This window comes from Pseudomonas sp. FSL R10-2964 (assembly GCF_009600035.1).
GTDB lineage: Bacteria > Pseudomonadota > Gammaproteobacteria > Pseudomonadales > Pseudomonadaceae > Aquipseudomonas > Aquipseudomonas bubulae.
The window spans coordinates 54,470-110,400 of sequence record NZ_WIWH01000015.1; the positions used below are offsets into that span (position 1 = coordinate 54,470).

Annotated in this window: 56 protein-coding genes and 2 pseudogenes (2 of these 58 running past the window's edge); 32 read left to right on the forward strand and 26 right to left on the reverse strand. The window is 60.9% G+C overall.

Annotated features, from left to right (window positions below; genetic code table 11):
* The 4 genes from GHN92_RS10510 to GHN92_RS10525 all read right to left on the reverse strand — a co-directional run.
* Positions 1-303 carry the 5' end (the start) of an acetaldehyde dehydrogenase (acetylating) gene (locus GHN92_RS10510; protein ID WP_095000067.1) on the reverse strand. It extends 627 nt beyond the left edge of the window, so the window shows 303 of its 930 coding nt (coding positions 1-303); its start codon is at positions 301-303; the stop codon falls past the left edge of the window.
* A gap of 21 nt (positions 304-324) precedes the next feature.
* A complete protein-coding gene (locus GHN92_RS10515; RefSeq protein WP_095000068.1) occupies positions 325-1,116 on the reverse strand; it encodes a fumarylacetoacetate hydrolase family protein in 792 nt (263 codons plus the stop codon).
* Positions 1,117-1,218: 102 nt separating this feature from the next.
* Positions 1,219-1,992, reverse strand: a complete 774-nt coding sequence (locus GHN92_RS10520) for a glucose 1-dehydrogenase (protein WP_095000069.1) — start codon at positions 1,990-1,992, stop codon at positions 1,219-1,221.
* Positions 1,993-2,021: 29 nt separating this feature from the next.
* Positions 2,022-3,002: a flavin reductase family protein gene (locus GHN92_RS10525; protein ID WP_095000070.1), complete on the reverse strand. Its 981-nt coding sequence runs from the start codon at positions 3,000-3,002 to the stop codon at positions 2,022-2,024.
* 173 nt (positions 3,003-3,175) lie between these two features.
* Here GHN92_RS10525 and GHN92_RS10530 point away from each other — a divergent pair, with 173 nt between their 5' ends.
* The 10 genes from GHN92_RS10530 (at position 3,176) to GHN92_RS10575 (ending at position 17,153) form a co-directional block, all read left to right on the forward strand.
* Positions 3,176-4,612: a coniferyl aldehyde dehydrogenase gene (locus tag GHN92_RS10530; protein WP_095024612.1), complete on the forward strand. Its 1,437-nt coding sequence runs from the start codon at positions 3,176-3,178 to the stop codon at positions 4,610-4,612.
* A 92-nt stretch (positions 4,613-4,704) separates the two neighbouring features.
* Positions 4,705-6,270 (forward strand): amidase, encoded by a 1,566-nt coding sequence (locus GHN92_RS10535; RefSeq protein WP_095032529.1) that lies wholly within the window; start codon positions 4,705-4,707, stop codon positions 6,268-6,270.
* Between the two features lie 219 nt (positions 6,271-6,489).
* The gene (locus GHN92_RS10540) at positions 6,490-7,677 is read left to right on the forward strand and encodes an acyl-CoA dehydrogenase family protein (RefSeq protein ID WP_095000073.1); all 1,188 of its coding nucleotides are present in this window, start codon (positions 6,490-6,492) and stop codon (positions 7,675-7,677) included.
* A gap of 56 nt (positions 7,678-7,733) precedes the next feature.
* Positions 7,734-9,479 carry an FAD-binding protein gene (locus GHN92_RS10545; protein ID WP_153380093.1) on the forward strand — a complete coding sequence of 582 codons (1,746 nt, stop codon included), beginning with the start codon at positions 7,734-7,736 and terminating at the stop codon, positions 9,477-9,479.
* Positions 9,476-11,197: an FAD-binding protein gene (locus GHN92_RS10550; protein ID WP_153380095.1), complete on the forward strand. Its 1,722-nt coding sequence runs from the start codon at positions 9,476-9,478 to the stop codon at positions 11,195-11,197. Before GHN92_RS10545 ends, GHN92_RS10550 begins: the two co-directional genes overlap by 4 nt.
* Positions 11,194-11,955, forward strand: coding sequence for an SDR family oxidoreductase (locus GHN92_RS10555; RefSeq protein ID WP_153380097.1), 762 nt, complete (start codon positions 11,194-11,196; stop codon positions 11,953-11,955). The genes GHN92_RS10550 and GHN92_RS10555 overlap by 4 nt, the downstream gene beginning before the upstream one ends.
* Position 11,956: 1 nt before the next feature.
* Complete coding sequence (locus GHN92_RS10560) at positions 11,957-12,988, forward strand: ferredoxin--NADP reductase (protein ID WP_095018485.1); 1,032 nt, start codon at positions 11,957-11,959, stop codon at positions 12,986-12,988.
* 19 nt (positions 12,989-13,007) lie between these two features.
* Complete coding sequence (locus GHN92_RS10565; protein ID WP_095019854.1) at positions 13,008-14,594, forward strand: FadD3 family acyl-CoA ligase; 1,587 nt, start codon at positions 13,008-13,010, stop codon at positions 14,592-14,594.
* A gap of 269 nt (positions 14,595-14,863) precedes the next feature.
* The gene (locus tag GHN92_RS10570; protein WP_153380099.1) at positions 14,864-15,964 is read left to right on the forward strand and encodes a polyamine ABC transporter substrate-binding protein; all 1,101 of its coding nucleotides are present in this window, start codon (positions 14,864-14,866) and stop codon (positions 15,962-15,964) included.
* An 88-nt stretch (positions 15,965-16,052) separates the two neighbouring features.
* The gene (locus GHN92_RS10575) at positions 16,053-17,153 is read left to right on the forward strand and encodes a P1 family peptidase (protein WP_095024615.1); all 1,101 of its coding nucleotides are present in this window, start codon (positions 16,053-16,055) and stop codon (positions 17,151-17,153) included.
* 77 nt (positions 17,154-17,230) lie between these two features.
* On the opposite strand, the gene GHN92_RS10580 is transcribed toward GHN92_RS10575, so the two are convergent.
* Both GHN92_RS10580 and GHN92_RS10585 read right to left on the reverse strand, forming a co-directional pair.
* Entirely contained in the window at positions 17,231-18,970 is a 1,740-nt protein-coding gene (locus GHN92_RS10580; protein WP_153380101.1) for a dipeptidase, read from the reverse strand.
* Between the two features lie 103 nt (positions 18,971-19,073).
* Positions 19,074-19,856: a helix-turn-helix transcriptional regulator gene (locus tag GHN92_RS10585; protein ID WP_095000082.1), complete on the reverse strand. Its 783-nt coding sequence runs from the start codon at positions 19,854-19,856 to the stop codon at positions 19,074-19,076.
* 93 nt (positions 19,857-19,949) lie between these two features.
* Here GHN92_RS10585 and GHN92_RS10590 point away from each other — a divergent pair, with 93 nt between their 5' ends.
* Both GHN92_RS10590 and GHN92_RS10595 read left to right on the forward strand, forming a co-directional pair.
* Positions 19,950-20,774 (forward strand): carbon-nitrogen hydrolase family protein, encoded by an 825-nt coding sequence (locus tag GHN92_RS10590; protein ID WP_095018489.1) that lies wholly within the window; start codon positions 19,950-19,952, stop codon positions 20,772-20,774.
* On the forward strand, positions 20,771-21,865 hold the full coding sequence (locus tag GHN92_RS10595) for a polyamine ABC transporter substrate-binding protein (RefSeq protein WP_153380103.1): 1,095 nt from the start codon (positions 20,771-20,773) through the stop codon (positions 21,863-21,865). The genes GHN92_RS10590 and GHN92_RS10595 overlap by 4 nt, the downstream gene beginning before the upstream one ends.
* A gap of 136 nt (positions 21,866-22,001) precedes the next feature.
* On the opposite strand, the gene GHN92_RS10600 is transcribed toward GHN92_RS10595, so the two are convergent.
* Genes GHN92_RS10600 through nikA form a run of 5 tightly spaced genes read right to left on the reverse strand, consistent with a single transcriptional unit; the run spans position 22,002 to position 26,915 of the window.
* Entirely contained in the window at positions 22,002-22,787 is a 786-nt protein-coding gene (locus tag GHN92_RS10600; RefSeq protein WP_153380105.1) for an ATP-binding cassette domain-containing protein, read from the reverse strand.
* Positions 22,784-23,557 (reverse strand): ATP-binding cassette domain-containing protein, encoded by a 774-nt coding sequence (locus tag GHN92_RS10605; protein ID WP_095024618.1) that lies wholly within the window; start codon positions 23,555-23,557, stop codon positions 22,784-22,786. The genes GHN92_RS10600 and GHN92_RS10605 overlap by 4 nt, the downstream gene beginning before the upstream one ends.
* Positions 23,554-24,399: a nickel ABC transporter permease subunit NikC gene (gene nikC, locus GHN92_RS10610; protein ID WP_095019861.1), complete on the reverse strand. Its 846-nt coding sequence runs from the start codon at positions 24,397-24,399 to the stop codon at positions 23,554-23,556. Before nikC ends, GHN92_RS10605 begins: the two co-directional genes overlap by 4 nt.
* Entirely contained in the window at positions 24,396-25,337 is a 942-nt protein-coding gene (gene nikB, locus GHN92_RS10615; RefSeq protein WP_153380107.1) for a nickel ABC transporter permease subunit NikB, read from the reverse strand. Before nikB ends, nikC begins: the two co-directional genes overlap by 4 nt.
* A gap of 3 nt (positions 25,338-25,340) precedes the next feature.
* The gene (nikA, locus tag GHN92_RS10620) at positions 25,341-26,915 is read right to left on the reverse strand and encodes a nickel ABC transporter substrate-binding protein (protein ID WP_095000089.1); all 1,575 of its coding nucleotides are present in this window, start codon (positions 26,913-26,915) and stop codon (positions 25,341-25,343) included.
* Between the two features lie 90 nt (positions 26,916-27,005).
* On the opposite strand from nikA, the gene nikR reads away from it, so the two are divergent.
* Positions 27,006-27,413, forward strand: coding sequence for a nickel-responsive transcriptional regulator NikR (nikR, locus tag GHN92_RS10625; protein ID WP_095000090.1), 408 nt, complete (start codon positions 27,006-27,008; stop codon positions 27,411-27,413).
* Between the two features lie 45 nt (positions 27,414-27,458).
* Here the strand turns inward: nikR and GHN92_RS10630 are convergent, their stop codons facing one another.
* The 5 genes from GHN92_RS10630 to GHN92_RS10650 all read right to left on the reverse strand — a co-directional run bounded on the left by GHN92_RS10630 (position 27,459) and on the right by GHN92_RS10650 (position 33,450).
* Entirely contained in the window at positions 27,459-29,870 is a 2,412-nt protein-coding gene (locus GHN92_RS10630) for a TonB-dependent siderophore receptor (protein WP_153380109.1), read from the reverse strand.
* A 111-nt stretch (positions 29,871-29,981) separates the two neighbouring features.
* Complete coding sequence (locus tag GHN92_RS10635; protein ID WP_095000092.1) at positions 29,982-30,953, reverse strand: DUF4880 domain-containing protein; 972 nt, start codon at positions 30,951-30,953, stop codon at positions 29,982-29,984.
* Positions 30,950-31,462: a sigma-70 family RNA polymerase sigma factor gene (locus tag GHN92_RS10640; RefSeq protein ID WP_095000093.1), complete on the reverse strand. Its 513-nt coding sequence runs from the start codon at positions 31,460-31,462 to the stop codon at positions 30,950-30,952. The genes GHN92_RS10635 and GHN92_RS10640 overlap by 4 nt, the downstream gene beginning before the upstream one ends.
* A gap of 189 nt (positions 31,463-31,651) precedes the next feature.
* Complete coding sequence (gene alr, locus GHN92_RS10645) at positions 31,652-32,881, reverse strand: alanine racemase (RefSeq protein ID WP_095018494.1); 1,230 nt, start codon at positions 32,879-32,881, stop codon at positions 31,652-31,654.
* Between the two features lie 128 nt (positions 32,882-33,009).
* Complete coding sequence (locus tag GHN92_RS10650) at positions 33,010-33,450, reverse strand: EamA family transporter (protein WP_095000612.1); 441 nt, start codon at positions 33,448-33,450, stop codon at positions 33,010-33,012.
* Positions 33,451-33,676: 226 nt separating this feature from the next.
* Between GHN92_RS10650 and GHN92_RS10655 the strand changes: the two genes are divergently transcribed.
* The gene (locus tag GHN92_RS10655; RefSeq protein ID WP_095000095.1) at positions 33,677-34,207 is read left to right on the forward strand and encodes a glyoxalase superfamily protein; all 531 of its coding nucleotides are present in this window, start codon (positions 33,677-33,679) and stop codon (positions 34,205-34,207) included.
* A 7-nt stretch (positions 34,208-34,214) separates the two neighbouring features.
* Here the strand turns inward: GHN92_RS10655 and GHN92_RS10660 are convergent, their stop codons facing one another.
* Positions 34,215-35,021, reverse strand: a complete 807-nt coding sequence (locus tag GHN92_RS10660) for a helix-turn-helix domain-containing protein (RefSeq protein WP_240043282.1) — start codon at positions 35,019-35,021, stop codon at positions 34,215-34,217.
* Between the two features lie 114 nt (positions 35,022-35,135).
* Here GHN92_RS10660 and GHN92_RS10665 point away from each other — a divergent pair, with 114 nt between their 5' ends.
* The 3 genes from GHN92_RS10665 to GHN92_RS10675 all read left to right on the forward strand — a co-directional run bounded on the left by GHN92_RS10665 (position 35,136) and on the right by GHN92_RS10675 (position 36,604).
* Positions 35,136-35,486 (forward strand): DUF2834 domain-containing protein, encoded by a 351-nt coding sequence (locus GHN92_RS10665; protein ID WP_095018497.1) that lies wholly within the window; start codon positions 35,136-35,138, stop codon positions 35,484-35,486.
* Positions 35,487-35,588: 102 nt separating this feature from the next.
* Positions 35,589-36,299 (forward strand): AzlC family ABC transporter permease, encoded by a 711-nt coding sequence (locus GHN92_RS10670; protein ID WP_095000613.1) that lies wholly within the window; start codon positions 35,589-35,591, stop codon positions 36,297-36,299.
* Positions 36,296-36,604: an AzlD family protein gene (locus GHN92_RS10675; protein WP_095000098.1), complete on the forward strand. Its 309-nt coding sequence runs from the start codon at positions 36,296-36,298 to the stop codon at positions 36,602-36,604. Before GHN92_RS10670 ends, GHN92_RS10675 begins: the two co-directional genes overlap by 4 nt.
* A 56-nt stretch (positions 36,605-36,660) precedes the next feature.
* On the opposite strand, the gene arsH is transcribed toward GHN92_RS10675, so the two are convergent.
* The 4 genes from arsH to GHN92_RS10695 are packed head-to-tail and all read right to left on the reverse strand — an operon-like array spanning position 36,661 to position 39,501.
* Complete coding sequence (gene arsH / locus GHN92_RS10680; protein ID WP_095000099.1) at positions 36,661-37,356, reverse strand: arsenical resistance protein ArsH; 696 nt, start codon at positions 37,354-37,356, stop codon at positions 36,661-36,663.
* Between the two features lie 11 nt (positions 37,357-37,367).
* Positions 37,368-37,838, reverse strand: a complete 471-nt coding sequence (locus GHN92_RS10685) for an arsenate reductase ArsC (RefSeq protein ID WP_153380111.1) — start codon at positions 37,836-37,838, stop codon at positions 37,368-37,370.
* Positions 37,839-37,861: 23 nt separating this feature from the next.
* On the reverse strand, positions 37,862-39,145 hold the full coding sequence (locus tag GHN92_RS10690) for an arsenic transporter (RefSeq protein ID WP_095018500.1): 1,284 nt from the start codon (positions 39,143-39,145) through the stop codon (positions 37,862-37,864).
* An 8-nt stretch (positions 39,146-39,153) separates the two neighbouring features.
* A complete protein-coding gene (locus GHN92_RS10695; RefSeq protein ID WP_095018501.1) occupies positions 39,154-39,501 on the reverse strand; it encodes a metalloregulator ArsR/SmtB family transcription factor in 348 nt (115 codons plus the stop codon).
* A gap of 277 nt (positions 39,502-39,778) precedes the next feature.
* Here GHN92_RS10695 and GHN92_RS10700 point away from each other — a divergent pair, with 277 nt between their 5' ends.
* Positions 39,779-40,474: a class I SAM-dependent methyltransferase gene (locus GHN92_RS10700; protein ID WP_095000614.1), complete on the forward strand. Its 696-nt coding sequence runs from the start codon at positions 39,779-39,781 to the stop codon at positions 40,472-40,474.
* A gap of 62 nt (positions 40,475-40,536) precedes the next feature.
* Here the strand turns inward: GHN92_RS10700 and GHN92_RS10705 are convergent, their stop codons facing one another.
* The gene (locus tag GHN92_RS10705; RefSeq protein ID WP_153380113.1) at positions 40,537-41,442 is read right to left on the reverse strand and encodes a LysR family transcriptional regulator; all 906 of its coding nucleotides are present in this window, start codon (positions 41,440-41,442) and stop codon (positions 40,537-40,539) included.
* Positions 41,443-41,597: 155 nt separating this feature from the next.
* Between GHN92_RS10705 and GHN92_RS10710 the strand changes: the two genes are divergently transcribed.
* From GHN92_RS10710 to GHN92_RS10720, 3 genes are all read left to right on the forward strand, one after another.
* A complete protein-coding gene (locus GHN92_RS10710) occupies positions 41,598-42,443 on the forward strand; it encodes an SDR family NAD(P)-dependent oxidoreductase (RefSeq protein WP_095000104.1) in 846 nt (281 codons plus the stop codon).
* 280 nt (positions 42,444-42,723) lie between these two features.
* Positions 42,724-43,923, forward strand: a complete 1,200-nt coding sequence (locus GHN92_RS10715; protein ID WP_153380115.1) for a collagen-like triple helix repeat-containing protein — start codon at positions 42,724-42,726, stop codon at positions 43,921-43,923.
* 159 nt (positions 43,924-44,082) lie between these two features.
* Entirely contained in the window at positions 44,083-44,577 is a 495-nt protein-coding gene (locus GHN92_RS10720; RefSeq protein ID WP_095000106.1) for an ATP-binding protein, read from the forward strand.
* On the opposite strand, the pseudogene GHN92_RS10725 reads toward GHN92_RS10720, so the two are convergent.
* A pseudogene (locus GHN92_RS10725) lies at positions 44,552-45,446 on the reverse strand (LysR substrate-binding domain-containing protein). The gene GHN92_RS10720 and the pseudogene GHN92_RS10725 sit on opposite strands and share 26 nt — an antisense overlap.
* Positions 45,447-45,585: 139 nt before the next feature.
* Between GHN92_RS10725 and GHN92_RS10730 the strand changes: the two are divergent.
* Both GHN92_RS10730 and GHN92_RS10735 read left to right on the forward strand, forming a co-directional pair.
* A complete protein-coding gene (locus GHN92_RS10730; RefSeq protein ID WP_095019871.1) occupies positions 45,586-46,209 on the forward strand; it encodes a glutathione S-transferase family protein in 624 nt (207 codons plus the stop codon).
* A gap of 14 nt (positions 46,210-46,223) precedes the next feature.
* Positions 46,224-47,252, forward strand: a complete 1,029-nt coding sequence (locus GHN92_RS10735) for an LLM class oxidoreductase (protein WP_153380117.1) — start codon at positions 46,224-46,226, stop codon at positions 47,250-47,252.
* 9 nt (positions 47,253-47,261) lie between these two features.
* Here GHN92_RS10735 and GHN92_RS10740 read toward each other — a convergent pair whose 3' ends face one another.
* From GHN92_RS10740 to GHN92_RS10750, 3 genes are read right to left on the reverse strand one after another with little or no spacing between them, the layout of a single operon-like run.
* Positions 47,262-48,590 (reverse strand): MFS transporter, encoded by a 1,329-nt coding sequence (locus GHN92_RS10740; RefSeq protein WP_095023344.1) that lies wholly within the window; start codon positions 48,588-48,590, stop codon positions 47,262-47,264.
* A gap of 47 nt (positions 48,591-48,637) precedes the next feature.
* The gene (locus tag GHN92_RS10745) at positions 48,638-49,576 is read right to left on the reverse strand and encodes a LysR family transcriptional regulator (RefSeq protein ID WP_095000111.1); all 939 of its coding nucleotides are present in this window, start codon (positions 49,574-49,576) and stop codon (positions 48,638-48,640) included.
* A 52-nt stretch (positions 49,577-49,628) separates the two neighbouring features.
* A complete protein-coding gene (locus tag GHN92_RS10750; RefSeq protein ID WP_095018507.1) occupies positions 49,629-51,047 on the reverse strand; it encodes an FAD-binding oxidoreductase in 1,419 nt (472 codons plus the stop codon).
* Positions 51,048-51,193: 146 nt separating this feature from the next.
* On the opposite strand from GHN92_RS10750, the gene GHN92_RS10755 reads away from it, so the two are divergent.
* From GHN92_RS10755 to GHN92_RS10795, 9 genes and pseudogenes are all read left to right on the forward strand, one after another.
* The gene (locus GHN92_RS10755; RefSeq protein WP_153380119.1) at positions 51,194-51,841 is read left to right on the forward strand and encodes a class I SAM-dependent methyltransferase; all 648 of its coding nucleotides are present in this window, start codon (positions 51,194-51,196) and stop codon (positions 51,839-51,841) included.
* Positions 51,841-52,236 (forward strand): GFA family protein, encoded by a 396-nt coding sequence (locus GHN92_RS10760; protein ID WP_095024628.1) that lies wholly within the window; start codon positions 51,841-51,843, stop codon positions 52,234-52,236. Before GHN92_RS10755 ends, GHN92_RS10760 begins: the two co-directional genes overlap by 1 nt.
* A gap of 45 nt (positions 52,237-52,281) precedes the next feature.
* Complete coding sequence (locus GHN92_RS10765) at positions 52,282-52,767, forward strand: DUF2867 domain-containing protein (RefSeq protein WP_095000115.1); 486 nt, start codon at positions 52,282-52,284, stop codon at positions 52,765-52,767.
* Between the two features lie 4 nt (positions 52,768-52,771).
* Positions 52,772-53,209, forward strand: coding sequence for a GNAT family N-acetyltransferase (locus GHN92_RS10770; RefSeq protein ID WP_153380121.1), 438 nt, complete (start codon positions 52,772-52,774; stop codon positions 53,207-53,209).
* An 11-nt stretch (positions 53,210-53,220) separates the two neighbouring features.
* Entirely contained in the window at positions 53,221-53,715 is a 495-nt protein-coding gene (locus tag GHN92_RS10775) for a GNAT family N-acetyltransferase (protein ID WP_169916349.1), read from the forward strand.
* Between the two features lie 105 nt (positions 53,716-53,820).
* A complete protein-coding gene (locus GHN92_RS10780) occupies positions 53,821-54,249 on the forward strand; it encodes a LexA family transcriptional regulator (RefSeq protein WP_095000117.1) in 429 nt (142 codons plus the stop codon).
* Positions 54,239-54,361, forward strand: a pseudogene (locus tag GHN92_RS10785) (DNA-directed DNA polymerase); the annotation flags it as partial. The gene GHN92_RS10780 and the pseudogene GHN92_RS10785, both read left to right, overlap by 11 nt.
* Before the next feature lie 119 nt (positions 54,362-54,480).
* The gene (locus GHN92_RS10790) at positions 54,481-55,638 is read left to right on the forward strand and encodes a site-specific integrase (protein WP_019436561.1); all 1,158 of its coding nucleotides are present in this window, start codon (positions 54,481-54,483) and stop codon (positions 55,636-55,638) included.
* A gap of 10 nt (positions 55,639-55,648) precedes the next feature.
* On the forward strand, positions 55,649-55,931 hold the 5' portion of the coding sequence (locus GHN92_RS10795; protein ID WP_023389346.1) for a hypothetical protein. 1,325 nt of this gene lie beyond the right edge of the window; 283 of the gene's 1,608 nt are visible here — the first part of the coding sequence; it begins with the start codon at positions 55,649-55,651; the stop codon falls past the right edge of the window.

Sequence of the window (55,931 nt, forward strand, 5' to 3'; positions counted from 1 at the left end):
TGTCAGGTCGATCATCAGCACGCCCAGCTCGTTGAGCTTGCGGCTGTTTTCAGCATGGACATAAGCCGAGGTGGCATCGAAGGCGATCTGGATATTGTCTGCCAGCACGTGCGGCAACAGACCGTCGACCCCGTCACTGGTGGTCTTCAGGCCCATCTCGCGGGCGCGGCTCAGGCCTTCGGAGGTGGCATCGATGCCCACCATCCACACGGGCTCCAGCACTTCGCTGCGCAGCAGCTTGTAAAGCAGATCGGTGCCGATATTGCCCGGCCCGATCAGGGCACATTTGATCTTTTTGCTCATGGCTAAGGTCTCGAAGGGGGGTTAGGGCACAAAGCGCAGGTTGGCAGAGCCCAGGCCGCTGAGAGTCAGGCTGACCTCATCGCCGGGTTGTACCGGAACCAGCGGCGCCAGTGCGCCGGAAAGGATGATTTCGCCCTTGCGAAACGGGATGTCGAACTTGCCCAGGGTATTGGCCAGCCAGGCCACGGCCTCGCAGGGGTGGCCCTGTACCGCCGAGCCAAAACCATGACCGGCGGGCTGGCCGTTTTTCAGCAAGTGCAACTCGACCTTGGCCAGATCCAGCTCGCGCGGGTTGATGCGCTGTTCGCCCAGGGCGAACACACCGCAGGAAGCGTTGTCGGCCACGGTGTCCTGAATGCGGATTTTCCAGTCGGCAATGCGCGAGTCGACAATTTCGAAACACGGCACCACCCATTGGCTGGCTGCCATTACGTCTTCGGCGGTGATGCCGGGGCCGTGCAGGTCTTCGCCGAGGATAAAGGCGATTTCGCCTTCAGCCCGTGGCTGCACCAGGTGGTGGGCGGCAAAGCTCACATCGCTGTTGTCGGCGACTTGCATGCGGTCGGTCAAGAAGCCGAAATCGGGCTGGTGCACATCAAGCATGTCCTGCACGGCACGGCTGGTAACGCCAATTTTTTTGCCGACCACCTGCTCGCCCAGCGCCTGGCGGCGTTGCAAGAAACGCAGGGAAATGCGGTAGGCCGTGTCCAGGGTCAAATCCGGGTAACGGGCGGTCAATGGCTCAAGGCTGCGCCGCTCCAGCAGGGCGTGAAACAACTCGTCGCCCAGGGCTTCAATCAACTGTGTGTCCATAAATTGGCTCTCGGGAGGCTATGCAGAAAATCCTCTTGTGGGAGCGAGCCTGCTCGCGAAACTTCTTCGCGAGCAGGCTCGCTCCCACGGTTTGATGGTGGCTCAACCCGGCCAGACGCTCGATTCGGCGCCGCCGTCTACTTCCAGGATCTTGCCGGTGACCCAGCGTGAAGCCGGGCTGGCCAGGTACAGCGCTGCAGCCGCGATATCTTCAACTTCGCCCAGGCTTTGCAGCGGCGTGGCCTTGATCATGCCGTCGCGCATGGCCACCGGCAGCACGCCATTGAGGGCGGCAGTCAGTACCGGGCCGGGAGCAATGCCGTTGACCCGTACCTGCGGTGCAAAGTCCTGGGCCAGCAGGCGGGTCATATGGCTCAGCGCGGCCTTGGCGGTGCCGTAGGCGCTGAATTGGGTTTGCGCATAACGCGCCGCGCCCGAGGTGATATTGATGATGTTGCCGCTGCCGGCTTCGCGCATATGCGGCACGCACAGCTGGCTAAGGTGATAGGCCGAAGACACGTTGAAGCGCATGATTTCTTCAAAACGCTCCACGCTCAGGGTCAGCGGATCGTTGGGGCCGGCGCCGCCAGCATTGTTTACCAGGTGGGTGATGCGGCCCATCTGCTCGCGGGCCTGGGTGACCAGAGCGCTGCGCTGTTCGCTGTCATTGACGTCGCAGCTCAGGGCCAGGGCCCGACGGCCGAGGCTGCGTACTTCTTCGGCTACGGCTTCAACGTCGGCCAGGGTGCGGGCGGCCAGAACCACGTCGGCGCCTGCTTCAGCATAGGCCAGGGCGATGCCGCGCCCGATGCCGCGCCCGCCGCCGGTGATCACCGCCACGCTGCCGGTCAGGTTGAAGCGCTGAATAATATTCATATAAGTCCTTTTCCTTTTTAGGTAGAAAGCTAGCGGGGCGCCCACAGGTCGGGCAAGCCGGGATCACTGGCGGCAATCAGGCGCTTGAGCAGCACCTTGAGCGCCTGGGCATCACCGGGAGCGAGACGGGCCGACACGTTCTCTTCCACCGCCTTGGCCAGCGCCACCTGTTGCAGCGAGGCCTCGCGGCCGGTGGCGGTCAGCACATAGCGTGGCGCCTGCTGGCTGCCTTCGAGGGCGACCAGGTTCTGCTTTTCAAGAAAGCGCATGCTTGCCACGCTTACCACATGCCCGGTATAGCTGACGAAGTGATTGATTTCATCCAGGGTCAGGTTGTCGCGAATACACAGCACTGACAGGATAAAAAAGGCATGTTCGTCCAGTTGCTGATTGCTCAGCAGGCGATGCAGGGCGTCGAGCAGCTGGTAATGGGCGCGGCCCAGCAAGTAACCGAGCAGGTCTTCGGTGTAGCTGCATTCCGGCGGTGGCGGGGTGGTCGCCAGGCGCAGCTCGCTGCGCGGCTTGCGGGTTGCCAGGGCATATTGGCCACTTTGAAAGGCCAGCGGTGCACGGTCACTGTGATCGAAGGCGAGTACTTCCCCGACGAAAATCACATGGTCGCCGCCTTCATACTGAAAGGCCGTGCGGCACTGAAACCTCGCGGTGCAGTCCTGCAGAAGCGGCGCGGGGCTGATGCCGTTATCGAGCTCGATTTCAGCAAACTTGTTCTCGCCCTGCATGGCAAAGCGTCCGGACAGCGGCTCCTGCTCTGTCGACAGTACATGCACGTTCCAGTGCGAACCTGCACTGAATACCGGCAGGCTGCGGGCGGACTTGGCCAGGCTCCACAGCACCAGCGGCGGGTTGAGCGATACCGAATTGAAACTGTTGGCCGTAATGCCAATGGGCGAGCCATCTTCGGCCTGGGTGGTGATGATCGTCACCCCGGTGGTGAAGGTGCCCAGCGCGGTACGGAATGCCTGCGGGTCAAAACTGCTTTGCACTGCCATGACGAACCTCATGGATTGAATTTTCGTGCTGGCAGTATTCCCCTGGCTTGCGGGGGCTACATCGTCTTAATGGACTAACGGATATGGCCGATTATCGTCCGATCGGACGAGGCATTGCGGGGCGCAGTTCGCTAGCGTCGGTTGATCGAACCGGTGTATCAGAGGACTTATCCATGACGTTCAGCAGCACTGCTCCAGAACAGCTGACCAGCCTGTTGGCGGCGCAGAAAAAAGCCTTTGTCGGCGCAGGCCACGTCAGTGCCGAGCTGCGTCGGGAGCGCATCCAGCGGGTGATCGAGTTGCTGGTGCGCTTCCAGCAGCCGCTGGTCGAGGCCATGGATGCCGACTTTGGCGGCAGGCCCCAGGGCTTTTCGTTGATGAATGACGTGCTGGGTTCCCTGGCCTCGCTCAAATACGCCCGCGACCATCTCGAGCACTGGGTTGCAGACGAGCCGCGCCAGGTGTTTGCGCCCTATGACCAGTTGGGCGCCAAGGCCTGGGTGATGCACCAGCCCAAGGGCAGTATCGGCATTCTCGGCACCTGGAATGCGCCGCTGTTCACCTTGCTCAGCCCCTTGGCCTGCGTGCTGGCGGCGGGTAACCGGGCGATTCTCAAGCCCTCTGAAGTGGTGCCGCGTACCGCCGATGTGCTTGCCGGGGCTTTTGCCGAGCTGTTCGATCCGCTGGAAATCGCCGTGGTCACCGGCGACGCCGAACTGGCGCAAGTGTTTACTGCGCAAGCCTTCGACCATCTGGTGTTTACCGGCAGCACTGCGGTGGCGCGCTCGGTGATGCGCAATGCGGCGCAAAATCTGGTGCCGTTGACCCTGGAGCTGGGCGGCAAGTCGCCAGTGATTATTTCCCGCAGCGCCGATCTGGCCAAGGCGGCCTTCAGCATTGCCGTGGCCAAGGCCAATAACGGCGGGCAAATCTGCATCAACCCGGACGTGGTGTATGTGCCCCGCGAACAGATGGAAGATTTCCTTGGCCTGCTGGGCGCGGCCTACAGTGAGCTGCTGCCCGCCACCGACGCCAATCCTGACGTGGTTGCGGTGGTCAACGACCGGCATCTGCAGCGTATCGAAGGCTATGTGCAGGACGCCCGCCAGCGTGGCGCGCGTGTCGAGCGCTTCCCTCGGGCTCTTGAGGTCGACGCGCTCACACGCAGGCGCCCGTTGCAGGTGGTGATCAATCCGCCCCGCGACAGCCTGATCCTGCAAGAAGAAATTTTCGGTCCGGCACTGGTGCTGTTGCCCTATGAGCAGCTTGACCGTGCGCTGGCCGATATCCATTCACGCGAGCGCCCGCTGGCGCTGTACTACTTCGGGCAAAGTGAAGAAGAGCAGCGTCATGTGCTGCAAAACACGATTTCCGGTGGGGTCAGCATCAACGACGTGATGATGCATGCGGCTTTGCACGATGCGCCTTTTGGCGGTATTGGCGCCTCGGGCATGGGCCATTACCACGGCCGCGAAGGGTTCCTGGAGTTCAGCCATATGCGCACCGTGTACAAGGCTGCGGCCCACGACCCGCGCCGCGAGTGGGGCCTGTTGCCGCCTTATGGCGAGCACTTTTTACCCGCCATGCAGGCGATGGTCACCGCCGACTGAAACCCGAAATGCCCTTGTGGGAGCGAGCAGGCTCGCTCCCACAAGGGGCGTTGCTATTTAAATAAAAACAAGATTTGCTCTGGAGATAGACCTTGCAAAACCCTGCCGAAACACCTGAACAATCCACTGGCTGGCCCCGTCGCCACGTCCTCAAAGCGGGCGCCCTGGCCGTGGGTGCCGGGCTGCTGGGGCGTTTTGCCAATGCCGCTGAAGGCACCGCCATTTCGCCCGCCGAGTATCTGGCAATGGATGCCACCGACATGGCCCGCGCCGTACAAAAGGGCGAACTCAGCCCGCACGCTCTGCTGGCAGCGGCCATGGCCCGCTGTGATGCCGTCAACCCCAAGGTCAATGCCGTCAATATGCGCCATGACGACTACGCCCAGGCACTGCTCAAGGCCCGCAGTGCCAGCGGGACTGCGAATACCGGCGCACTGGCCGGGGTGCCGATCCTGATCAAGGACCTCAACACCTACCTGCAAGGTACCCGCACCACCAATGGCAGCAGGTTGTACAAGGACGCGCCACCAGCGCCCCACACCAGTACCCTGATTGACCGTTATCAGGCAGCCGGGGCCGTGCCGTTTGGCAAGACCACCTGCCCGGAATTCGGCCTGACCACCACCACCGAATCCCTGCTGTGGGGCCAGACCCGCAACCCCTGGAACCTGGCCAAAAGCGCCGGCGGCTCGTCCGGCGGAGCTGCTTCGGCGGTTGCCGCAGGTATTGTGCCGGTGGCCCATGCCACCGACGGCGGCGGCTCGATCCGCATTCCGGCGTCTTATTGCGGGCTGGTCGGGCTCAAGCCGACGCGTTACCGCACACCAAGCGGCCCGGGCAAGTACGAGGGTTGGTTCGGGGCCAGCGTGGGCAACGTGGTGTCGCGCAATATGCGTGATATGGCGCTGTTTATGGACGTGGGGCAGGGACATGAGGCGGGCAGCCCGTATTGGGCAAAACCGCTGGTACGTCCTTATGTTGAAGAGCTGCGCACTGCACCGGGCCGTCTGCGTATCGGTGTGGTGCGTGACTCGTTGACCGGCTCGCCGCTGGACCCGGCGGTGGTCAGGGTGCTGGACGACACTGCCAAACGCCTGGCCGCCCAGGGCCATGAAGTTGAAGAATTGCGCCTGAGCATCGACCCGCGGCAGTTGTTCGGAGCTCACGGCTCGGTGGTTGGCGATGCCTTGCTGACCATGGTGCACGATCGCGAGCAAGTGCTGGGGCGCAGCGCCACGGCCGATGACTATGAACGCATCACCCAGGTGGTACTGGGCAATGCCCAAAAAGTCACTGGAGAGGGTCTGTACCGGGCGCGGCAGTCGTTCGAAAGTATTGGCGGTTATATGGAAGAGCAGTTCCAGAAGTACGACGTGATCCTGTCGCCGGTAACGGCCAACATTACTCCGGACCTGGGCCTGCTGAGCCTGAACCAGCCGTGGGACAGCTATGCCCACAACGCCATGGGCAGCGCGGCCTTTACCGTGCTGGCCAACGTCAGCGGGCAGCCGGCGCTGTCGTTGCCGGTGGGCATGAGCGACAACGGCCTGCCCATCGGCATGATGTTCACCGCGCCATTGGGCGGTGAAGACGTGTTGCTGCGTTTGGGCGCGCAGATCGAGCAGGATCGGCCTTTTGCGAAATTGCCGGTGGTTTAAAAAGCGCCCTGACCCTCTCCCTCAGGGAGAGGGGATTGATTGGCGTTTGCCCTGCGGCTAGCTCCCTCTGCCTTTGGCAGAGGGTTGGGGTGAGGGCCAGCCTTCACCCGATATCCCGACTAGTCCGCTTTGACGATGATCCACAACCCCGCTGGCGGGATTATTCGTCACACACCGCCCGCGCATTCGCGCAGCGAGAGACTGACGGAGAACACACGGATGGATCAGATACGAGAGAAAAGTCCGATTGAGCTTGAGCTGCTGCAACGCGCGCGCAATTTGATACCTGCGCTTAAAAGCCGTTCAGCCCAGGCGGACAAGGACTGCAAGCTACCTGACGAAACCGTTCGCGAAATGCAGGAAGCCGGGCTGTTTCGTGCCCTGCAACCGAAAAAGTGGGGCGGCCATGAAATCGACTTGCGCACCTTTTTTGAAATCCAGATGACCCTGGCCGAAGGCTGCATGTCCACCGCCTGGGTTTATGGCGTAGTGGGTGTGCATCCGTGGCAACTGGCGCGTTACCCGGTAGAGGCGCAGCGTGATGTGTGGGGCGAGGACAGCTCGGTGCTGGTGGCCTCGACCTATATGCCCGTGGCCAAGGTCACGCCGGTCAAGGGCGGCTATCAGGTCAGCGGGCGCTGGGGCTTCTCCAGTGGCAGCCAGCATGCGCAGTGGTGTCTGCTTGGCGGCATCGTGCCGCAAGATGAAACCGGCCCTACCGAACACGGCACCTTCCTGATCCCGGCCAGCGACTACCGTATCGAGCAGAACTGGGACGTGTTGGGGCTGCGCGGCAGCGGCAGCCACGATATCGTCGTTGAAGACGCTTTTGTTCCGGCCCATCGAGTACAGCGCACCAACAATTACGGCATCGAAGCCACACCGGGGCGGCTGGTCAACACCAACCCGATGTACGCCATCCCGTTTGCCCAGGTGTTTGCCCGTGCCGTCTCTACCTCGGCCCTCGGCGCCCTGCAAGGCGCGATCAACGAGTTCCGTGACAACGCGGCCAAGCACATCGGCAAGCATGGCGCCAAAACCGCCGAAGACCCGGCCGCCCAGGCTGCCGTGGCCGAAGCCATCATCACCGTCGACTCGCTCAAACTGGTGCTGATGCGCAACTACGCCAACCTGATGGCGCTGGCCGCCGCCGGGGAATACCCGGATGTGGAAACCCGCTTGCTGTATCGCTACCAGTCTTCCCATGTGACCAATGTGTGCGCCGACCGGGTCAGTGACCTGCTGCGCTGCATGGCCGCATCGGGCTTGTACAACACCAACCCGGTGGCGCGCTTCTTCCGTGACCTGCATCAGGCTCGCGGGCATATCGCCAATAACGAGGCGGCTTACCGGCGCAGTTACGGCCTGGTGCAATTGGGCCTGCCCAACGCGGATCCGTTTGTGTGATCGGCTGATCTACATCCGGCAAAACACCTCTGACCTCAGCGCAAGGCATAACAATAATGACGGCTCACGATCAGTCTCAGTCCAGCTATGACGTAATTGTTGTCGGCTCCGGCGCCGGCGCCATGACCTCAGCCCTGTTTGCGGCTGATCAGGGCCTGTCGGTCCTGATTGTCGAAAAAAGCGATAAATACGGTGGCACTTCGGCGATTTCCGGTGGCGGTATCTGGATCCCCAACAACCACTACTTTGCCGCGCTCGGCGGGCAGGACAGCCCCGAGCTGTCGATGCAGTACCTCAAGGCGGCCACCGGCGAGCATGGCGACCCGGTGCGCCTGAAGGCGTATCTGGATCACGCCGCGCCGATGATCAAAAGGCTCACTGCCAACAGCCACGTGCGTTATGCGGTGGCCGACAAATACCCCGATTACTACCCGCAACTGCCCGGCGCCTTGCCGGGTGGTCGCACCCTGGACCCGGAGCTGTTCGACACCAGCCTGCTGGCCGAAGAGCTGCCCAACCTGCGCAAGCCTTCACCCTCCACCCTGTTGATGGGGCGCATTGCCTGGACGGCCCGCGATGCGCACAAGGCCATGGCGCGCAGCTTTGGCTGGCAATGGCTGATCTTCAAGTTGATGGCGCGTTACAAGCTCGACTTCAAATGGCGGCGCAAAAGCAAGTACGACCGCCGCGCTGCGTTGGGCAGTTCGCTGGTGGCGTCGTTGCGTCGTTCACTGATGGACCGCAACGTGCCGCTGTGGCTCAACACCGACTTTCAGGATGTGGTGCTCGACGGTGACCGGGTGTGCGGCATCAAGGTCGCCACCGGCGGCAAGGTGCTTGAACTCAAGGCCCGTCGCGCCGTGATTTTCGGCTCTGGCGGTTTCGAACAGAACCAGACGCTGCGTGAGAAGTTCCTGCCGCAGCCGACCCGTGCCAGCTGGAGCGCCACGCCACCGGGCAACAATACCGGGGCAGCGCTTGAGGCCGGCATGCACATTGGCGCGGCCACCGCGCTGATGGACTGGGCCTGGTGGGCACCGACCATTGCCGTACCCGGCGAAGAAAAACCCCGCGGGGTGTTTGCCGAACGGGCGTTCCCGGGGGCTATTGTGGTCAACAGCCTGGGTCAGCGCTTCGTCAACGAAGCGGCGCCGTACCTGGAATTCGTCGACGCCATGTATCAGGACAATCGCAAGACTGATGGCCGATCAGTGCCTTCGTGGGTGATCTTCGACGGGCACTTTCGCTTCCACTACGCCATGGGCCCGATGATGCCGGCCCAGGTGATGCCCGACAGCCGGCTGCGCAAGGAGTGGCTCAACACCGTGTACTGGAAGGCCGACAGCCTTGAAGCCCTGGCCATGCAGATCGGCGTGGATGCGCAGGGGCTGGACAGCACCGTGCAGAAGGTCAATGGCTACGCCCAAACGGGTGTCGACCTGGACTTCGATCGCGGCGGCAACGTCTTCGATCGCTACTACGGCGACAGTAATATCAAACCCAACCCGTGCCTGGCGCCGTTGCGCAAGGGGCCGTACTACGCCATGCGCCTGGATGCCGGTGATATCGGTACCAAGGGCGGGTTACTGACCAACCAGCATGCCCAGGTGGTGCGTGAGGACGGCCAGCCGATCCCCGGCCTGTATGCGATCGGCAATTGCTCGGCATCGGTGATGGGCACCAGCTACCCGGGCGCCGGTGGCACCCTGGGCCCGGCCATGACCTTTGGTTATATCGCCGCCAATCATATCGCCAGCAGCGTGCCGGCTACGGCCAGCAGCAAGGTGCGGGCACTGTCATGAGCCGAGCACAGCATACGTCCAGCAACAGCAAAATTCTCGCGCCCTTGCAGGCCGAGCGCCTGAGTGCAGGGGACTGGCGCGACACCTGCGACGTGCTGGTAATAGGTTGGGGGGCGGCGGGTGCCTGCGCTGCGCTGGAGGCCAGCAGCAATGGCGCCAGGGTGATTGTGGCGGACCGCTTTACCGGCGGTGGCGCCAGTGCCAAAAGCGGTGGTGTGGTTTACGCCGGTGGCGGCACCCGGCATCAACAGGCCGCAGGTTTCACCGACAGCACCCAAGCGATGTTTGACTACCTCAAGCACGAAACCCAGGGCGTAGTCAGCGATGCAACCCTGCAAAAATTCTGCGATGACAGTGTCAGCAATCTTGACTGGCTTGAAAGCCACGGCGCGCGTTATGCCCATAGCGTGCCGCCGGGAGGGAAGACCTCATACCCGTCCGATGGCCATTTTTTGTATTACTCGGGCAATGAGCTGGTGCCTTCCCATGCCGGCACCCGGCCACCGGCGCCCCGCGGCCATCGTACGGTGGGCAAGGGCCAGTGTGGCGCGGTGCTGTATGGACATCTCAAAGCCGCGTGTCTGCGGGCCGGGGTGCAACCGCTGTTGCAATCGGCGGCACGCCGGCTGGTGGTGGATGCCAGCGGGCGGGTGGTGGGTGCCGAGTTCTGCAGCCTGCCCGAGGGCAGCCGCGAAGCGCGCTTGCATGCACGCCTGGCGGCACGGGCCGAGCGCCTGCAAAACTTCGCCCCCGGTTACTGCGACCGCCTGCGCCTCAAAGTTAGCCAGCTGGAGCGTGACCATGGCCAGCCGTTGCTGATCCGGGCCCGCCGCGCGGTTATCCTCAGCACCGGGGGCTTTATCTTCAATCGCGGGCTGATTCGCGATCATGCGCCCAACTTCAGGCGCAATTTCAAGGTGGGCGCTACCGGTTGCGATGGCAGCGGTCTGCTGCTGGGGCAGTCGGTGGGGGCCCGAAGCGAGCGGTTGAGCCGGGTGTCGGCCTGGCGCTTTATCAACCCGCCGCACTGCTGGCCCAAGGGCATTGTGGTCAACAGCAATGGCCAGCGTTTTTGCAACGAAGAGGTCTACGGTGCCACCCTTGGCCAGCCGCTGTGCGATGAGCAGGGCGGGCAGGCGTGGCTGGTGCTGGATGCGCGTTTGCGCAAACAGGCAATCCGTCAGGCGCTGTTCGGTGGCTATTGGTGGTTCCAGAGCCTGCCGGCACTGGCCTTGATGCTGCTCAAGGTGCGCAAGGGTGACAACCCGGACCGGTTGGCCAGCGTTTGCGGCATGCAGGCGGGGGAGCTGAGTAGTGCCCTGCGCGCTTACAACGCCGGTGCCCGGGGCGATGGGCCGGATGCTTTCGGCAAGTCTGAAGGCAGCCGCCAGGTGTTGGATAAGGGGCCGTTTTACGCTTGCGATATCAGCGTCGGTAACCCGATCTTTCCGCTGGGGGCGCTGACCCTGGGCGGACTTAAAGTTGATGAAAGCAACGGCGCTGTACTCGATACCGATGGCCAGCCGATTGCCGGCCTGTTCAGCGCCGGGCGCACCGCTATTGGTGTGGCGTCGCACCTGTATATCAGTGGCTTGTCCCTGGCCGACTGCGTGTTTTCGGGGCGGCGTGCCGGCCTTGCCGCCTCAGGCAGGAACGAGCCTGGCACAACAATCGCGAGCAGGCTCGCTCACACAGACAGTGCAAGGGTGACCTTATGAGCGCACGTGTTGCAGGCAAGGTGGCGTTGATTACCGGTGGGGCCAGTGGCGTGGGCAGGGCAACGGCGCTGCTGCTCGCCCGTGAAGGTGCCCGTGTGGTGATCAGCGATATCGATGTGGCGGGTGGCCTGGCCCTGGCTGAAGAGATCGGTGCGCAAGCATTGTTTATTGAGCATGACGCGGGCAGCGAGACGCACTGGGCGCGGGTGATCGACACCGTTCGCGAGCACCACGGGCGGCTGGATATCCTGTTCAACAACGCCGGGATCCTGCTCAAGGGCGATATTGAAAATACCGCCTATAGTGATTGGCAACGGGTGCAGCGCATCAACTCCGACAGTGTCTTCTTGGGTTGTCGCGCCGCCATAAGCCTGATGAAGGAAAGCGAGGGCGGCTCCATTATCAACATGTCTTCGATTGCGGCGGTGGCCGGACGCGATGATTACGTTGCCTACAGCGCCTCCAAAGGCGCCGTCGCTGCCCTGTCGCGTACCGTGGCGGTGTTGTGCCGCCGGCGCAAATACCGCATTCGCTGCAATTCCCTGCACCCTGACGGCATCCTCACACCGATGACCACCGCGAGCCTGCCCGCCGGGCTCGACCCGTGGAGCCTGACCATCGATGCCGACCCCATGGGACGCATGTGCCTGCCCGAAGATGTCGCCGCCAGCGTGCTGTTTTTGGCCAGTGACGAGTCCCGCGCCATCAGTGGTATCGAGCTGCGGATCGACAGCGGCCAGTTTGTGATGAGTATCTGATATGAGCCAACCGGCGTATTTCTCCCTGCGCGTAGCGCAAATTGTGACTGAAACCGCGGACTCCCGTTCCCTGGTGTTCGATGTCCCTGCGGCCTTGCGTGAGCAGTTCACCTATAAGTCAGGGCAGTTTCTGACCCTGCGCGTGCCCTTTGAAGGCGGCTGGTTGCCGCGCTGTTATTCGCTCTCCAGCACCCCGCTGGAGGACGAGCCCCTGCGCGTCACCATCAAGCAAGTACGTGACGGTCGTGCCTCCAACTGGCTGTGTGAGCAGTTGCGTGAGGGCGACCAGCTGGAAGTGCTGGCGCCGGCCGGGGTATTTGTACCGCGGCATTTTGACAATGACTTTGTGCTGTTTGGCGGTGGTAGCGGGGTCACACCGGTGCTGTCGATCCTGCGATCGGCGCTGATTGCCGGCACAGGCCGGATCCTGCTGATTTACGCCAATCGCGATGAAGCGTCGGTGATCTTTGCCGCCGAGCTTAAAGCCCTGGCCAGCGCCCACCCGCAACGATTGCAAGTGATCCACTGGCTGGACTCGGTCCAGGGCATACCGGCGGTGGCACAACTGGCGCAGATGGCACAGCCTTTTGTGCATGCCCAGGCTTATATCTGTGGCCCCGGCCCGTTTATGGATGCGGCCGTCAGCGCCTTGCACGACATCGGCATGGAGCACGGGCACATCCACGTCGAGCGTTTTGTCTCGCTGCCGGAAGAGGGCAGTGTGGCCGCTCCGGCACCGGTCAACACCGATGTGATCGGCAGCCAGCTGTCGGTGCGCCTGGACGGGGAGGAGTACGAAGTGCCCTGTGCAGAAGGCGAAACCCTGCTCAATGCCATGCATCGCGCCGGCCTGAAACCGCCCAGCTCCTGCCTGGTGGGTTCCTGCGCAACCTGCATGTGTACGGTTGAGCGCGGCAGTGTCGAAATGCTGCGCAATGATGCCCTGGACCCACAAGAACTCAATGACGGCTGGGTGCTGGCGTGCCAATCGGTGCCCAGCAGCGAACAGCTGCGCGTGTGCTTTCCCGAATAACCTGCCAGACGAGTGACCGATGACTTCCAGCCTGCAACAGAGCCTGCCGCGCTCGATCCCGCAACTGCTGTTCAACGCCTCGGTGCAGCATGCCGGGCGCACGGCCATTGAAGAACATGGCCAATGCATCGACTACAGCGAACTGCCGCGCCTGGCCCTGGGCGTAACCCGCAGCCTGATGGCTCAGGGCATTGGCAAGGGCGACCGGGTAGCGATCTGGGCACCCAACGGCCGGGACTGGATCATTGCCGCGCTGGGCATTCATTGCGCGGGGGCGGTCATGGTGCCGATCAACACCCGGATGAAAGGCCCTGAAGCGGCCGATATCTTGCTGCGCAGCGGCAGCCGTCTGCTGTTTGTGCAGCCGAGTTTTCTGGGCACCGATTACCTGGCTTTGCTCGCGCCCTATCGACCGGCCAGCCTCAAGTGCCTGGTGTTGCTGGGCGAAACCACGGCGGCCAGTTCCGCCGGCCTGGACTGGGACGGTTTTGTGGCCATTGGCGCGGCCACCAGCGAATCTGCCGCGCTGTTGCGTGCAGCCAGCGTGAACAGCGATGACCTCAGCGATCTGCTGTTTACCTCCGGTACCACCGGCAAGCCCAAGGGCGTGATGAGCGCCCATGGTCAAACGATTCGGGCCTTTAGCGAATACGTGTCGGTGATCGGTTTACAGGCCGGTGACCGTTATCTGGTGATCAACCCGTTTTTTCATGCCTTTGGCTACAAGGCGGGGTGGCTGACCTGCCTGCTGGCGGGGGCGACCATCCTGCCGCACCCGGTGTTCGACGCCGAAGCGGTGTTCCAGCGCATTGCCGCAGAGCGCATCACCGTGTTGCCGGGGCCGCCGACCCTGTACCTGTCGATGCTGGCCCATCCCAAGCTGGCGGAAACCGACCTGTCGAGCCTGCGCATTGCCGTGACCGGCGCGGCGACGGTGCCGCCGATCCTGATCGAGCGCATGCGCAGCGAACTGGGCTTTGCGGTGGTGACCACGGCCTATGGCCTGACCGAATGCGGCGGCTTGGCCACTATTTGCGACCCTGCTGACTCGGCGACGATCATCGCCAGCACCAGTGGCCGGGCGATTCCGGGCACCGAGGTGAGCATCCGTGACCCGCAAAACCGGGCTTTACCGGCGGGCAGCACGGGGGAGATCTGCCTGCGCGGTTTTCATGTGATGCAGGGCTACTTTGAAGACCCGCAGGCCACCGCTGAAACCATCGACAGTGAAGGCTGGTTGCACACCGGGGATATAGGCCAGCAGGATGCCGCGGGCAATCTGCGCATCACCGACCGGCTTAAAGACATGTTTATCGTCGGTGGTTTCAACTGTTACCCGGCTGAGATAGAAGCCGGCCTGATGGAGCATCCGGGCATTGCCCAGGTGGCGGTAATCGGTATACCCGACGCGCGTATGGGCGAGGTAGGGTGTGCGTGCGTGGTGTTGCGTCATGGTGTGCAACTGGATGAGGCAGGATTGATCCAGTGGGCGCGTGAACATATGGCCAATTACAAGGTACCGCGTGTGGTGCGCTTCCATGACGCGCTGCCGGTGAATGCGTCGAACAAGGTGGCGAAGAATGAGTTGCGGGCGGGATTCATGTAACGGGCCACCTGTGCGCTCGCCCTCACTCTGGCCTCCAGGGCCGGGGTGAGGGGGGCTTTTTCGGACATAGAACCGGACATCGACAATGGCCATAACTGTCCCCTTTTGGCCTGCCTCCCTCTGTGATCGTGCCGGGCTCTCGGCAAGAATCAACCCCGTCACTCAATAACAACAAACCACTTCGTCCTTGCCCTTGGCCTTTTGCAGGCCGCTGCCGTGTACAGAACATAACAACGATCGATCTCACGCCGAATCCGGGGAACTGAGCCATGGACACTCTGAAATGCTTGATGAGCGCCACTGTTTGTGGGCTGACGCTGCTGGCCAGTGCCGTACAGGCCGAACAGCGCGAGCTGCGGGTGTATAACTGGGCGGACTATATCCTGCCGTCCGTGCCCAAGGACTTCGCCAGACAGACCGGCATCAAGGTCACCTGGGACTCCTTCGACACCAACGAAGCCCTGGAAGCCAAACTCCTCACCGGCAATTCGGGCTATGACCTGGTGGTGCCGTCCAACCAGTTCCTCGATACCCAGATCAAGGCCGGGGTGTTCCAGAAGCTGGACAAGAGCAAGCTGCCCAACTGGCAGCACCAGGACCCGGCGCTGCTCAAGCTGCTGGACACCAATGACCCTGGCAATCAGTACGCTGTGCCCTACATGTACGGTACGGTGCTGATCGGTTTCAACCCGGCCAAGGTCAAGGCTGCGCTGGGTGAGGATGCGCCGGTGGACAGCTGGGACCTGGTGTTCAAACCCGAAAACATGGCCAAACTCAAATCCTGCGGCGTGGCGATGCTCGATTCGCCTTCGGAAATCCTGCCCTTGGCCCTGCACTATCTGGGGCTGGACCCCAACAGCCAGAACCCCGCCGACTATGAAAAAGCCAAGGCGCTGATGCTCAAGGTCCGCCCCTATGTGACCTACTTCAACTCGGCCAAGTACATGACGGATATCGCCAATGGTGACATCTGCGTGGCCATTGGTTATTCCGGCAGCTTCTACCAGTTTGGCAACCGCGCCAAAGAATCGGGCAACGGCGTGGTGGTGGACTGGCGCTTGCCCAAGGAGGGCGCACCGATCTGGTTTGACACCTTCGCCATCCCTAAAAGTGCAAAAAATGTCGAAGAGGCCCACGAATTTCTCAACCACCTGCTGGAGCCCAAGGTCATTGCCGGGATCAGTGATTTTCTGGGTTACCCCAATGCCAACAAGGACTCGCTGGCACTGATCAACAAGGACATCACCGGTAACCCCAATCTGACCCCGACCAGCGAGGCGCTCAAGTCGCTGTATGTGGTGCAACCGTTGCCGCAAAAAATGGAGCGCGTGCGCACCCGGGTGTGGACCAGCATCAAGTCGGACAAGTAACCCCTCGGAGGTAGTGCATGGGGGTTATCGTCAAGTGCCGGCCAGGTTCTTACACTGGCTGCACTTAATCGAACGACGAGAAAGCACCATGCGTATCCGTGAGCTTGGCATCACCATCGGTTCGGGCACCCCGGGGGCGTACAACGCCATCACCGACGTACCGGGTGTGCGAGTGGGTCATCACACCCTCAACGTTGAAAACGGCGATGTTTCCATCCATTCCGGTGTCACCGTGATTGAGCCGCGTGCGGGAGCCACCCACCTGCAACCCTGCTTCGCCGGCGTGCATGTGCTCAATGGCAACGGCGACGCCACGGGGCTGGAGTGGATTCGCGAAGCCGGTTTGCTGACTTCGCCGATTGCCTATACCAATACCCACAGTGTTGGCGTGGTGCGCGATGCGCTGGTGGCAGCCGAGCGTGAGCTGGGCAAGCAGCACACCTACTGGTGCATGCCCGTGGTGCTGGAAACCTACGACGGCACGCTGAACGATATCTGGGGCCAGCATGTCACGGCCGAGCATGTGCAACTTGCCCTGCAGGATGCCAGGACAGGCCCTGTGCAGGAGGGCAATGTGGGCGGTGGCACAGGGATGATCTGTCACGAGTTCAAGGGTGGCATTGGCACTTCCTCGCGAGTATTGAGCCCGGAGCAGGGGGGCTGGACCGTCGGTGCGCTGGTGCAAGCCAACTATGGTGTACGCGAAGCCTTGCGGGTGGGGGGTTACCCGGTGGGTACCGTGCTGGATGACGTACCGTCCCCGTTTAAGAGCGAGAAAAATGTGGGCGTGCCGGGCATGGGTTCGATCGTGATAACCATCGCTACCGATGCGCCGCTGTTGCCACACCAGTGTACCCGTCTGGCGCAGCGTGCCAGTGTCGGGCTGGCGCGAGTGGGGGGCGGCACTGAAGACTCCAGCGGCGATATTTTTATTGCCTTTGCGGTGGGCAACAGCAATTTGCCGGCGGCCAACTTCGGCCATCCGGGGGAGCCGACCACGGCATTGCAGATGGTCAACAACGATTACATCTCGGCGCTGTTTGTGGCGGCTGCGGATGCGGTAGAGGAGGCGATACTCAATGCCATGCTCGGTGCGGATGACCTGAGCGGATGTGGCAATACCGTGCTGGCGCTCAAGCCCGAGCGGTTGCTGGCAGCGTTGCAGCAGGTGGGCTGGAAAGCCTCCTGAGGGCTGCCTCAACCTTGCGTAGCAGCTGCCGTAGGAACGAGGCTGCGTTCCTCGGCAGCTGCTACGGGGATTTGCCCTTACAGTTTCGGCAACTGCCCCACCCGGGCCATCATCTCGGTGACGATCTGCAGGTCCAGCATGAACTGCTCCACGGTCTTGAACTCGTTATCGGTATGCCCGGTGTATTTCACATCTGGCATGGCCAGGCCGAATTGCACGCCATTAGGCAGTTCATGCACCGAGGTTGCACCCGCCGAAGTACCGTACGTGTGCTCCATGCCCAGGTTTTCGCTGGCTACCGCCAACAGCGCCTTGACCCACTCACCCTCGGGGTTGCGGTACATCGGCTCGGCAATCGAGTACTCGAAACTCACCGGTACCTGCTGACTCTTGCTCCAGGCTGTCAGCTTCTCGGCAATCTGCGCTTTCAGTGCCTCCGGCGACTTGCCCTTGGGCACGCGCAGGTTGACCGCCAGCTTGAGCGCTTTGTCGTCCAGCCCCACAAAGGTCAGTGAGGTGGTCAGCGGCCCCATAAAGTCATCGGCAAAACCGACCCCCAGCTTGCCGCCCTTGTAGTCCAGGCCCCAGTTGTCGGCAGCATAGTGCGCTGCGTCGGTAATGTGGTTGTGCTTGAGGGCGATAGGGCCGTCGACGCTACTGATAAAGTCGAGCATCCGTGCCACCGGGTTGACCCCCGACTCGGGCTCTGAGGAGTGGGCAGAAACCCCGGTTACGGTCAGCACGACATCCTTGCCAACCACCTTGGCATTGACCTCGAAATCACCGCCATTGCGTTTGGCATATTCTGCACCGGCCTTGTTCAGGCTGGCCGCCAGCTCGGCGGGTTTGTCGGTCACCAGGGTTGCTACCGACGTCGACGGGATCTGGTTGGTCACCATGCCGCCGGTCAGCGAGACGATTTCGGCGCCCTGGCCTTCGCCCTTGCGCCGGGCAAAGGTGGCCATAACGGTGCCGTAACCTTTTTCGGCAATCACCACCGGGTAGCCGCCATCCAGCGCCAGGTTGTAGTTGGGCACCGGGTTGTGTTCGAAGTAATAAGGAATGGCATCACCGCTGGTTTCTTCGGTGGTGTCGATCAGCAACTTGAAGTTCCTGGCCAGTGGCAGTTGTTCTTCCTTGATGACTTTCATGGCGTACATCGCCACCACGATGCCGTTTTTGTCATCCTCCGTACCGCGCCCGTACATACGGTCACCGATCAGTGTGACCTTGAACGGGTCGAGTTGGGTGCCGTCCTTGAGTACCCAGTTTTCCGGGGTTACCGGCACTACGTCGGCGTGGGCATGAATACCGACCACTTCATCGCCACTGCCTTCGAGGGAGACTTCATAGACACGGTTGTCGATATTGCGAAAGTTCAGGTTAAAGGCCTTGGCCAGATCCTTGATCTTGTCGGCGATCTTGAGAAATTGCGGGTTCTCGTACTGGGGCACGTCGTCCAGGTTGACGGTGGGGATGGCCACCAGTTCACGCAGGGTGTCGGTAGCCGCCTTGCCGTATTTGAGCCGGGTATACAGGCCCAGCAGGCGATAGATCTCGTTCTGTTGCTCGGGGGCCAGTGCCTTGTTGTCGAGAAAGGCGCTGATGGTCGGGCCGAGATTATCTTTTTGCGCCAGCTCACTCTTGGCCAACGCCCCCAGAAACTGACGGAAGTCAGTGACATGGGTGTCGCTGAACGTCTTGAGGATGACAGCACTCTGTTGCGGGGTGATGGTGGCGTGGGCTGCAGTGCTGAACGCAGCGAGGCTGGCCATCATCAGGGTTGCAGCGGCCAGTTGTTTAAGTGAAAAGTCCATTTTGCTGGGCGTTCCTGTACAGGTCGTTGGATGGAAACATGAAGTAAGTGAAACAAAACATTTCCAAACTTACACTGCGAGGCGCTGCCACGTTAAGCGCTTTTTATTCTTGAGCCTGCAAAAACAGCGAGAACAGTTCGGACTGTGACTTGATTCCCAACTTGCCGTACATGTGCTTGCGATGGACCTTGACGGTCTCCGCAGAAATTGCCAGTTTTCGGGCGATTTCCTTGTTCGAACAACCACTTAGCAGCAACAGGGCGACTTCCATTTCGCGTGCGGTCAACGGCGAGGTCAACTGCTCGGCAGCCGCTTCAAGGCGGCTTTGCCAGTTGGGCGTGAGCTCCGGTGCCTCCTTGGGGTCGCGCTCAAAAACCAGGCGCTGGCGCATCAAGGCGGCCACCCACGGCTGCACCAACCCCAGCAATGCACTCTGTTCCAGGCTGAAACGGCACTGGCTGCCCAGTGACAGGCTCAGGGTGCGTTGATTGTCGAGTTGCACATTGATATGCACCTCGTCGGTAACGATATTCAGGCGGAAATAACGCTGGTAGTAGTCGGTCTGTTCAAAGCATTCGGGGGCCACGTCCTGCAGGCGGAACAAGCCGCTTTGCGGTGCTTCACGGTTGGCGATATAAAACGGGTCCAGCAGGTAAAGCCCCTTGAGGTAGTCCTGGAACAGCGAATCCATGCCACCGTCTGCACCGGGGGACTCGGCCAGAACCTGTGGCTTGCCAGCGCTGTAGATCAGCACCACCCAGTTGTCCACGGGTACATAGCGGCCCAGCAAACGTACCAGCGCAGTCCAGAAATTGGGCCGGTCCAGGGTTTCGATCACGCGGCCCATCGCGTCATGCCAGGCCACATCCTGCAAGGTCAGATTCATCTCACTACCCACCGGGTGTTACCCCATCGAAGTCATTTATTGGCGCGGTGCCGCGCACCATACTCGGCTCATCCCACCCTGCAAGGATCCGAGATGAACATTGAACTGGTGCAACTGGCAGGCCGTGACGGCGACACCGCTTATAACCTGTCGCGTACATTGAGCGCCATCGCCAGCTGCGCTGACGATACTGCGCTGCTGGTATTCCCGGAGACCCACCTGACCGGCTTTGTCGGCGGCCAGCAACTGGCGCAGGTGGCGGAGCCATTGACCGGCCCGACCCTGGGTGCGGTATTGCAGGCCGTACGCGAACGTGGAGTCAGTGTGGTGGTGGGGCTGGCGGAAAATCATCACGGCACCTTCTATAACACCTCGGTACTGGTCACGCCCGAGGGGATCGCCTTGCAGTACCGCAAGACCCATTTGTGGCCAAGTGAACGCGGCGACTTTACCCCCGGCGACCGTTTTACCACCGTGCTCTGGCAGGGTGTGCGGGTTGGCCTGCTGATCTGTTATGACATTGAGCTGCCGGAAACCGGCCGAGCACTGGCGCAACTGGGGGCTGAACTGATCATTGTCACCAACGGCAATATGGACCCCTACGGCCCGGTGCATCGTACCTCGATCATGGCCCGTGCCCAGGAGAACCAGGCGTTTGCGGTGATGGTCAATCGCGTCGGTAGCGGGGATGACGGGCTGGTGTTCGCGGGTGGCAGCATGGCGGTCGATCCGTTCGGGCGGGTGTTGCTCGAGGCCGGGCGCGATGAGATTCGCCATGTTGTAGCGCTGGATCTGGATCAGCTCAAGGCTGCCCGGCGAGACTACGACTACCTCAAGGATCGTCGCTTGCTGCTGTCGGGTGAACAGCTCGAACACCCGGACGGGCGTCGCGAACTGTTGATTGGAGCCAGCCAATGAAGACTAAAAACACGACGGTTATTGCCCTGGCTGCGCTATTGGGTTGCAGCCTGGTTCACGCCGCCGAACCTCAGGTGAATATCTACAACTGGTACGACTTTATCGCTCCGGACACGATGAAAAACTTCCAGGCCGAAACCGGCACAGCCTCGATGTACGACGTGTTCGACAACAGCGATGTGATGCAAAGCAAGCTGATGGCCGGTCGCAGCGGGTATGACGTGGTTGTGGCCACCGGTGACCTGCTACCCAACCTGATCAAGGCCGGGGTGCTCAAGGAACTCGATCGGGGGCAGTTGCCCAACCTCGCACACCTGGACCCGGCCATCCTTGCCAAGATGCAGAGCAATGACCCCGGCAATCGTTATGCCGTGCCGTATTTGTGGGGCACTACCGGGGTGGGTTATGACGTCGACAAGGTCAGGGCGATACTTGGGCCGGATGCGCCGGTGGATTCCTGGGACCTGATCTTCAAGCCCGAGAACCTGAGCAAATTGAGCCAGTGCGGTGTAGCCATGCTCGATGCCCCCGGTGAAATCATTCCAATCGCCTTGCACTACCTCGGCTTGCCATACAACAGCAGCGACCCCCGGGACTATGCCAAGGCCGAAGCGTTGCTGCTGACGTTACGTCCTTATATCCGCTATTTTGACTCGTCGAAATTCATTACCGACCTGGCCAATGGCAACGTCTGCGTGGTGCTGGGTTGGGCAGGCGGGGTGCAAGACGCCAAAACCGCCTCGCAGGTGGCCGGCAATGGGCGCAACATCCGCTACAGCATCCCCCGTGAAGGGGCGCCGATCTGGGTTGAGAGCCTGGTGTTGCTCAACGACGCGCCCAACCCGCAGCAGGGGCTGGCCTTTATCGACTACATGCTGCGCCCGCAGGTGATAGCCCGGACTTCGACCTACCTCAAATATCCCAATGCGAACCAGGACGCCAGGCCACTGATGGACCCGTCGTTGCGCGACAACCCGGATATCTACCCTGACGAGAAAGTCATGGCCACTTTGTTCCCGCTGGAGCCGTTGCCGCTCAAGCTTGAACGGGTGCGCACGCGGGTGTGGAGCAAGGTTAAAAGCGGAACGTGAAGCCAGCCTTTGTCGATACTCCGTTACAGGTCAAGCCCTATTGTGGGAGCGAGCCTGCTCGCTCCCACAGTTGCAGTTTCCTGTAGCCGCTGTCGAAGGAACAGGCAACTGCTACGGTTTGTGGGTGTTAGCCGTTTCAGGCCTGCAACTGCGGCTCACGAACGCTCCTGGCCCTGGGCATCGCCGGCAACACCGCCTCCTGCAAGGTTCGCGCAGCCGGGTGAGTAAAGCGCATCTGCGCCGTGACCGGCAGGTCTTCCACCAGCTTGCCGTCTGCCAGTACTACCACCCGTTGGCAAAAACGCTGCACCAGGCTCAGGTCATGGGTGATCAGCAAAAAACCGGTGCCCGACTCGCGCCGTACCTGTGCGAGCAAATCCAGAATCTGCACTTGCAGCACCCGGTCAAGGTTGGACAGGGCTTCGTCGAGGATAATCAGCTGCGGGCCGATCGCCATGGCCCGGGCAATACCGGCGCGCTGCAGTTGCCCGCCGCTCAGTTGTGCCGGGAGCTTGTCGATGTCACGGGCCTCAAGCTGGACTTGCTGGAGCAATTGCTCAACCCGGGTCCTGCACGCCGAGGCGTCCATGTCTGAAAGATGGCGCAAAGGCTCGGCAATGCTCCAGCCAATGCTGCGCTGGGGGTTGAAAGCGCTGAGGGCATCCTGAAAGACCATCTGCACACGCTGTAAAAACGGAGGCTGACCCTTGAACACAATGCTGCCCTGGTCGGCGCTTTCCAGCCCCATCAGCAGGCGCGCCAGGGTGCTTTTACCGCTGCCGCTACCTCCCAGCAGGCCAAGGCTTTGACCTTCGTGCAGGTCCAGATTCAAGCCGCTCAGCACCTGTACCCGATGCCGTTTGCTGAACAGCCCGCCAGCGCTGTAACCGTGCTCAAGGTCGCGTACCTGAATAAAACTCATGGCGCGCAGCTCTCCATTGTCAATGAGTGGTGTGCTGCCAGCAGCGTGCGTGCTTCCTGGCTTTGCGGTGAATTGAACAGCCGGTGAACATCGGCCTGTTCGACAATACGGCCGTGGGCCATGACGCTGACCTGATCGGCGCAGCGCGCCACCACGCCCATGTCATGGGTGATCAGCAGCACGCCAAGGTTGCGCTGCGCTACCAGTCGTTCCAGCAGGTCGAGAAAACGTGCCTGCGCCACAACATCCAGATCGCTGGTAGGTTCGTCAGCCAGCAAAAAACGGCTGTCGGCGAGCAGGGCCAGGGCGATCATCATCCGTTGCAGCATGCCGCCGCTCAGTTGAAAGGCAAATGAGTCGAGCACCCGTTGAGCATCGTGCAGGCCCACTTCCTGCAAGGTGCTCTGAATCAGCTGCTCGGCCTCGGCACCTTGCAGGTCGCGGGTCTGGAGGGTTTCAAGGGCATGCTGGCGCAGTGAGCGTACCGGGTTGAAGGCACTGCGCGGGTTCTGCAGCACCAATGCCACTTCGCGCCCACGTAATTGCGCAGCATCCACCACCTGGCCATCCAGCAACAGGGTGGCGCCGCTGCTGTGTACGCCAGGAGGCAACAAGTCGAGGATGCCCAGGCTGGTTAGCGATTTTCCTGAGCCGCTGGCACCGACCAGCGCATGCACCTGGCCGGCCCTGAGGGTCAGTTCGGCCCGGTCGACCAGGGTGCGTTGCCGGTGTTTGAGGGTCAGGTCGCGAATCACCAATGTGTGTTTCATTCCTTGATCTCCGCCAGTACGCTGGGGTCAAGGCGGTCGCGCAAGGCGTCGCCCAGCAGGTTGAAGGCCATCACCGAGATAAAGATCATCAGGCCCGGCCACAGCAGCAACTGCGGCTGGGTCCAGATAAATTCCTTGGCATCGTTGATCATCACGCCCCACTCGGGGGTTGGCGGGCTGACGCCCAGACCCAGAAAGGACAAGCCCGAGACGTGCAGCATCATGTGGCCAATGTCCATCGATGCCAGCACCAGCAGTTGCCCCACGACGTTGGGCATTACATGCTGGCGCAGCCGGGTCAGGCGCGAGGCACCGGCCAGTCGTGAAGCCAGCACATAATCCCGGTTACGCTGGGCCAGCACCATGCCGCGAACCATCCGCGCATACCAGGCCCAGTGGGACAGCGCGATGGCGATGATCACATTGGTCAGGCCGGTACCCAGCAAGGCGATCAGGAAAAACGCCAGCACCAGGGTGGGGAAGGTCAGGAACATGTCGCACAGGCGCATCAGGAACATGTCGAGCTTGCCGCCGACTATCCCGGCGATACCGCCAATCACCACGCCCAGCACCAGTACCAGACCCAGCACCAGCACCACGCTGCCCAGGGACAGTTGCGTACCGACGATCAGGCGCGAGAGCACGTCGCGCCCCAGGTGGTCGGTGCCCAGCCAATGGCTGGTACTGGCGGGCAGCAGACGCTCGTCCAGATTCACCAGGGTGGCGTCGTAGGGTGCCAGCCAGGGGCCGAACAGCGCCATCAGCAACAGCAGGGCAACCAGCCCGTAGCCGATGCGCGCGCCGTATTTTTTACCGGTATAGACCGCCGCTATTGTGCTCATGCCATCACCCCCGAGAAACGTGTGCGCGGGTCTAGCCAGGCGTAGCAGATGTCCACCACCAGATTGCACAGCACCAGCAGTGTGGTCAGCAGCAGGGTGAAGCATTGCATCACCGGGAAGTCACGGTTGAGCACGGCGCTGACCGCGAAGCGGCCAACACCGGGCCAGGCGAAGATGGTTTCGATCACAAGGGCACCTCCGAGCAACTCGCCAATGTGCATGCCGGTGGCGGTCACCAGCGGCATCCAGGCATTGCGCAGGATATGGTCGCGCCATACACGCTTTTCGTTCAGGTCACGGGCCCGGGCATAAAACACGTGTCGATGCTCACGCACATCCAGCAGGCTGGCGCGCAGCAGGCGGGCGTTGATCGACATCGACATCAGGGCAATCGCCAGAACCGGCATCAGCAGATGCTGCGGACCACCACGGCCCATCGGCGGCAGCCAGCCCAGCCACAGCGAGAACAATGCAATCAGCAAAAAAGCCAACCAGAAATTGGGCATGGAAACACCGATAAAGGTGATGAAGCGCACCACCTGGTCGGGCCAGCGACCTTTCCAGCGGGCCGCCGCCAGACCCAGCGGAATGCTCATTACCAGCGTGGCAAGCAGCGCCAGACCACCCAGCTGAAGGGTGGCGGGCAGGTAATAGAGGATGTCATCGAGCACCGGGCGCCCGGTGATATAGGAGGTGCCGAAGTCCAGGTGCACGGCGTTCCACAGCCAGGTGAGGTACTGCTCGGGCAGTGGCCGGTCCAGGCCCAGTGCGTGGCGTGCCTCGGCCAGCGCGGCGTCGGTTGGAGGGATCTGCGACAGGCGCAGGTAGTCCAGGGCCGGGTCGCCATTGCCCAGGTGCAGCAGGACAAAGACGATCAGTGACACCCCCAGCAGCACCGGGATCAGCAGCACAAGCCGCAGGATAATATAGCGCAGCATGGTTTATGGCTTCCCTGTGGTGGGGTGCATCACTTCGAACGGCACATCAAACAGCGTGCTGCCGAATTGAACATTGTCGACGTTTTTTCCGCTGACACTGATGGCCGTCAGGTGTGAGATCGGCAGGTACACGGCCTGATCGTGCAGGGTGGTGAGGATCTCGCGGTAATCGTCAGCGCGCTTGCCCTCGTCGGTTTCGCCCAGTACTTCGGCGATTTTCCGGTCGATGGCCGCCTTCATCGGCAGGCCGAGCTGGGCCATGTAGTCGGCGTGTCCGGCGTAGCGCATGGAGCTGACAAACGAGTGCGGGTCATAGGGAGCGCCCCAGGTATCGGCGAAGATCATGCCGAACTTGCCCTCGCGCTGGCGCTGCACCAGGGCACCGTCTTCTTCGGCGCGCAACTTGACGTCGATGCCGACCTTGGCCAGTTCGCCCTGAATGATTTCGGCGAGGTTTTTTTGCAGGGCACTGGGGCCCAGAAACACCAGTTCGATACTTAGCGGCTGGCCGTTTTTTTCACGAATGCGTTTGCCTTCAGGGACTTTCCAGCCTGCCGCTTCCAGGTTTTTTTTGGCCTGTTCGGGGTCGTAGGGCAGTGCCTTGAGGCCCAGGTCGGCATACGGCATGTTGCTGGCGAACAGCGCATCGGCCCGCGGCTCCTGGCCATGCAGCACCTTGGCAATGATAGTGTCCTTGTCCACGGCCTGATTGATCGCCTGGCGCACGGCCAGTTCATTGGTCGGAGCCAGGCCGGTATTCATTGCCACGGTACGGGTGGCCAGCGGTGCGGAAATGGCCGTCTTGAAGCCCGAATCGCGCAGGCGCACAAAGGTACCGGGGGAGATTTCGCCGTCGGCACCCTGAATCAGGTCGATTTCACCGGTTTGCAGGGCAATGGCGCGGCTGTCCGGGTCGGAGATGACTTTCACCAGTACCGAACCATAGCCCGGTTTGGGCCCCCAGTAGTGCGGGTTGCGCTCGAAGCGGTCGAACTCGCCACGGCGGGTTTGCGTCAGTACCCAGGGCCCGGTGCCCACCGGCACGCCGGGCTTTGCCTCGGGGGCGGCAAAGCGCAACGGGCGAACCTGCGCCAGTTCCATCAGGGTCGGGTAGTAGGGGTGTTTAAGCACCAGCACCAGGGTGTGCTCGTCCGGTGCTTCGACACGCTCCAGGGTGGAGACCAGCTCCATCCACTGATGACGCTTGCTGTTGGCGAGCACCGCGTCGAGGTTGGCCTTGGCTGCGGCTGCGTTGAACGAACTGCCGTCACTGAAGGTCACACCGTCGCGCAGGGTGAAGGTGTAGGTCTTGCCATCTGCTGACACTGTCCATGACGTGGCCAGCCAGGGTTCCAGAGTGCCTTGGGCGGTGTAGCGCACCAGCGGTTCATAGACCATGGCCTGGGCATACATCTGGTTCGGCGAATAGCCGCGAGGGTCCAGCGGCCCGGCATTGGTTGGCCACGAGTAGGTCAGTGTGGGGGCTGCATCGCCCGCCCATGCAGTCGACAAGCCTGCGCTCAGGCAGGCTCCAATCATCCATAAGGTCAGCTGTTTTTTAGTCCATGACTGCTTCACACTGCGTCTCCCTCAGTTGATGGCCAGTGGCCTGATCAGATGCTGGGTATGAAGTCTATGTCAAAAGTTCATAACTGCGAGGCCGATTAGATGCAGAGGGTCACTATTTCGCTGGACGATGCTTTATTGGCCGAAATTGATGAGCGCGTTGGCACCCACGGCTACCAGGGGCGCTCCGAGGCCATCCGCGATCTGTTGCGCGCCGGCCTGCTGGAACCGGAGCAGGGCGACCCGCAAAGTGCCTGCGTGGCAACCTTGAGTTACGTCTATGACCACGCCACCCGGGAGCTGTCCAAGCGTCTGAACACGGCCTTTCACGAGCACCATGACCTGACCCTGTCGACGCTGCATGTGCATCTGGATCAGGGCAAGTGCATGGAAGTCTCGGTGCTCAAGGGCACGGTCGGCGAGGTGGCGCAGCTGACGCGCCAGGTGATGGCCGAGCGCGGAGTGCGCCATGGCAGCGCGCAGATTATTCCATTGGGAGATCTCGAGTAGCGCTGGGTCAGTGCTTGAGTATCCAGCGGGCGCAAAAAAAGCGCCCTAGAAATCCCAGCGGGTATTGACCATTACATTGCGCGGGTCACCGTAATACGCCGTGTTGTAGAAGCCGATATTGGTGTAGTACTGCTTGTCGAACAGGTTGTTGACGTTGAGTGTGGTGGACAGGTGCTCGCTGACCTGGTACTTGGCCATTGCATCGACCAGCCAGTAAGCGTCCTGGCTGAAGTCCTGGTACTGGTCCTTGGCGCGGTTGTAGATGTTCTGCCAGCTGCGGTTCTGCCAGCGTGCGCCGCCACCGATGGTCAAGCGGTCCAGCGGCCCCTTGAATTTATAGGTGGTGTAGAGGCTCAACTGGTCTTCGGGCTCCCAGGTCGAGATTTTTTCGTCGTCGCTGCCGCGAATGACCTTGTGAGTAAAGCCGGCCTGGGCCTGCCAGCCCGGTGCCAGTTCGCCGGACATCTCGGCTTCGAAGCCCTTGGCCTTGGCCTTGGTGCCGACTGATGCATAGAGGATCGACGGGTTGGTCGGATCGGCGTTGTACTCGGCGTCCGGTTCGGCGCGGTTGCTTTCATGTACCTCGAAATAGGCCAGGCTGGTGTTCAACCTGCCGCCATAAAACTCGCCCTTGATTCCCACTTCGTAGTTTTTGCCTTCATCGGGCTCAAGCACTTTGTTGTTGCGATCGCGGTTGTAGGTTTGCGGCATGAAAATGTCGGTATAGCTGGCATACGCGGTGAAGTTGTCGTTCAGGTCGTAGGTAACACCCACGTAAGGCACGAGGCGGCCGGTCTCGGTGGTGTGGTAATCCCCGGTCAGCCAGTAGTTGGCCAGCCGTGTGCCCAACAGCAGGTTAAGGTCGTCGGTCAGGTTGAAGCGTGCGCTGATGTAGCCTGCGGTCTGGCGTGTGGTGGTGTCGTTGTATTGGGTCGGTGCGCCCCAGTCCGGCTCGGTGGTCTTGCCGTCGAAGTTCCAGAAATCAATGACGTTGGCGCTGAGGAAGGTCGGGTTGCCGTAGTCCTTGCCTTGCCAGTGGGCGCTGGAGGCCGATGCGCCGATCACCAGTTCATGCTCGCGGCCAGCCAGGCTGAAGGGGCCGCTGAAGTAGGCATCGGCGGCGTCGGTGCGGGTGTTCCCGGTGAATTTGTTGGCATAGATCGACGACAGGCCGGTGGCCGGGAAGGGGCCGCTCATGACCGAACCCAGCGGCGCATCGTAGCTGTTGACCTGATGGGTCAACTGGCCCTTGCCGACCCAGCCGTTGGCGAAGCTGTGCTCCAGGGTCGCGAACACGCTCTGGGTGGTCTGCTCCCAACGGCTCCAGTTGGCGCCGTTGTTGTACGAGCGCTTGACGTCGATACGCTCGCCGTTGCGGTCGAACAGCGGGCGGCTGCCCGACCAGCCCGAGGCGTGGGGGTCGTTGTTCTGGTAATCAAAGCCCAGGGTCAGGAGGGTGTCATCGCTGAGGTCGGCTTCGAGGGTGCCGAAATAGACCCCGGTCTTGCGCTTATAGCGGTCCATGAACGAGTGCTTGTCCTGGTAGGCCGCCACGGCACGGCCGCGAATGTTGCCGCTGTCGGTCAGCGGGCCGCTGACGTCAACCTGGGTGCGGTAGTTATCCCAACTGCCGGCACCGACATCGATGCTGGCCTTGAATTCGCGGGTCGGCTTTTTGCGGATCAGGTTGATCGTCGCCCCCGGGGATCCGGCACCGGTCAAGAGGCCCGTGGCGCCCTTGAGGATTTCCACGCGGTCGTAGATGGCCATGTCACTCAGGGTCTGGCCCGAGGAGTACGCCGAGTTGCGCAGGGTGGGAATGCCGTCGTACTGGAAGTTCTCCACCGAGAAACCGCGGGCATAGTAGTTGGTGCGCTCGCTGTCGAAGGTCGAGACGGTGATGCCAGGGGTATGGCGCATCACCTCGTCGATGGAGTTGAGGCCGAAATCATCCATATGCTGGCGGGTAATCACGGTGATCGACTGCGGCGTTTGCCGTGGCGTCAGTACCATGCGTGTGGCCGTGGCGATGGTGCCGGGGGTATACGAGCCGCTGCCTTCGGTAATGGTCCCAAGCTGGTTGGAGGTAACCTGGGTGGCCTGCAATTGCAGTTCACCGTTGCCTTGCGCTGGTCTGGCAATAACCCGGTAACCGTCGCCGTCAGTGACCGCCTGCAGGCCCAGCGGGGCGAGCAGCCGTTGCAGGCCTTCGTCGACGGCAAAGTTGCCGCTCAAGCCACTGCTGCGCATACCGGTTGTCAGGCTCGAATCCACCGCGATCATTACCCCGGACTGTTGGCCAAAACTGCCCAGCACCGCGTCCAGGCTGCCCGGCGCAATGCTGTAGGCATGCTCGCTGCCTGAGGCTGCGAATGCGCCTTGGCTGGCCGTGGCAATGGATAAACCGAATACAAAGGTGCGCAAGGCACCGGCGAGGGGGGTAAGTCGGCTGTGCATAAAGACTGTCCATGTATGAAAAGGGTCGGCGTTGCGCTGTTAATCAGCGTCTTCCCTGAACTTGATGCACCAGATAAGAAAAACTGCCGGCGGTATTGAAAATAATTATTTTCAGGCCGCGACCACGTTGGCCCAGTAGCCAAACACTCGCTGCACGCGGATTGGCAGCACCCGCGTGAGCAGGTCGAGGCTGGCATCGGGGCGGTCGATGGAGAACGATCCCGACACCCGCAATGCCGCGACTTGCGGGTCGCAGCGCACCACGCCACGGCGGTAGAGGTTGAGCTGGGCAATCACCTGGCCCAGTGGCATGCGTTCGGCGATCAGCAGGCCGTTGACCCAGGCATCGGCACCGACCGTGACCGGGCGCGGTGTGCTGTCTGTCTGGCTGTCGAACGTTACCTGCTGGCCGGCATCCAGACTCAAGCTGTCGCCCCGTGCCAGCTTGATCGATGCACTGCCGCTCAGCACCTGGACCTGGGTGCCTGCCTGCCACGGCAGGTTGTGGCTGATCACCAGGCGTGAGCGGGGCGCGGGCAGCACCTGGCCATTGGCGGTGCTGAGCCTGATATCGCCAGCGCTGACCAGCACGCGGCCCAGGCTCAGGAACAGTTCGGTGCCAGCGGCGGTGGTGCGGGTATCGAGGGCGGTGTGGGTGTCGAGGGTCAGGTCGACACCCTCTGCCAGAGTTAATTGGCGCCGCTCGCCGGTGGCGGTGCGATAGTCACTGAACAGCTCTGGCAGCAGCACCCGTTCCCGCACCCCATAGCCGGTGGCCAGCATCACGCCCAGGCCGGCAAAGCCCTTGAGCAGCGTGCGTCTGCCCGGGGCATTGCGCGAGCGCAGCAACGTCCGGGCACCGGCGGCAGGCAGCATGCGGGTGCTGTCGCGAATGTCGGTATTAAGCCCGGTGAGGCGCTGCCAGGCCAGTTCATGTTGCGCGGATTGCGCGCGCCAATGCTGGCAGGCCAGAAGCTCGGCCTCGGTGCTGACGCCCGATTGCACGGTAACCATCCACTGCAAGGCTTGCTCGACCACATCCTGGTCGAGGCGCTGGGTGTTGGCGGGCTCGAACAGACTCACCCGGTGTAGACCGCGCTGTAGCAGTGTCGGTAAGCCTTGAGCATGGCTTTTTGCACCACGTTGACGGTCAGGCCCATGCGTTCGGCGATCTGCGGGTAGGTCAGGCCGTCCAGTTGCGACAGCAAAAAAATCTCCCGTACTTTTGCGCCCAGGCCATCGAGCACCTGGCCGACGGCGTCCAGTGCCTCCAACACCAGCAGGCGAGATTCCGGGGAGGGCACAAGCTGCGGCTCCAGGAGCGCCAGGGACTCCATATAGGCCCGCTCCAGCGCCTGACGACGGAAGTATTGGCCGCACAGACGGCTGGCAATGGTGGTGAGATAGGCCCGGGGTTCGCGCAGCGGCGCGGGTGTGTCGGTACGCAACATGCGCACAAACGTGTCCTGGGCCAGATCCAGAGCCTGCTCCTGATTGCCCAGCTTGCGGCGCAGCAACTGCACCACCCAGCCGTGATGCTGAACATAGAGTTCACCCACGGCACGGCGTGAGGAAGGGGAGGACGTGAGCATCGATTGCAATCCCGGAGCAGACACTGACAAGGATCGCAATGATAGCGCTTCTCATTAGCGTATGCTCGGGAATGTTTCGCGCTGTGTCAGATGTGGGAGCGAGCCTGCTCGCGAAGTCGTTCGCGAGCAGGCTCGCTCCCACACTAGGGCTTGACCTGCAACAGAGTCTCTACAAGCTCTACGCAGGCCCTACTTCTCGACCAGGACCTTCGGGTTGGAGTTGCCCCACACCGTATACAGGTCGGCCAGCAATGCACCGTTGATGTCTTCAACTTCCGCCTGGCTGATTTCGGCCTTGCCCTGTTGCCCGAACAACACCACTTCGTCGCCGCTTTTGACATCCGGCGCGTCTGTAACGTCGACCATGAGGGTATTCATCGAGACCTTGCCCACCACCGGCACGCGATGGCCGTTGATCAGCACGATACCCTTGTTGGTAAAGGCACGGCGGTAACCGTCGGAGTAACCCACGGTGACATTGGCCAGTTTCGAGTCGCGGCCCAGCGTCCAGGTGCGGTCATAGCCCACGGTGTTGCCCTTGGGGTAGCTGTTGACCGAGGCGACATGGGACTTGAATTGCATCACGCGCTTGTAGTCGGTGTGCGACGGCACCGTGTCGCCGAACAACGCACCGCCCGGGCGAACCATGTCCAGATGCGATTCCGGCACTTCCAGGGTGGCGAACGAGTTGGCCGCATGCAGGGTGATTTTGCTGCGATCGAGTTCTGCAACATTGATCAGCCATTGTGCCTGCTCGTTGAACGCCTTGAGCCCTGCACGCACGTCGTCGGCGTCTTCTACCGCGAAGTGGGTCATGATCGCGCGCACTTCCAGGTTCGGCACCTTGGTGATGGCGACCGCGTCGCGGCGGCCCTCTGCGGTGGTCATTTCCACGCCGTTGCGGCTCATGCCGCTGGAGTTCAGGCCCAGGTGCACCACCAGCGGACGGCCGTGTTTTTCGGCAATCAGGCTGGCCTTGACGGCGAAATCAAGGTTGCCCACCAACTCTTCCATATTGTACGGCAGCGCCGCTTCCAGCTCGCTGAGTGCTGCCGTACGCACACGGATCAGTTGGCCCTTGAAGCCGCTTTCACGTACCACGCGAGCCTCTTCATTGCTCGCCACGCCAACGCAAGGCACACCGGTAGCGATGATTGAAGGCATCAGCAGGCCGATGCCGTGACCGTAGGCATCGGCCTTGAGCACGGCGCAGATTTTCGATTTGTCGCCCACAGTCGCTTGCAACACGCCAATGTTGTGGACGAACGCGGCTCTGTTGATCTCGACCCAGGCATTGCTGTCCTGTGTATTGACCTGGGCAACGCCATCGACCATCGACAGCGGCGGGGCGGCGAAGGCCGGGTTGTGCATTAAAGCCATGCCCAAAGACAGGGCAAGAAGGGTACGGGTGAAGGGCATTTGCTGAGTTTCCATACGTTATTTTTTTTGCGGCAGGGTGACGCGCGGCAATACTAGGATTGGCTTGCAGGAAAAGTCACTCCCCGGGCCGCGTATCTGTCTGAAAGTGTCGTGGTGCCAAAGGGCACCTATCGCCGCCACGCCAGCAACACCACACCCACGGTAATCAGGCTGATCCCCGCCCATTGGCGAATATCGAGCTTTTCACCCAGCAGCGTCACGCCCAGCACGGCCACGATCACCACGCTGAGTTTGTCCACCGGCGCCACCAGTGACGCCTGGCCCAGTTGCAGGGCTCGGTAATAGCAGATCCACGAGGCCCCGGTGGCCAGCCCCGAGAGCACCAGAAACACATAGCTGCGCGCCGAAATCGAGCCCAGCGACTGATACTGGCCGGTTGCGTAGAGGATCAGTGCCAGGCTCACCAGCACGACGACGGTACGCAGTAAGGTGGCGAAATCGGAGTTGATGCCGGTAATGCCAATTTTGCCGAAAATCGCCGTCATGGCAGCGAACACCGCCGAAAGTAATGCCCAGAATGTCCAGCTTGAATAGAAAGTCGAGCCCATGGGTTTTCCTGAGTGATCGCTGAAGGTGCTTTCAAGCATATGTCATGCAGGGGCGTTGAGGCTGTAACCCGGTGCAGGGCTTGTGTACTATCGGCACTGGCCGATGCTGCCCGCCGCTCGCTCCCCATGGGAAGGTGAAAGCATGATTATCTGCCTTTTCCCCTCTCTCTTGACGGTCGAGGTTTGGCAACGCGAGCACCAAAAGCCTTCGCCCCCGGGAGCACTGATGCTGTCAATCGAGCAAGCCAAACAGATGGCCAAGAGCCTGCGAACCTCGCTGCAGGCGCGCAATCTGGAAGTCACCCATGCCATCGCCCTTGAACTGGTTGCCAGGCAACTGGGTTACAAGGACTGGAATACGGCCAGCGCACGGCTGCCTGTGCAGAGTGCTGCGCCGGCAATTAGCTTCGACAGGCCGATTCCGATATTGCGGATGTTTGATGAGGCCAAGGCCCGAGAGTTCTATCTGGATTTCCTGGGTTTCAGCGTTGAGTTCGAGCACCGCTTCGAAGCAGGTTTGCCGCTCTATCTGGGCATCAGCCGCAGCGGCTTGCAACTGCATCTTTCCGAGCATCATGGCGATGCCAGCCCCGGCTCCACGGTATTCGTACCCATGGACAATATCGAGTTGCTGCACGACGAGCTAATGGCCAAGCGCTACGGTTATGGCCGCCCGCAGATTGTCCAGCAGGGCTGGGGACGGGTGCTGGAGGTTCATGACCCGTTTGGCAACCGCATCCGTTTTTGCCAGGACTGACGGATCTTCAGCCCCGTGAGCGCTCATAAGCCGCTGTCATGATCTGCCAGGTTTGTGCATCCGCCGGGATCAGATGCTCGATACGCATTGAGGTTACGGTGATATCGAGCGGCATGCCGAATGTGGTGAAGGTGGACATGAAGTTCAGCTCGCCATGGGCGCAGGCAATGCGGGTCAAGACCAGTGGCGGCAGTTCCCGGGGCAGGGCCGCGAGGGTGTCCGGGGCGCTGAGGGTTTGCATAAGACTGGCCAGTACGGGGTTGGACAGGGCCTCGCGTGTCGCCCGTTGCCAGGCCAGGGTTCTTATTTCTTCGGGGTTGATCAGGTAATCACCCAGGCCGCCGGGTTGCAGCAGTGTGGTCAGCAGGTTCAAGTCCCGGGCCGCGTCTGCGGGCAGTCCGACCAGGCTGAACAGGGCTGCGGTGCTGGCGTTGGCATCCAGCACCTGCCAGTGGCTGCCCAACACAATCGCCGGGGCGGGGTTGTTGGCGTGCAACACATGGCTGATGGCCTCACGTACGGCCTCCATGGCCGGCGAAGAGAGCGGCGTTGTCTCGTAGCGCGGCGCATAACCCGAGGCCAGAAACAGGCTGTTGCACTGCTCCAGCGGTACCTCGAGGGCCATCAGCAGGTTATGCAAGGTGCCGGGGCCGGGTTTGGCGCGCCCGGTTTCGATGCAGCTCAAATGGCGTTGGGAAATACCCGTGATCAAGGCCAGCTCCAGCTGGCTCATACCGGCCTGACGGCGCAGCAGACGCAGCTGCGGGCCAGCGGTTGTCGGGGTGTTGATGCGGGGAAAGGTCAGGTTGTTCATCCATAAACTCTGGCAGGGGCAAAAGGCTGAGTCCATGACCTGTGAGGTCATTGCCGGTGGGGGAAAAGTATCACTAACTGGAGCCTTGTCCACTTCGTCGATTCGGAAATGCTAATGAAAAAATCCTGTCTCGCCCTTGCCGCGTTGCTCGGGTTCTCTGCTTACACAATCTTCACGATGTTGACCGCCCACCAGTCCCTTGCAGCTTTCGGACTGGAACTGATGGCCAGCCCGGACACGGCTCAAGTGGTGATCGACCTGTACCTGATGGCGGCGCTGGCTTGCGTGTGGATGTACCGCGATGCACGCGGTAAAGGCCGCTCGCTGGCCAGTGTGCTGCCGTACCTGCTGCTGACCGCGGTCTTCGTCGCCATCGGCCCGCTGCTGTATATCGTGGTCGAGGGGTTCGTACGCAACCCGGGCACAAATAGCCGGGCCTGTCTGAAAACGCCGCGCCAACCCTGACATTGCGACACCTTTCACACCTGCGCACTGTTGTGCATTAGATTCAGCCCCGCATAATGCGGGCATAAAAACAGTGTGGCGTAGCGCAGAAGGGGTGGTGTGTTGTCGAGCAGTGATAAAAGCGTGGTCGAGCTGAACTGGGCCGAGGTAGGGGATGGTTTCAAGCAGCTGTTGCCCATTTCCATGTTTGTGGTGGTGTTCGGTGTGGCCTTCGGTCTGGCTGCCGCGCAGACCGGTCTGGACAACAGCGCCAGTTTGTTGATGAGCGCTTTGGTATTCGCCGGGGCCTCGCAGTTTGGTGCCCTTGATCTCTGGGGGGCGCAGGTCCCGGTTGTGCCCCTGATCGTCACGGTGTTTGCCATCAATGCCCGCCATCTGCTGATGGGTGCGACCTTGTATCCCTGGCTGCGCGAGCTGCCTGCGGCCAAGCGCTACGGAGTGATGATGGTGATCTCGGATGCCAACTGGGCAATGTCGATGCAGGCATTCAACAGCGGCAAATCGGGCATCGGCCTGATCCTGGGCGGTGGCATAGCCCTGTGGGCGGCCTGGGTGCTGGGCAGTTGGCTGGGCGTGTACTTCGGCAGCGCAATTGAAGACCCGGTCAGCCTGGGCCTGGACATGGTGATGGGCTGTTTTCTGCTGGCGATGGTAATCGGCGGGCAAAAAAACCTGCGCATGCTGATTATCTGGTGCGTGGCGGGCGCCTCGTCGCTGTTGGCGTACCGCTACTTGCCTGAAAACAGCCATGTGGTGGTCGGCGCATTGGCGGGCGGGGTGTTGGGTGCGGTGTGGATGGAGAAGAAAAAATGAGCATCGATACCGCCGGTTACGGCACCTTCATCATTGTTCTGATTATGGCTGTGGTCACGTTGATTACGCGTTTGGGGGGCGTTTTCGTGATGTCCTTCGTGCCCATCAACTACCGGGTGCAGCAATTTATCAGCGCCATGTCGGGCTCGGTGCTGGTCGCCTTGCTCGCGCCCCTGGCCCTCAACGGCGATAACGGCGCACGGCTGGCCTTGCTGACCACCGCAGCAGTGATGCTGCTGCTCAAGAAGCCGCTGCCGGCGATTGCCGCAGGGGTGATCGCGGCTGCGGTGTTCAGGCATCTGTAAATGACCAGGTTGAAGAAGTCGAGGCGCGCGTCGACTTCTTCAACAACAGCCACTGTTCAAATTGAGCGCTGATTGACCCGCTGGCTCAGTTCTTGCGCCGACTCCTTGCGTTCGGAATACCGGTCAACCAGGTCCGGGCGATCGCGCAGCAATACGGTGAACTTCACCAGTTCCTCCATGACATCGACCACGCGGTCATACAGCGCAGACGGTTTCATGCGGTTGTGCTGGTCAAACTCCAGATAGGCCTTGGGCACCGAAGACTGGTTGGGGATGGTGAACATGCGCATCCAGCGACCCAGCACGCGTAACTGGTTGACCACATTAAATGACTGGGAGCCGCCGCACACCTGCATCACCGCGAGGGTTTTGCCCTGAGTCGGGCGTACCGCGCCCAATGCCAGAGGCACCCAGTCGATTTGCGCCTTGAACACAGCTGACATCGCGCCATGCCGTTCCGGCGAGCACCACACTTGCCCTTCAGACCACTGCATCAGTTCCAGCAGTTCCTGGACTTTGGGGTGATCATTCGGGGCGTCATCGGGCAGCGGCAGGCCCGAGGGGTTGAAGATCCGAGTCTGGGCGCCAAAGTGTTCGAGCAATCTGGCCGCTTCCTCTACCAGCAGGCGGCTGAACGAGCGTTCCCGCGTCGAACCGTATAACAACAGGATGCGTGGTTTGTGCGGGCTAGCGGGTTGCACGGTTTTGGCAGAAATCAATGTGGTGTCGAGATTGGGCAGTGTGTCGCTCATGGTGGCTCCGGTTACAGGGTGCTGATACGGTCGAGTTCGCGTTTAAGTGCCGCGGGCTCAAGCCGGGTAAAGGGCAGGGCGAAAAAGGCCCGGCAGCGCGTTTCGATATGCGCCAGGGTGGCGTGGAACGCGGCGGTTACGGTCGCCTCGTCACCCTTGACCTCTGAAGGGTCTGCCAACCCCCAGTGGGCTTTGATGGCCGGGCCGAAATACACCGGGCACGCCTCAGCGGCGGCCTTGTCGCAGACGGTGATGACAAGATCCGGCGGGTTGTCTTCGTAGGCGTCATTGCCCTTGCTGCTCAGGCCGTCTATGCCGATACCGGCTTCTTGCAGGGTGAGCAGGCTGCGGGGCAACACCTGCCCCCGGGGAAAGCTGCCCGCACTGATGGCCTGGAACCCTGGTGGCGCCAGATGGTTGAACATGGCTTCGGACAGAATGCTGCGACAGCTATTGGCGGTACACATAAACAGAACACGCATGGTAGTTGCTCTTTGCGGTGGTATTAAAGGCTCAGGCGCAAAGCCAGGGCAGACAGGGTGACAAGCAGAATCGGCAGGGTCAGGATCAGCCCCACCTTGAAGTAGTAACCCCAGGTGATGCGAATGCCCTTGCGTGCCAGCACATGCAACCACAGAAGGGTGGCCAGACTGCCGATGGGGGTGATTTTCGGGCCCAGGTCGGAGCCGATGACATTGGCGTAGATCATCGCTTCGCGGATCACCCCGCTGGCATCACTGGCCTGGATTGACAGCGCGCCGAGCAAGACCCCGGGCATATTGTTCATCACCGAAGACAGCAGTGCGGCGAGCACCCCGGTGCCCAGGGTGGCGGCCCAAAGGCCGGACTCGGCCAACTGATTGAGAACCAGCGTCAGGTGGTGGGTCAGCCCGGCATTTTTCAGCCCGTACACCACCAGGTACATGCCCAGTGAGAACGTCACCACCTGCCAGGGAGCTTCGCGCAACACCCGTCGCGTTGAAATGACGTGGCTGCGCGCAGCCACAGCGAATAGCAGGGCGGCGCACACTGCAGCAATCGCGCTGACTGGAATGCCCAGTGGTTCCAGTGCAAACAGGCCTGTGAGCAGCAAGACCAGAACCCCCCAGCCGACAGCAAACGTCAACGGGTCGCGTATGGCCTTTCGTGGTTCGGGCAGCTCATCATGACAATAGTGGCGTGGAATATCGCGGCGGAAAAACCCGTACAACACCAGCAGCGTGGCGGCGACTGCAACGCAGTTGACCGGTACCATGACCGCGGCATAGGCGCTGAAACCCAGGCCGAAGTAGTCGGCCGAGACAATATTGACCAGGTTCGACACCACCAGCGGCAGGCTGGCAGTATCGGCAATAAAGCCTGCGGCCATGACAAACGCCAGGGTTGAGGCGGCAGAAAAGCGCAAGGCGAGCAGTATCGAGATCACGATGGGGGTCAGGATCAGTGCCGCGCCGTCATTGGCAAACAGTGCCGATACACCGGCCCCCAGCAGCACGGTAAACACAAACAGGCGGCGGCCATCACCCTTGGCCCAGCGGGCCACATGCAGGGCCGCCCACTGAAAGAAACCTGCTTCGTCGAGCAACAGGCTGATGATGATCACGGCGATAAAAGTGGCCGTGGCATTCCATACAATGGCCCACACTTGGGCAATATCGTGCAGTGATACCGCCCCCGCAAGCAGTGCCACAACCGCACCCAGTGAGGCACTCCAGCCCACCCCCAGGCCTTTGGGCTGCCAGATTACCAGAACCAGAGTGACCAAAAAAATTGCGAAGGCGATAAGCATCGGACGTCTCAGCAGCAGGCAATGGTGTTGAGCGGGCGCTCGCCCATGGCAGAGAGCCGGGCACTGTCGTGCGCAAGCCACTCGGTGTTGGCCAGCAGGGTGGTTTCAAGAACGCTGCGCACCCAGTCCGGCAGTTGCGGGTTGAGGCGGTAATACACCCACTGCCCCTGGCGGCGGTCGAGCAGCAACCCGCAGCCTCGAAGCTGGGCCAGATGGCGGGAAACTTTCGGTTGGCTTTCATCCAGGGCACAGACCAGTTCGCATACACAGAGCTCGCCCTCACGGGCGATCAGCAAGGTGGCCCTGGCGCGGGTTTCATCGGACAGGCATTTGAACAGTGCGGCGGGACTGAGCATGGTGACTCTCTGTCTATACATATGGAAATACGAATATACGGATATCCATATGCAATAGCAACCTTGATCCCCCGCAAGACGTGCTCGGTAAAGGTGGGAGCCGGGCTTGCCGGCGATGGCGTCGACGCGGTTTGACTGAGCCACCGCGCCGGCTGTATCGCGAGCAAGCCCGCTCCCACAGGGGCGGCGTGTGCCGGTGCTTTACCCGGGCCTGCTCACCGCGCATCATGTGCCGCCCCCCACACTGGCGGGCATCCGTGGTGAAAAGGAACAGCAGTTGAACGAACACACATTGTCCATGCGTCTGGAGCGCGTGGCAGCCCATATGCCGGCAGGTGCGCGGCTGGCCGATATCGGCTCGGACCACGGCTACCTGCCGGTGGCGTTGCTGCGTCGGGGGGCCATTGCCGCCGCCGTGGCGGGCGAGGTGGCCCTGACGCCCTTTCAGGCGGCCCGGCGTACCGTGCGCGAAAACGGCTTCGAGCAACGCATTAGCGTGCGCCATGCCAGTGGCCTGGCAGCGATCAGGCCGCAGGACGAGATTACGGCGATCAGCATCTGCGGCATGGGTGGCGAGACCATCCGCGATATTCTTGCAAGTGGCAAGGCACACCTGAGCGGACGGGAGCGCCTGATCCTGCAACCCAACGGCGGCGAGCAGCCTTTACGGCAATGGCTGATGGAAAACCACTACCACATCCTTTGCGAAGAACTGCTGCGGGAAAACCGTTTTTACTACGAAATCATCGTCGCCGAACGCATCGGACCGGTGAGCTATACCGCCGAGCAATTGTACTTTGGCCCCTTCCAGATGCAGGCGCGCAGCCCGCTGTTTCTGGGTAAGTGGCAACGTATGCTGGGTGAAAAACGCAAGGTTCTGAGCAATCTTGCCCTGGCGCGCCAGGCCGTGCCCGAAGCCCGGGTGGAGGAAATTGCCCGACAGGTCAGATGGATCAGCGAACTGCTGGCTTGAGTCTCGACTCATGCGGCGCAGCCATGCCAGCAAGTTTACTTGAAGGGGTTCGCTGAGCCTGTTCAGGGTTGAGTGTTGCCATCGAGCATGGCAATAAAGTGCTGTATCAGCGGTGACGGGTTATGGGCATGCCAGTTCATGTACAGGCCGATGGTCGGGTTGGCAGCGCCTGTCAGCGGCCGGATCGGACGGAACGCTACCTTGTCGCGCAGCGTCGAGCCGGCGAGGGATTGCGGCACCAGGGCCACGCCAAAACCGCAACTTACCAGGCCGATCAGGGTATGCAGCTGTGCGGCCTCCTGTACCACCCTGGGGTAGAACCCGGCGTTTTCGCACAGGCCGATCAACTGGCCGTGATAGCCGCTGCCCAGGGCTTGTGGAGTAAAGACAAAGTCTTCGTCAGCAAAATCGCGCAGCTCGATGGGCCCTGACTGCGCCTTGGGATGATCCAGGGGCAGGGCCATGACAATGGCCTCGTCGAGCAACAGGCGCGATTCGATGTCGGCTGCGATGAAGGGCAGTTTGCGCATAAAGGCGATATCGGTCTCGGCAGCCAGCAGCGCCTCGGCCTGGCTGGAGGAAGGCATTTCCTTGATCACCAGCTGGACCTGGGGAAAGGTTTGGCGAAACTGCCTGAGGCTGTTGAGCAACGGCTCGAAGTACGCGATAGACACCGCGCTGACAGTGAGCACACCGGCTACCCCTTGCGCCACCTGGCGGGCGTACTCCACCCCCTGTTCCAGTTCCTTGAGTGTGCGACAGGCCGCCTGCAAAAAGGCCTGGCCTGCGGGCGTCAGCTTGACCTCGCGCCTGCTGCGGGTGAACAGGGCTAACCCCAGCTTGTCTTCCAGTCGGCTGATCGCCTGGCTCAGGGGTGGCTGGGCCATGTGCAGGCGCACGGCGGCCTTGTGGAAATGCAGTTCCTCAGCCACCGCGATGAACTGACGGAGCAGTCGGGTTTCGATCATGTGCAGTGTTCCTTCCTTTGAACGGGGTTATCTGTGAACACCGCCGCTCTCACAGAGGGGCTGATAGGCAGCGGGTATCAACGGGCCTGTTGAACGGTATTAAACAACGCGCCTTTTGATTGTTACGGTGAAGTATCAATCAAGAGGGCATCCTTATGGACTTTAACGGCAAAACCGCAATTGTAACGGGTGCTGGCCGGGGCCTGGGCTTGAGTTATGCCAGGGAGCTGGCACGGCTGGGCGCCCATGTGCTGATCAGTGATATTGGCGCAGACAGGCAAGGCGCAGCAGCAGATGCATCCGTTGCCCATGACGCCGCGCAAGCGCTGGCAGCCCAGGGCTACAGCGTGATCGGTCATCACGGTGAGTTGGTCAGCGAGACGGGTTGCCGGCAGTTGGTCGAAACGGCCGTCGAAGCGTTCGGGCGGCTGGATATTGTGATCCACAACGCGGGCTGGGTCGGTTACCAGGCTATTGAAGAAGCGCAGCCTGAGTTTGTCGAGCGCGCGCTGGGGATCAATGTGTATAGCCCGATCTGGCTGTGCAAACATGCCTGGCCGTACCTGCGCCAATCATCGGCGGCGCGGGTGGTGCTGACCTCTTCGGACCGGGCCATGTACCAGCCCTATGCCCAGCCGGGCCTGACCGCCTACGCCGCCGGCAAGATGGCACAATTGGGCATCATGAATGCCCTGAGCAGGGAGGGTGCCGCCGATGGCATCCTGGTGAACGCAGTAGCGCCGGTGGCCAAGACCCGGATGTGGGGCGTTAACGGCGAACCGGACAACCTCAAGCCCCAGTGGGTGACTCCCGGTGTGATCTTTCTGGCCTCGGCTCAGTGCCAGGACAGCGGCTATATTCTGCGGGCCAGCAATGGTCAGTTCACGGCAACGCGGTTTGTCGAGAATCCCGGGGTGGACTACCCCCTGGATCTGGCCCGAATCAGGGCCGACAGCGCCGAGCAGGTCGCCCGCTTGTGGGAGCAGATCAAGGAATGCTGATGCTGGGGTCGGTCTTGTTAATTGTGCTTACCACTTAAGTAGGGGGCGCTGCGGCCATTGCGTGAAAAAGCCCTGTGCAAGTTGATATGCAGCGCTTTTTATAACCTGAGCATTAGTCCTTAAGTCGAGTCGCGGCAGCCTTATAGAGAGTATTAATACCAAGGAGTGAGTTGTGGGTTCGAGCCCGTGGCGTTGTCATGTTCCCCAGGATGGAAACTCCCTCTGATGCGAGTGCTGGGAGCTTTCGAACTCAGGCATGACAGATTCAAGGGAGCTGATTATGAACACCCAACTCTGGTTGAAAACAAGCACGGCCCTGTTGTTGGTCATGAGCGCCAGCCTGGCGGGCTGCCACAGTGGTGGTGGCGGGCATCACAGCAGTGACAGCGCAAGCACGCCGACGCCGCCGACCAATCCGACCACGCCAACTGATCCCACTACACCGACAGATCCAACTGATCCGACTGATCCAACCAATCCAACCAATCCAACCAATCCGCCTAACCCGGCAGTTACCCCGCCTCTGGTCACGGGGCAGGTCGCCGGTGAAGTCGGCACCGGACTGGGCGGTGTCGGCACCCTGGTCAGCGGCGTGGGCACTACCCTGACCACCGTTCCTGTGGTCGGCGCAGCAGGCGGGTTGGTGGTCAATACCGGTAATGCCGTGACTTCCATTACCGATGGCGTGACCAATGGCCTGGGCTCGCTGGGCACTGACAAAAACTCGCTGGGCATTACCGTGGCTGGTGTTACCAATGGCGTCAGCGATGTGGGTAAAGGCGTTTCGTCTCTCGGCACAGGTGTCAGCGCTCTGGTCGACAACACACCGATCAGTCAGGTCCCGCTGGTAGGCGGCGTAGTGGGCAAGGTCACCGGCACCGCGGGCGGGCTGGTGGACAAGGTCGGCACCACCGTCACCATGCTTGGCAACACACTGACCACCAATGTGACCAGCGGGCAATTGGGCAAGGCTACCGGTGGTTTGAATGACAAGGTCGTGGTCCCCGTGATCTCAATGGTGGAAAACGTCACAGGCAAGGTAGGCACCACCACCGGGTTGGGGCAGCCGGTGGACGGGTTGTTGACGAAGGTTGGCGGCGTGGTCGGCGGGCTGGGTGACAAGGTAGTCGATACCGGCAAGAACCCGCTCACCAATGTGGTGGGCGGTGTGCTAGGCGGTGTGGGTGGGGCACTGGATAAATCCGGCGGTTACCTGAACCCGACGACAACCACCGGCACCGGCACAAGCACAACTACCGGCGGGCTGGGCGGTTTGCTGGGCGGGCTGGGCACGGCCACAGGTTCAACCGGTACTCAGACAACCACCGGCGGCACAGGTGGTTTACTGGGTGGCAGCACTGGCTTGCTTGGCAGCCTGGGCGGCACGACCGGTACCCAGACAAACACCGGCACCTCGGGTGGCGCAAGTGCTTCCGGCGGGCTGGGTGGCCTGCTTGGCGGCCTGCTAAACAAAAACTGACTGGCCGCGCGCGGACGCTGTTGTACGGTTCGGTCTGTACCCCTGAAGTTCAGGTGCAGACCGGGCTGTTTTTCGTTCACCCTTGGCTGGTTTTATTGGCAATTGCGTTCTCTGCCAGCGCTGGGCATCATCCAATGTCCGCACTCAAGGAAGCGTCCCATGGTCACTGCGACACTGCATCTGATGTGCGGCAAGATCGCATCAGGCAAATCAACCCTGGCCAGAACGCTTGCGGTGGAGCACAGCGCGATATTGCTGAGCGAAGATAAATGGCTCTCCTCTCTTTATCCCGGTGCGATCAATTCGGTAACCGATTACGCAGCCTACAGCCTGAGGATTCGCGGTGTGCTGGGGCCTCTGGTGATCGACCTGCTGGAGTCCGGTGTGGATGTGGTGCTGGATTTTCCTGCCAATACCATTGCCGGCCGTGAATGGTTGCTCGGCCTGGCAGAAACCGCGCGTGTGCCGCACTGCCTGCATTATCTCGCTGTGGACGACGACACCTGCCGTGCGCGCCTGCATGTACGCAACCAGCTTGCCGAGCATGACTTTGCCGCATCGGATGCCGAGTTTGATCTGATCACCACCTACTTTCGTTCACCGGATGCAGACGAGGGGCTGGTGATTGTTACTTACCCCCGGCCTCTTGCATGATCCAGTGCATAAATGCCCTGACCTCATCCCGTTGCATTGCCTCCACCCGCGTTACGGCGTAGTAGGCAAAGCGCGCCGGCCAGGGCTTGTCCATGACTTTTACCAGACGGCCTGCAGCGATTTCTTCGGTTGCGTACTCCTGGGGCACCAAGGCCAGCCCCTGGCCTGCTTCGGCTGCGCGGATCAATAAAAAATCGTCCTCAAAAGCAGTCCCGCGCTCGGCGCGCGGGTCTTTGCCCACGCCATGGGCGCTGAGCCACAACAGCCAGTCGGCACGGTCAGCGTCATGCAGCAGGGGGAAGTCGAGGCAGTCCTGCGGCTGTGCCGGCCCCGGGTTGCCAGCCAGCAGGGCGGGGCTGGCGACGGGGATCAGTACAGGTGCCATCAAACGGGTCACGTGCAGGCCGGGATAGAACCCAAGCCCATGGCGCAAGGCAATATCGACACGCCCGCGGTGCATGTCCACCAGCGCGGAAGTGGCCTCCACCCGCACCTCGATATCCGGGTGCAGGCGGTTGAATCGTCCCAGGCGCGGCACCAGCCATGAGGCGGCAAAGGTTGCCACCGTACTGATCGTCAGGGTCTGGCGAGTCGTACTTTCGTGCAGTGACTGCATGGCTTTTTCGATTGCCCCGAAGGCTTGCTGCAGGGTGGGGTGCACAGATGCGCCAGCCTCTGTAAGCCGCAAGCCGCAAGCCGCTGCGTTCGCGGGTAAACAGCGGCATGCCGACCCGGTCTTCCAGCAGGCGGATCTGCTGGCTGACGGCACCTGAGGTGACATTCAGCGTTTGCGCGGCCGCCTTGATGCTGCCTTGCTGGCCTACTTCGACAAATGCTCGCAAGGCGAGAAGGGGCAGTGAAGCTGCCATAGGCTTTAGTTTTCCTGAATCTGGTGTGCAGAAATGATCGTTTCCGCTGACACACAGCGAAAGCGATGATGTTCCGAGTTTAGAGATGCTGTGCAAGTTTAGTAAAACTATATCTAACCGGACGCCCTGCATGAACCCCATGATCACGTTGTATACCGACAGCTCGCCCAATGGTTTCAAGATCACCATTGCCCTGGAGGAACTCGGTTTAACCTACCACCTGCGGCACGTAAACATTGACCAGGGCGAGAACCGCAGCCCGGCGTTTTTGCGCCTCAATCCGCACGGGCGTATCCCGGTGCTGGTCGACGAAAGCAGTGGCATCACATTGTTTGAATCGGCAGCCATCCTCCTGTATCTGGCTGATATCAGTGGTCAGCTCTTGCCCGTCGAACCCGCCAAACGCTGGGAAGCCATCCAGTGGCTGATGTTTCATGCTGCCAGCGTGGGGCCTGTGATGGGCCAGCGCGTTCACTTCGAGCTGTTTGCCGCAGACAAAATTCCCCAGGCCATTTCGCGCTATCGGCGCTTGATGGATGAAGCCTTTACCACCCTGGACAACCGCCTGGCCGAGCACCCCTATCTGGCCGGTGACGAGTACTCGATTGCCGATATTGCCCAGTTTGGCTGGACCCATATCGCGCAAGTCATCGATTTCGATTTCAGCGCCTATAAGCACCTGAGCGCCTGGTACCAGCGCATTGGCACCAGACCCGCCGTGCAGCGCGGTATCGCTCTGCCTACTCGCGCCACCGGCGCTTGAACCAGGGGATCAATATGAACACTACAGATCAGGTCACAGGCCAGTCGTCGCCCGCATTTGCCAGCCACCGCGGTTATCGGCGCATGTTCGCGGCCAATCAGCTGACCCTCGGGATTTTTCTGCCATTGCGCTTTTACAAGGGCGACATGGCGGTACTGGCCGGGCAGGCCGAGCGGGTTCGCGACATCGACCGATATGGTTTTGCCGCAGTCTGGGTGCGCGACGTACCGCTGTTCGATCCTGCCTTCGGTGATGCGGGGCAAGTATTCGATCCCTTTACCTACCTGGCGTTTCTGGCGGCTCACACCCGCACAATTGCGCTGGCAACCGGCAGTGCAATCTTTTCGTTGCGCCATCCCATTGATCTGGCCAAGGCCAGCGCCACCATCGATCAGTTGTCGAACGGGCGCCTGGTCATGGGGATCGCCTCGGGAGACCGGGCCATTGAGTTTCCCGCCTATGGTCTGGAGCACGCCCGGCGGGGTGAGCGGTTTGCCCAGAGCGTGACGTATTTCCGCCAACTGATGCAGGCCCGTGCGCCGGTTATCGATTCGGCACTGGGGCACATGGCCGGAGCCGAATTTCTGCCCCGGCCCGTGGCGGGAGCCATCCCCCTGATGGTCACCGGTTCATCCCGTCAGTCACTGGCCTGGATTGGCGAGCATGCCGATGGCTGGCTGACCTTTCCCGAATCGACCCACGACCGCGCAGGGCCGCAACGCCTGGGCGAAAAGATCCGGGCCTGGCGCCAGTTGATCCCGGACGGCGGGTTCAGGCCGCACATGACCAATGAATGGCTCGACCTGGTTGATGATCCCGATTATCCCCGCACCTCTTTACAGGGCGGTTATGTGTTGCGCACCGGGCGCAATGGCCTGATTGACCTGCTGGGTGAATGGCAAGCAGCAGGGGTCAACCATGCGGCCCTGGGTATCCAGTTTTCGGCGCGGCCTGCGGCAGAGGTCATACAGGAGCTGGCAGAGCACGTGTTGCCGCATTTTCCTTCCCATCAGGGGCCGGGGCGTGTCGGGCCAGCATGGTGAAGGCACCTGTCAGGCCACTGCCTTGATCTCAACAACCGGGTCACTGCGCGTGCGTGACACACTCAGGCCCAGCAGCCCGCCGAGCACCAGCGCGGCGGCCATAAAGTACATTGCCGCCTGGGTGTTGCCGGTCAACTGCGTCAACCAGCCGACCACAATGGTGCTGAAAAATCCGGCGACATTGCCCAGGGAGTTGATCAGCGCGATCCCCGCAGCGGCGGCTGCACCGCCCACCACCGCGGTAGGCATGCCCCAGAACACCGGCAAGCTGCTGATCATAGCTGCTGTGCCGACGGTCAGGCCGATCATTGACAGCCACAGGCTGGCGCCGAACAGGGTGCCAAATACCACCCCGCCAGCGCCGATAAAGGCGCAGATTGCCAGGTGCCAGCGATACTCGCGAACACGGTCGCTGCTGCGTCCCACCAGCACCATGCTCACCGCGGCCACGGAATAGGGAATAGCACTCAACACGCCAATGGCCCAGGGTTCGGCGACACCGCTGTTGCGGATAATGGTCGGCATCCAGAAACTGATCACGTACTGGCCCAGCACCAGGCAAAAGTACACCGCCCCCAGCAGCCAGATTTTCGGGTTGAGCAGACCATCGCGTACGGAGTGGTGGGATTTGGCACGGGTTTCGCGATCCAGCGCCGCCTGCATGCCGCGTTTTTCTTCGGCGCTGAGCCAGCGGGCGTCGGCAATCCGGTCGCGCAGCAGAAAGAACACGGCGGCGCCCAGGGCCACCGCCGGCAAGCCTTCGATCACGAACAGCCATTGCCAGCCGGCGTACCCTGCCACGCCATCGAGGGTTTGCATGATCAAGCCGGAAATCAGCGAGCCCAGCATGCTGGAGATCGGCAGGGCGGCGATAAACAGTGAAATCATCACGCCCCGGCGATGGCTCGGAAACCAGGTGGTGAGATAGAAAATAATCCCCGGGAAAAAGCCTGCTTCGGCAATGCCGATCAAAAAGCGCAGCAGGTAGAAGCTCATGGGGGTTTCGACAAACATCATGGCCGCTGACAACAGGCCCCAGGTCATCATGATCCGCGCGATCCAGCGCCGGGCGCCAAACCTGTGCAGGGCGATATTGCTGGGGATTTCGAACATCAGGTAACCGACAAAAAACACCCCGGCACCGAGCCCGTACACCGCCTCGCTGAACTTGAGGTCATCAAGCATCTGCAGTTTGGCAAAGCCCACATTGACCCGGTCCAGGTAGGCGACCAGATAACAGACCATCAGCAACGGAATGACTCGCCAGGCGGTTTTGCGGTAGGCCGAATGCAGTGCATGGTCCGGCATGTCAGCAGGGGGTGGCGGTAGGGTGTTCATCTGGAGCCTCTTTTTTGTTGTTGTAGGGGCAGGTGTGCAATCACCGATCAGCGCGCACGGCCTCCCGGCCATTCGCCGCACGCGCACATGGCGTGCACGACTTCGCGGATCAACTCACTGATCAGGGTTTTAAGATGGCTGGCGGGCATCGAAGCGCAACTGCAGATACCCAGGGTTCGGGTCAAGCCGTCAGCGGCAATGCGGTGGGCCACCAGCCGACCGTCATCGATTTCACGCACGGCCAGGTTCAACGGCATGATGGTGTGACCGATACCGGCCTCGACCGCGCTTTTGAGGATATGCACGGAGTTGACCTCCATGACGATTTCGCCCACGGCCAGCCCGTGCTGTTTTACCGCGTGCTCGACCAGCGTGCGGGTGCAGTGACCGTGGGCCTGACTGGGAAATACCAGCGGCCGGGCCAGCGCCTGCGCCAGGCAAACCTCACCGGCAGCGGGGGCGTCGGCGGCATCGGCACGGTGGATCAGGTAAAAATCTTCTTCGATCAATGCGCTGAACAACACTTGCGGGGGCAGGTCGATGGCGCTGAACAGGGCCAGGTCAATGCGCCCGTGCAGTAACTGGTCCATGACGTTGCCGGTCAGCTCTTCGTTGAGATGGAATGCCACCTGCGGGTAACGGGCGGCCACGGCGCGCATCAGCGGCATGGCAAGGAGGGTGGCGACGCTTTGCGGCAGCGCCACGATAATCGAGCCACTGACCGAGTCGGGGCTGCTGCTGACGGCAGCCCGGGCATCGCTCAGATGCTTGAGCATGCCCTGGGCGTATTCGTAGAAGACCTTGCCGGCCTCGCTGGCGACTACGCCGTTGTGGCTGCGATGGAACAGCTGAACCCCCAGATCGTCCTCCAGCGCCGACATCTGCTTGCTCAAGGCCGATTGCGCCACATGCACCTGGCGGGCGGCTTTGGACAGGCTGCCGCAATCGATCACGGCGACAAAGTATTTGATCTGGCGGATTTCCATTGCGGTGCTTCCTGCAGGACTCGGATATGCGGGCCGGTGATGGTACCGCGGGTCAGCCTGCAGAGCGCCCTCGAGGGAATATCTTGCCGGGGTTCATCAGCTGTTTCGGGTCGAGCGCCGCCTTGATCGACTGCATGACGTCCACGGCGTTTTGCCCGTGTTCAACGGCCATGAAGTGCTGTTTGGTCAAGCCGATGCCGTGCTCGCCGGTGCAACTGCCCTGCAGGGCAATGGCCCGCTCGGCCAGGCGATGGGCCACGCCTTCGGCGCGTTCGATTTCGTCGGGGTTGTGCGGGTCGACCAGGATCACGGCATGGAAGTTACCATCGCCCACATGACCGAAAATCGGTGCGAGAAAGCCGTTTTGCGCAAGGTCCGCTGCCGTCGCTTCAATGCACTCGGCCAGTCGTGAAATCGGTACTACGGCATCGGTGGTCAGGGCGCGGCAACCGGGGCGCAGGGCGAGGGCGGCGAAGTAGCCGTCATGCCGGGCCTGCCACAGACGGCTGCGATCCTCCGGATGCACAGCCCACTCGAAGTCCATGCCCTGATGTTCATCGGCAACCATGCGCACGGTCTCGATCTGTTCTTTCACGCCGGCTTCAGAGCCATGCAGTTCAAAGAGCAGCGACGGCGCCTCGCGCAACTGCGTGCTGCTGTAGGCGTTGAGGGCGCGCATGGTCAAGGCATCGAGCAGTTCAATGCGGGCGACCGGCACACCGAGCTGGATGATCTGGATCACGGCGCGTACGGCCAGATCCACGCTGGGAAAGCGGCACACGGCAGCTGAAATGGCTTCAGGAATCGGGTGCAACTTGACGGTCAGTTCGGCGATGGTCGCCAGCGTCCCGCCCGAGCCGACCAGTAAATGGGTCAAGTCATAGCCGGCGGAAGACTTGCGCGCCCGCCCGCCGGTGTTGATCACCCGGCCGTCGGCCAACACCGCCGTCATGGCCAGTACGTTTTCGCGCATGGTGCCGTAGCGCACGGCGTTGGTCCCGGAAGCACGGGTCGCCGCCATGCCGCCCAGTGACGCATCGGCCCCGGGGTCGATAGGGAAAAACAGCCCGGTGCCGTGCAACGCTGCATTCAACTGTTTGCGGGTCACCCCCGGTTGTACAGTGGCGTCCATATCGTCAACGCGAATGGCAAGCACCTGGTTCATGCCCGAGACATCAATGCTGACGCCACCGTGGGAGGCTTGCAGCCAGCCTTCCAGCGAGGTGCCGCTGCCATAGGCGATCATCGGCGTATCGTGGCGATAACAGGCGCTGCTGATACTGACGATATCCTCAAGGCTGTTGGCATAGGCCACGGCATCCGGCGGCATGGGGTCTAGTGCGGAAATATCGCTGCCGTGGTGCTCGCGCACGCTGGCCGAGGTGGAGAAGCGGGTGCCGAGCAATTGGCCCAGCTCCTCGCGCAATGATTCGGCCAGGGGCGGGTGTTCGCAGGCAGCAGGATGGGTCATCAGACAATCTCCGGTTGTTGTGCACCGCGTAAAACGGGCGGCATTATCAGGGAGTTATGACTTATCTTAGGCAGCCTTGGGTACACACTCGTAGTGCTGAATTCAGATGGATCCATCTGTTTTTGAGATGGTCTGTGACAGGCGTAATGATCAAGAAGGAACTTGAGTTGAGTGACTGGGAAGCCTATTACCAGGCAAGTGAACAGCGCGGGCAATCGCCCTTGCTGAGTAGGGCCTTGAACCTGATCAGCGCGAATGAGGGTTCACGTCAGGCCGGGGACCTGGGTTGTGGGGCCGGAATGGAAACCCGGCAATTGCTGGCCGCAGGCTGGGACGTACTGGCCATTGACCGCGAAGCCGGCGCCATTGCGCGAATATCTGCATTGTCACAAGGTGTCAGCGGTGGGCGGCTGGCGACCCTGGCCTGCGATTTTGAACAGCTGACGCAGTTACCTGCATCCAGATTGATCCATGCCGGTCTCGCCTTGCCGTTCTGTCGGCCAGAATATTTTGAGACCCTTTGGCGGCTTGTTACTGCGGCGCTTGAACCGGGTGGTGTATTTGTCGGCCATCTGTTTGGCGAACGGCACGGCTGGGCGGCACTTGCCCATATGACCTTTCAGACCGAAGCGCAGGCGCGCTTGCTGTGCGGTAATCTTGAGCTGCATCTGTTGCGCGAATTCGAGCAACCGGGTGCCAGTTTGCAGGGGGACATCGCCTGGCACCGCTTCGATATCATTGCCAGCAAGCCGCAAGGCGACGATAAATACCGTACTGAACAAAGGAGCCTGTGATGAAGGGAAGTTGCGCCTGCGGTGCCGTTGGCTATGAAATTGATCGTATCGACCTGCCTGTAAGCCATTGTCATTGCCAGTCGTGCCGCAAAACCCATGCTGCTGCGTTTGTCACCACGGCCGGTGTTTTGCGTGAGCACTTCCATTGGACGAGGGGGCAGGAAAAGCTCAGCAACTACGAGTCTTCCCCCGGCAAGCTGCGGCGCTTTTGCTCGCTGTGCGGTTGTCACCTTGTGGCTGAACGTGACACAGCCGCGGCTGTGATTGTTCGTGTTGCGACCCTGGAAGAGGACCCGGGCGATCGCCCGCAATACCATATCTGGGCTGAGCATGATGTCCCATGGCTTGAACATGAAGACCTTGCGGTCTACCCGCAATGGCAGCCGGGGCGCTAGGGCTTCAGTGGCATTATTTAACTTTTATCAGGGAGATAACCGTTAGTGACCCGTGCATCTGTGCATACCCTGCGTCCGCTGCCCGAGCTTGATTACCATGACAGCAGATCGGTGCTGCTGCCTGTGCAGATCACGGCGCTGCAAGCCTGGAACCTGATGACAGCCGGGCAGGGGCCGCTGATGCGCCTGGCGTTTCGAACCCGAGACGGGATTTCTTCGTTATTTGGCGTAAAGCGCATTGGCGGTTTCTCCGGTACCCGGCGCGAGGCCGTGCAGGCAGGTGACTATCTGGATTTCTTTCTGGTAGAGCACAGCGCCCCCGAGGTATTGGTGCTGACCGAGCGTGACCGGCATCTGGATGTGATGACCTGTGTGTCGATGGCTGATCGGGTACTGACAATCACCTCCTCTGTGGTCACCCATAACACCTTTGGCCGTCTGTATATGCTGCCGGTGGGGCCGGCGCACAAACTTATTGTCAACAGCTACCTCAAGCGCCTGAAGCGCAAGCTGCAAGGGATGGAGCCCTGAATTTATGAACATAGCCATAAGACTTGCCAATCAGGCAGATATCCCGACAATTTTTGTCATCCGTACCCGCGTCAGGAAGAACCCTCTTTCTCACCAACAGTTAACTGAAATGGGCATTACCCCCGACGCCATAGGCCAGGCGATGGAAGCCGCTCCCTGTATCTGGGTGGCCGAGGTCGAGGGTGTTACGGTGGGGTTTGCCATGGCCGATGCCGAGGATGGCTGTGTCTTTGCCGTATTTGTCCTGGCCGAATTCGAGGGGCTCGGGCTGGGTCGCAGACTGATGGCGAGGGTCGAGGCGTTTCTGTTTCAGCATCACCCCACGATTTGGCTGGAGACCGCTGAAAACAGCCGTGCCAGCGGTTTTTATCGGCACCTTGGCTGGCAGGCGGTGGCGAATTTGCCTGAAGGTGATATTCGCTTTGAAAAATCACGGACGTAGCAGGGAAGGGTATGCACATTCGATTGACGCAAGCCAGTGACTGGATGCTGTTGAAGCAGGTTCGCCTGGCAGCGCTTCTGGAGGCCCCGACGGCATTTGGCGTGAGCTATCAAACGGCGGCCAGTTACACCGACGAGCAGTGGCAAGAGCGCGCTGATTCAGGGGCGGGGACGCAATTCTGGCTGGCCATCGAGGACAGCAAGGCGGTGGGCATGATCGGTGCCGGGGTGAGCGAAAACCGGCGCTATAACTTGATCGGCATGTGGATCGAGCCCGGCGTGCGCGGCGCCGATGTGGCCGCCCGGCTGGTTGGCGCAGTCAAGGCCCGGGCGCTGCAGGGCGGGCATGAGTACGTTTATCTCGAGGTAGCCCCGGACAACGCAAGAGCTGCCAGCTTCTACCTGAAGCAAGGGTTCAGGTTCAGGGATGAATGGGAACCCTTGGCAAGTCATCCCTCTATCAGGTTGCAGACGATGTGCTGGGTTGTGACTCCAGACAGCCCCTGAAATCGGCTACACACTCCTCTCGTCGAAATATCTGTCAGAAAAATTGACCAGAATGATCCTACGCATTTTACTGTATGTTCATACAGTTATCGTAAGGCGTGCGTCATGAGCTTCACTTCCCTGGGTCCCATTGCTGAAGATGGCGTTCGCCTGCCACTTTGCTCCTTCAAAGTCCCCGCGGGGTTTCCGTCACCGGCGGCGGATCATATCGAGAAGGAAATTTCCCTCGATGAACTGCTCGGTATCCGTGCGCCCCATGTGTATCTGGTGCGCATCGACGGCGACAGCATGCAGGGAGTGGGGATTTTTTCCGGGGATCTGGCGGTGGTGGACCGTGCTATCGAGCCCGGGCATGGCCATGTGGTGGTGGCGCTGCTCAATAACGAGCCGATATGCAAACGCCTGTGCCTGCGTGGCAAGAGCGTTGTGCTGCAATCCGAAAACCCGAAGTATCCGGACCGGTATGTACTCGAAGGTGATGAACTGACAGTCTGGGGCGTGATTACCTATACCGTGCGCAGCCATGGCCACTAAGCCTGCGCCGGTTTTTGCCCTGATCGATTGCAACAGTTTTTACGCCAGCTGTGAGCGTGTGTTCAGGCCCGACCTGGCCAAGGTGCCCATTGTGGTGCTGAGCAACAACGATCTGAGGGGTGGGAATCGTTAGTAAATCCTGTAGAGTCCGCGCCACCTTCTGAACCCCTCTGGAACAGCAGTTTCCAGGCTTCATAAGGCAATCCATTGGAAGTGTTTTAGGGCAGCGGCATGAGGCTGGTATTCGCAACAAAAGACCTAGCATTAGCAGGTCGATCCTTTGAAGGCTTTCCGTTGCTGATTGGGTCAGAGGGATGGCCAGTCGAGCCAGCTCAATCCTTCCTTTGGCACACGCTTATCGAGTCAGGTGAGGCCCTAAGCGATTTGACTTGGGAAGCCTATGGACGGCGTCTGTACGATTACTTTGCCTTTCTGGAAGCCAATGGATTGGGCTGGGACGAGGAAAGCCCGGCTCACGGTCTGAGTGCTCTGTCGAGGTACAGGGATTGGTCGAGCGGAGAATTAGCACTTGATCCCGGCACGGTGAACAATCGTCTGGCCTTGATCGTGAGGTTCTACCGATGGGCTAAGCAGCGCAACCTGATAACTGTGCTGCCCTTCGGTGAGAAAAGGGTAAGAGCTGCCCAACATTCCGGTCTTCTCAGTCATATCGCTCGGCCCGGAGCCGAGAGCACGAAAGTTTCGGTGATGGTTCGCGACCGAAAGCGCTTGACCAAATTCCTGACCAAGGATCAAGTCAAGGTATGCCTTGCCCTGGATACCGATCCAAGCCACCAGATATTGTTCCACCTCATGGTGCGTACCGGCCTTCGCTCCTGTGAAGCGAGGTCTTTTCCTCTCAAATATGTGTTCAACCCCAGGTTGAAGAAGGGACTGCGCCCAGGGCAAATGATCAGTGTTGCTCTTGATCCTTCAGACATGCATATCAAGTACGACCGACCTAGAACTATCGACGTGCCATGGTCGTTGATGGAGAGCATGTGGTCTTACTCCCTTCACCAACGAGAGGTTCGTAAGTCCAATGGTGATGGACGTGTTACCGCGCTGCTGCTGACTAATGAAGGCAGGCATTATTCAAAAGATTCCGTAGTGGACGTTATGAAGTCCTATGAAAGAAAGTGCGGTTTCTATGTTCGGGCCCACATGCTACGCCACACCTATGGGACTTATACCTTGCTTGCTCTTCGAAAAAGCAAAGAGTTTGAAGGTGAGCCATTGTTGTATGTCCGAGATAGGCTGGGGCATTCAGATGTGCAAACAACTATGATCTATTTGCATCTCATAAACCAGCTTGAAGCCCAATCCGTCCTTGCTCACGAGGACGAAATTGACATGATGTTTATGACTGATTCGGTTTCGCGTATCTGAGGTAGCACCATTGGCTCGGCAAAAAAGCTACAAGGCGGTTATGCGGTCGGTTACAAAAGGATTCGAGGCTGTCGAAGATGATATCAAGATTGACCTGCCGAGAAATCCGAGAAACCACAGGCAACTCGATCATACGAAATATTTAGGCTTGGGCTTCGACGCTTGGGCAATTCAAAGTCTTCACGTTATCAAAGCTTTGCTACAAGGAGGAAACTTCTCAGTGACGACCTTGATTGGTTACTCTACGAACGGGCTGAGATTTTTTATAAATTTCTTGAGTGGAGGTTCGGTCA

Bases quoted from the DNA above. Each gene is read 5' to 3' on its own strand.
- GHN92_RS10550 (WP_153380095.1), top strand. From the start codon at position 9,476: ATGAGCCGAGCACAGCATACGTCCAGCAACAGCAAAATTCTCGCGCCC.
- nikC (WP_095019861.1), bottom strand. From the start codon at position 24,399: ATGAGCACAATAGCGGCGGTCTATACCGGTAAAAAATACGGCGCGCGC.
- GHN92_RS10740 (WP_095023344.1), bottom strand. From the start codon at position 48,590: ATGAACACCCTACCGCCACCCCCTGCTGACATGCCGGACCATGCACTG.
- GHN92_RS10600 (WP_153380105.1), bottom strand. From the start codon at position 22,787: ATGAGTTTTATTCAGGTACGCGACCTTGAGCACGGTTACAGCGCTGGC.
- GHN92_RS10730 (WP_095019871.1), top strand. From the start codon at position 45,586: ATGATCACGTTGTATACCGACAGCTCGCCCAATGGTTTCAAGATCACC.
- GHN92_RS10595 (WP_153380103.1), top strand. From the start codon at position 20,771: ATGAAGACTAAAAACACGACGGTTATTGCCCTGGCTGCGCTATTGGGT.
- GHN92_RS10705 (WP_153380113.1), bottom strand. From the start codon at position 41,442: ATGATCGAAACCCGACTGCTCCGTCAGTTCATCGCGGTGGCTGAGGAA.
- GHN92_RS10760 (WP_095024628.1), top strand. From the start codon at position 51,841: ATGAAGGGAAGTTGCGCCTGCGGTGCCGTTGGCTATGAAATTGATCGT.
- arsH (WP_095000099.1), bottom strand. From the start codon at position 37,356: ATGAGCGACACACTGCCCAATCTCGACACCACATTGATTTCTGCCAAA.
- GHN92_RS10735 (WP_153380117.1), top strand. From the start codon at position 46,224: ATGAACACTACAGATCAGGTCACAGGCCAGTCGTCGCCCGCATTTGCC.
- GHN92_RS10775 (WP_169916349.1), top strand. From the start codon at position 53,221: ATGCACATTCGATTGACGCAAGCCAGTGACTGGATGCTGTTGAAGCAG.
- nikR (WP_095000090.1), top strand. From the start codon at position 27,006: ATGCAGAGGGTCACTATTTCGCTGGACGATGCTTTATTGGCCGAAATT.
- GHN92_RS10690 (WP_095018500.1), bottom strand. From the start codon at position 39,145: ATGCTTATCGCCTTCGCAATTTTTTTGGTCACTCTGGTTCTGGTAATC.
- GHN92_RS10665 (WP_095018497.1), top strand. From the start codon at position 35,136: ATGAAAAAATCCTGTCTCGCCCTTGCCGCGTTGCTCGGGTTCTCTGCT.
- GHN92_RS10660 (WP_240043282.1), bottom strand. From the start codon at position 35,021: ATGAACAACCTGACCTTTCCCCGCATCAACACCCCGACAACCGCTGGC.
- GHN92_RS10695 (WP_095018501.1), bottom strand. From the start codon at position 39,501: ATGCTCAGTCCCGCCGCACTGTTCAAATGCCTGTCCGATGAAACCCGC.
- GHN92_RS10565 (WP_095019854.1), top strand. From the start codon at position 13,008: ATGACTTCCAGCCTGCAACAGAGCCTGCCGCGCTCGATCCCGCAACTG.
- GHN92_RS10530 (WP_095024612.1), top strand. From the start codon at position 3,176: ATGACGTTCAGCAGCACTGCTCCAGAACAGCTGACCAGCCTGTTGGCG.
- GHN92_RS10720 (WP_095000106.1), top strand. From the start codon at position 44,083: ATGGTCACTGCGACACTGCATCTGATGTGCGGCAAGATCGCATCAGGC.
- GHN92_RS10685 (WP_153380111.1), bottom strand. From the start codon at position 37,838: ATGCGTGTTCTGTTTATGTGTACCGCCAATAGCTGTCGCAGCATTCTG.
- GHN92_RS10555 (WP_153380097.1), top strand. From the start codon at position 11,194: ATGAGCGCACGTGTTGCAGGCAAGGTGGCGTTGATTACCGGTGGGGCC.
- GHN92_RS10515 (WP_095000068.1), bottom strand. From the start codon at position 1,116: ATGGACACACAGTTGATTGAAGCCCTGGGCGACGAGTTGTTTCACGCC.
- GHN92_RS10520 (WP_095000069.1), bottom strand. From the start codon at position 1,992: ATGAATATTATTCAGCGCTTCAACCTGACCGGCAGCGTGGCGGTGATC.
- GHN92_RS10655 (WP_095000095.1), top strand. From the start codon at position 33,677: ATGCTGTCAATCGAGCAAGCCAAACAGATGGCCAAGAGCCTGCGAACC.
- GHN92_RS10745 (WP_095000111.1), bottom strand. From the start codon at position 49,576: ATGGAAATCCGCCAGATCAAATACTTTGTCGCCGTGATCGATTGCGGC.
- GHN92_RS10525 (WP_095000070.1), bottom strand. From the start codon at position 3,002: ATGGCAGTGCAAAGCAGTTTTGACCCGCAGGCATTCCGTACCGCGCTG.
- GHN92_RS10750 (WP_095018507.1), bottom strand. From the start codon at position 51,047: ATGACCCATCCTGCTGCCTGCGAACACCCGCCCCTGGCCGAATCATTG.
- GHN92_RS10560 (WP_095018485.1), top strand. From the start codon at position 11,957: ATGAGCCAACCGGCGTATTTCTCCCTGCGCGTAGCGCAAATTGTGACT.
- GHN92_RS10580 (WP_153380101.1), bottom strand. From the start codon at position 18,970: ATGGACTTTTCACTTAAACAACTGGCCGCTGCAACCCTGATGATGGCC.
- GHN92_RS10590 (WP_095018489.1), top strand. From the start codon at position 19,950: ATGAACATTGAACTGGTGCAACTGGCAGGCCGTGACGGCGACACCGCT.
- GHN92_RS10575 (WP_095024615.1), top strand. From the start codon at position 16,053: ATGCGTATCCGTGAGCTTGGCATCACCATCGGTTCGGGCACCCCGGGG.
- GHN92_RS10790 (WP_019436561.1), top strand. From the start codon at position 54,481: ATGAGGCTGGTATTCGCAACAAAAGACCTAGCATTAGCAGGTCGATCC.
- GHN92_RS10540 (WP_095000073.1), top strand. From the start codon at position 6,490: ATGGATCAGATACGAGAGAAAAGTCCGATTGAGCTTGAGCTGCTGCAA.
- alr (WP_095018494.1), bottom strand. From the start codon at position 32,881: ATGCCCTTCACCCGTACCCTTCTTGCCCTGTCTTTGGGCATGGCTTTA.
- GHN92_RS10545 (WP_153380093.1), top strand. From the start codon at position 7,734: ATGACGGCTCACGATCAGTCTCAGTCCAGCTATGACGTAATTGTTGTC.
- GHN92_RS10650 (WP_095000612.1), bottom strand. From the start codon at position 33,450: ATGGGCTCGACTTTCTATTCAAGCTGGACATTCTGGGCATTACTTTCG.
- GHN92_RS10715 (WP_153380115.1), top strand. From the start codon at position 42,724: ATGAACACCCAACTCTGGTTGAAAACAAGCACGGCCCTGTTGTTGGTC.
- GHN92_RS10710 (WP_095000104.1), top strand. From the start codon at position 41,598: ATGGACTTTAACGGCAAAACCGCAATTGTAACGGGTGCTGGCCGGGGC.
- GHN92_RS10780 (WP_095000117.1), top strand. From the start codon at position 53,821: ATGAGCTTCACTTCCCTGGGTCCCATTGCTGAAGATGGCGTTCGCCTG.
- GHN92_RS10675 (WP_095000098.1), top strand. From the start codon at position 36,296: ATGAGCATCGATACCGCCGGTTACGGCACCTTCATCATTGTTCTGATT.
- GHN92_RS10770 (WP_153380121.1), top strand. From the start codon at position 52,772: ATGAACATAGCCATAAGACTTGCCAATCAGGCAGATATCCCGACAATT.
- GHN92_RS10640 (WP_095000093.1), bottom strand. From the start codon at position 31,462: ATGCTCACGTCCTCCCCTTCCTCACGCCGTGCCGTGGGTGAACTCTAT.
- GHN92_RS10585 (WP_095000082.1), bottom strand. From the start codon at position 19,856: ATGAATCTGACCTTGCAGGATGTGGCCTGGCATGACGCGATGGGCCGC.
- GHN92_RS10605 (WP_095024618.1), bottom strand. From the start codon at position 23,557: ATGAAACACACATTGGTGATTCGCGACCTGACCCTCAAACACCGGCAA.
- GHN92_RS10755 (WP_153380119.1), top strand. From the start codon at position 51,194: ATGATCAAGAAGGAACTTGAGTTGAGTGACTGGGAAGCCTATTACCAG.
- GHN92_RS10630 (WP_153380109.1), bottom strand. From the start codon at position 29,870: ATGCACAGCCGACTTACCCCCCTCGCCGGTGCCTTGCGCACCTTTGTA.
- GHN92_RS10570 (WP_153380099.1), top strand. From the start codon at position 14,864: ATGGACACTCTGAAATGCTTGATGAGCGCCACTGTTTGTGGGCTGACG.
- nikB (WP_153380107.1), bottom strand. From the start codon at position 25,337: ATGCTGCGCTATATTATCCTGCGGCTTGTGCTGCTGATCCCGGTGCTG.